We start from the raw sequence: 50,017 nt of genomic DNA, 5'->3' as shown, positions 1-50,017 counted from the left end.
GGGTAAAATACCGCCAGTAAAATATGCGGAATTTAATTCTCTTGGGGCTAGCCCCAAGAGAATTAAAAATAATAAGTTTGTAGAAATATTAGAAGAATGAACAGTTCTAATTAGGGGAAGCTTACACATTAACATCAGTTACTTTATTGGATTTTATTTCTGCCTCATATTTACTAAAAGACCTTCCACCTTCTCTTTGGATATCAATATATTTAGAATGAAAAATGGAACAACTTGTGGTAGTAAATATTATAATTATAAGAATAAATAAATTAATTTCTTTCATTTTTAAAATCTCGTAGGACTTCGCAATAATTACTTTTATTGCTTAGAAATTGTATTGTAAAAATTTCATCTTAAATATCCCTCCTAAAAGTACTCCGCTCCTTATGCTGCACAGGATTATAATCCTTCCAAAGCAATTGCACTGCAGTATTTTCCTTTAATTCTGGGTTGGTTTCAAAGGTTTGGATTCCTATTACCTAATATTTGGGTCTATTCCCATTTAGTAAAATCTCATTAATCCAGTTTGTTTTTATCTTTTAAATAATCTTTGGCCGATAATTTATTGACAACCTTTTTTCCCGATTTTTCTTCGATTTCCTTTCGGGTATTGCCTGCAATGGTACCCCCTTGGTTGGCAATTTTTTTGTTTTCCGCAAAGGTTTTTGGTTTTTTCTCTTTGCTTATTTCGGTAGTGGTTGCTTCTGCCAACATATTGAGCACCAGTTCTAGGTTGCTCATATTATCCCTAAGATTTTCTTTTTTCAAGCCTTTTAGTTTTTTGTAGTTTTTTACATCAAAACCGCTCCAAGCTTTGGTTATTTCATTGGTGAGTATGGCATATTCCTGCCCTTTCTTAACACCTCGTTGGTCCCATTCATCGGTCAGTTCCTTGCGAACTTCTATGCTTTTGAGGCGTTGATTTATCCATTGCTTGCTATACCCTTTTTTAAGATAGGTTTCCATTAAGCGGTCAAAACCAATTTCCGGGTCTTCAATTTCGTCTATCCGCTCGCGCGCCACTTTGGCTATCCAAAGTTTAAATGGTTCTGCCTTAGGCGAAGGGATGGATTGTATGAGGCGGAACAACTGCTCGGTATCGGCAACATCAGTTTTGTATAATTTACCATCTGATGATTGCATTTTCAGTTGTCCGATTTTTTCGGACAACTCACTGCCTTCCTTTTTAAGCTTGCTCTTTAGGTCACTCCAGTACTTTCTTGGACGGTCGCTCTGAGTAAGGATCTGAACGACATCTATAATAGAAAAATACCATTTCTCTTCTTCATCATCCCAAGCTGTCCTTACCTGTTTTTGTTCAAATAATTTTATGGCGGTTTTGGAATTTTTCATCACTTTGTTTTTTTGGGAGTAAAAAAATAACTATTCTCACAATTCCTTCCTAAACGTACTCCGCTCCTTATGCTGCACGGGATTATAATCCTTCCAAAGCAACTGTACCGCAGTGTTTTCCTTTAATTCTGGGTTGGTTTCAACGGTTTGGATTCCTTTTGAATTGAAGAGGTGTTGCATTTCCTCAAAAATTATCGCCGTAACGCCCTTTCCTTGGTACTCGGGGTCAATTCCTATTAAATAAAAAGCGGCGGTATCGTTCTTTTTCTGCGCTTGGAGAATGTAGCTCCAGCCAAAAGGAAATAATTTCCCGTTTGCTTTTTTCAACGCTTTGGAAAAGGAAGGCATCACAATGGAAAAGGCAATCAATTCTCCTTCTTTATCCTTGATGCAGGTAATATAATCTGGGTGGATAAAGCTGAAGTATTTTTCCTTGTAATAATCTATTTGGTATTGCTGAATGGGCACGAATGTTTGCAGGGTGTTGTAGGTTTTGTTCAGCAAATCGAACATGCTGTCAACATAGGGAAGAATTTCTTTTTTGTTCTTAAAACGGATGACGGAGATTTGATAGCGTTCCCGCACCAACTTTGAAAATTTCTTCACTTTGTCCAGAATTTCGGAGGGGATGTCCATCTTGTATTCCACCCAAGTAGCCTGTTTTTCAAAACCCAATTTTTCAAGATGCTCGGCATAATAGGGGTAGTGGTACCACGTAATCATCGTGTTCATTTCCTCAAAACCCATTGTGAGGATTCCCGCTTTTTCCATATTGCTGAAACCCACGGGGCCTTCGGCGTATTCGAGCTTATGCTCGCGGCCTTTTTCAAAAGCTTTTTCCAGCAAGGCTTTGGTTACTTCAATGTCATCAACCATATCCAGCCACCCGAAACGAATTTTTTTCTTTCCCTGTTCGTTTACTTCCAAATGGTTCAGAATAACAGCGATACGCCCAACGATCTCGTTTCCGTTATATGCCAAATAATACCAGGCTTCGGCATTTTTAAACACAGGATTTTTTTCGGGATCCAAAGTTTCCATTTCATCCTTAATAAGTGATGGCACCCAATATTTACTATCTTTATAGAGCTTGAATGGAAAAGTGACAAATTTTTTAAGATCACTTTTGGAGGTGGTTTGTTTTACAGTAATCATATAATATTCTTATTCGCCGTTATCTTCCGGAGTCAATTCCTCCTCGCGTTCGTCTTTTTTGTCCTTCTTTTCTTTTTCCTTTAACTCCTTATTGATCTTATCTTCCAAATATTCGTCTTTGTCGTGCATGTCGAAACGATACGCAACCCCGGCACGGCCATAAAATTTTGAAGGGGTATCCTTAAAACTATAGGTAAGCGAAAGATCTACTTGTAAATTTTCATTAACCAAAGCCGCAGCCCCACCACGAAGCAATTGGTCTGAATAGAAGTCGCTTTTCAAGCCCTGGTTTTCAAGAAAAACAGAGAACCAGCGATTGGTGGCATGCGTTAGCGTTACAATATAACCATAAGTGGGAAAATCTGTGGTAACGCGGTCAACGATTATATTGGTAACAAAAACCCAGCCGCCAATAAAATTGTTTTGGGTTGAAAGAACAAATTTCGGACTTATTTTGCCTTCAGCTTCTGGAGTAAAGGGATTGTCGGCAAAGTCGAAATTGGCCCCCGCATAGATTGAGATTGCGGGAATTAAATCTGCCCATTGTGTTTTGTTGTTTGCCTTCCAACTATAAAGATTTGGGCCTTCCAAATCGCGTTTTCGGTATGGATCGTAAATTAAATATTTTGCCCCAAGGGTATTGCTTTTGAAGTTAGCGTTTTTATACTTGTTGTCATTTGTAGATCGCGTATCGGTAATGGAATTTGATTGAAATTCACCCATAAGACTTACTTCCAGGCGTTCTTTCCAAAAACCATAACGGATGGAATAGTCTATCGCCAAACCGTTGGTCTCGGTTTTTAAAAGCTCGTGCTTCTCTTTTCCGTAGCTGAATCCAGTTTCAATCTGGAGCACATTGGTGCCAACTGAAAAGGCGCCCTGCGATCCACCGGGGCGGTTGGTGTTTATCTCTTCGGTATATTGGGCCGATGCTGTTGAAAAGGAAATAGAGCAAAGCAAAAATAGAAGGGGAAGTTTGATATTCATGGAACGTTGGGTTTAGTTCAAAGATATAAGATTTTACCATTTATTTAATAGTCAATATTCGTCTTTTTCTGCATCAATCCTTATTTTTGGAAAGAATTTTACAGTTATGATGACATTCCTAAAAACGATATTGATCGTTCTTCTGGTATATTTAGGGCTAAAGTTTCTTATTAGGCTCGCCACTCCTTATTTAATGCGCTATATTTCGAAAAAAGCCGGACAGCAGTTTGAGCAATTCTTTGGAAATAATCCAGATATGAATTCTCAGCACAAACCGGAGGGAAGTATCACCATCGACAAAAACCCATCGCAAAATTCCCGAAAGAGTAAAAAAGTTGGGGAATATGTGGAGTTTGAGGAGGTAGATTGATAAAGACATTTTGAACCACGACGTTTCGACTCACGACAAATAGACATTTTTTTGGTCGTGTATCAAAACGTCGTGGTTCGTGTTTCCCTATAGGAGTGGTTCGTGTTTCCAAAAAAATCCCTAATTTCCCCTCTTCAAATCCACACGCCAAATTATGCAGCCCAACTTTAAGAAATTTCTTCCCCATTTAGTTGTTTTCGTTTTGTTTATCGTGGCTTCGCTGGCCTATTTTAACCCGGTCCTGCAAGGGAAAAAGATATTCCAAAGCGATATTGTGCAATATACCGGAATGGCGAAGCAACAGAATGATTTCAGAAAAGCTACAGGGGAGGAAACCTATTGGACCGATGCGGCTTTCGGCGGGATGCCTACCTATCAACTGGGCGCAAAATATCCGAACAATTACATAAAACAGCTCGATCTCGCAATCCGCTTTTTGCCGCGTCCCGCAGATTATCTTTTCCTCTATTTTATAGGAATGTATATTCTTTTCTTGGTGCTGAAAGTAGATTATAAACTGGCTTTTTTGGGTGCGCTGGCGTTTGGCTTTTCAACGTATTTAATCATTATCCTTGGCGTTGGGCACAACGCAAAAGCCCACGCCATAGCCTATATGCCCTTTGTTTTAAGTGGAATATTTCTCACCTTCCGCGGAAAATATCTCTGGGGATTTTTACTGCTCACGGTTTCGATGGGGCTGGAATTGGTGGCCAACCACTTCCAAATGACGTATTATTTGATGCTTTTGGTGATAATCATCGGGATTGTTTATTTGATTGATGCTTATTGGAAGAAATTGCTTCCGCATTATTTTAAGGCCGTTGGAATTATGGTAGTTGCCGTAATTATTTCCATCGGGTTGAATGCCACAAATATTTTGGCAACCAAGGAATATGCCGATACTTCAACCCGCGGAAAAACTGAACTGACCGTAAATGCGGACGGTACCCCAAAAGATAACAAAACGGGCCTTGATTACGATTATATCACGGAATACAGCTACGGGAGGCTGGAAAGTTTCAATCTTTTCATTCCGCGGTTTATGGGCGGAAGCTCTTCCGAAGCATTTCCGAAAGATTCAAAAACCGTAGAGAGCTTGATGCGGATGGGCGCTTCTGCGCAGGAAGCCAATCAGGTTTTAAGCCAAATCCCGATGTATTGGGGCCATCAGACCTATGTGGGGGCTCCGGCGTATATCGGCGCGATTGTGATTTTTCTTGCCGTGCTGGCGCTCTTTTTGGTCCGCGGCAGATTGAAATGGTGGGTGGTTTCGGGTTTTATTTTAACCCTGCTGCTCTCTTGGGGAGACAATTTTAAAGGTTTGACCCAATTCTTTATTGATTATGTGCCGATGTACGATAAATTCCGCGCGGTTTCCTCTATTCAGGTAATTATCGAATTAATTCTTCCAATCCTCGCCATTGTGGGACTTCACCAGTTTTTTAATCAATTTGAAAGGGAAGCGGAAAAGAAGAAAGCCCTGCTCTGGTCCACGGGAATTGTGGGCGGACTTACGCTGCTATTTATTCTTTTTAAAGCAACATTATTCGATTTTGCAAGTCCGTACGACAGCTATTTTAGGGAAGAAATGGGCCTTCCGTTTTTGGAGGCAATCCGCGAAGACCGAATGTCGCTCTTTACTTCCGATGCAATCCGTTCGCTGATATTTGTACTATTGACGGCGGCTGTTCTCTGGTTTTTTATGAAGGGAACGCTAAAAAAAGGTTTCGCCGTGGCTGCGCTTTGTGTTTTGGTTTTGGTCGATTTGGTAGGGGTTGATAGAAGATATGTAAATGAAGAAGATTTTGTGCAGGCAAGATTGGTGGATGAACCTTTCCAAAAGAACAGTGCCGACGAGCAAATTTTGAAGGACGACGGCCATTACCGCGTTTACGATGCAACCACCAATGCTTTCAACAGTGGGCGCGCAAGTTATTATCACAATGCTTTGGGCGGGTATCACGCCGCAAAGCCGGGCAGAATGCAGGATATTTTTGAATATTACATCAGCAAAGGAAACATAGGTATCCTGAATATGTTGAACGTGCGCTACATCATTACCCAAGCCAAAAACGGCGGGCCCGTAGCGCAGCGAAATCCTTATGCAAACGGCGATGCTTGGTTTGTTGAGAATGTACTTCCGGCGGAGAATGCAGACGAAGAAATTCAACTTCTCGACAGTTTGGATACCAAAAAGACCGCGGTTGTTAACAAAGAATTCCTTTCAAAAATACCGAGCCAAAAAATGGAACGGGATAGCACTGCGACCATTGAACTTTTCAGCCACCAGCCGAATAAATTGGTTTATGAAGCTTCCACAAAATCCCCGCAATTGGCAGTATTTTCCGAGGTGTATTATCCAAAGGGCTGGAACGCTTACATAAATGGAAAACCTGCGGAATATTTCAGGGCGGACTATTTGTTGAGAGCGATGGTAATTCCAGCGGGAAACAATAAAATAGAATTCATCTTTGAGCCAAAAGTGATCCAAACGGGAAGCACTATTTCGTTGGTGAGCAGTATTGTTTTCCTTTTGATTTTATTGAGTGGCTTGTATTTTGCCTTTCGAAAGAAGGAAGAGGAACAAAAATGATTCTGAAGATATAATCAAAATTTTGATTACATTTAGATATGCAAATAGAAAGAAAAGATAACGAAATTCTTATCCGAATACCGACTGGAACGGACTTGGTGGGGCTTCAGCGAATTTTGGATTATATTAAATTCCGTGAGATTGCTTCAAAAAGTAAAGCTACTCAAGAACAAATAGACCAGTTGGCGATCGAATCAAAAAAAGATTGGTGGAGCAAAAACAAAAGCCGTTTTGTTAAGTGAAAGTGGTGGTTGATACGAATATAATTTTTAGCGGAATTCTAAGCCCAGAAGGAACTATAAGCGATTTATTGCTCAATTCCACTGAGGCTTTTGATTTTTATGCCCCGAGCCTTGTTCTCGAAGAACTTAAAAAACATCATACTAAACTGCTTCAACTTTCTGGATTATCAGATGATGATTTGGCATTTTTAAAACGGATTCTTTTTAGAAAAATTGACTTGATAGACATAGAAACCTTTTCGATAACTACTTGGGAAAAGGCCATCGAATTAACTGGTGATATTGATGAATATGACGCACCTTTTGTCGCATTGAGTATGGCATTGGACGCTCCACTTTGGACAGGAGATAAAAAATTGATAAATGGATTGCAAGCAAAAGGGATTGATTGGCTTTTTACAACGGAAGAAATAAAGAACCTCCGGAATGAAATTTAATCTTTTTGACCAATTTTTTTATAACTGAAAAGCATCGAAATTTCTGAATGTTACTTGGTTATTTAGTTATAACGCTATATAGTTTTAACCCATTAACCCATTAACCCATTAACCCTTAACCCCTAACTCCTAACCCGCTACCATCAATGAAACGCGCCCTAATCATAACGTACTATTGGCCTCCCGCGGGCGGTCCGGGCGTACAGCGGTGGTTGAAATTTGTAAAATATTTTCGGGAGTTTGGCGTGGAACCGATTGTGTATGCGCCCGAAAACCCTAACTATCCTTTGGTTGATGAAAAGTTTGATTCGGAAATCCCTTCGGATATTGAAGTATTAAAACAGCCAATCAATGAACCGTATCGTTTTGCGAAACTCTTTTCAAAAAAGAAAACCAAGCAGATGAGCAGCGGCATCATTTCAAAAAAGGAAATTTCCGCAGTGGAAAAGCTCATGCTCTACGTTCGCGGGAATTTTTTTATCCCCGATGCGCGGGTGGGCTGGGTAAAACCTTCGGTAAAATTCCTCTCAAAATATATTGCGAAAAATCCAGTGGATGTTGTTATTACAACCGGTCCGCCGCACAGCCTCCATTTAATTGGGATGCAACTTCAGAAAGACCTGAACGTAAAGTGGATTGCAGATTTCCGCGATCCGTGGACGACGATCCATTACCACAAATCGCTTCGGTTGAACAAAGCTTCCGAACGAAAACACAAAGCGTTGGAAGCTTCGGTTTTAAAATCAGCAGATATTATTACAGTGACGAGCCCAACGACCAAAAAGGAATTTGGGATGATTACTGAAAAGCCCATTGAGGTTATTACCAACGGTTACGATATTGCTGAGAAAAGCGATTTTGCGACAGATTCTGTTTTTTCTATTTCACATATTGGCTCATTGTTGAGTGAAAGAAACCCAGAGGTATTGTGGAAGATACTTGCTGAAATCTGCAAGGAAGATACTTCCTTCAAAAACGATTTGCAGTTGAAATTTGCTGGTGCCGTAAGTGCGGAAGTGAAACAAAGTCTTGAAAACTTTCAGTTAACGGAGAATTGTGAATTTTTGGGTTATGTTTCGCATTCCGAAGCACTACGGCTTCAACATAAAAGCCAGGTTTTACTTTTGGTGGAAATAAACAGCGCGGAAACCCGTGCCATTATTCCCGGGAAGCTTTTTGAATATCTCGCCGCTAAACGCCCAATAATCGCTTTGGGGCCGAAGGAAAGTGATATTGAGGGAATTATTACTGAGACCAATGCTGGAAAATTCTTTAGCTATTGGGACGATGATGAATTGAAAACTGAGATTCTCCAATTATACAAAGATTTCAAAAAGGGCGAGCTAAAGATTGCTTCCGAAGGAATTGAAAAATATAGCAGAAGGGAGCTGACGAGGCAAATGGCATCTTTGATTTTAGTCGGTAGTCGGTAGATGGTCGTTGGACCGAAGCTTTATTTCGTGACCCTTAATAGTCTTGTTTCCTGTCTCCCTTTAGTCTTGATTCAAAAAAAACCTCCGATCCTCTGTTGTCATACAGATTCACGGAGGTTTTCAACCAACCAAAAAACTATCTTTATCCGCGTCCGCCTCTGGAACTAGCTTCTCTTGAGGAACTGCCTCGTGAGGTTTTCGCTTTGGAGCTACTGCGCGAAGGAGCGCTGGACTTATTTACTGTGCTGCGGCTTCGGCTTGCGGTTTCCCGCTTTGGAGCCTGTGCTTTATTTCGGCTTATCGAAGTGCTTCTGTTGCTGGAAGTGGTGCGGGTTTCCTTTTTAACCGCCCTATTGTTTGAGACAGTTCTTGTATTATTTGAGCGAACTGCGTTTTCACTTCTCGTGTTTTTCGTATTGTTTTCAGAATAACTTCTTCCCGAATTTTTTCTACTGTTATCGTTTTTCACTCTTGAACTATTATCTCTAATAGTGTTTGAAGATCTGCCTGAAACACTTTTAACATTATTCCGTGTGTTACGAATGCTTCGATTAACATTTGCGGCTCCTTTGCTATTGGTGCTACTATTTCGGGTAACAGCATTGCTTCGCGAATTGTTACTTCTCATTGAACTATTCTCTCTTGAATAATTTGTGGCAACCATAGTGTTCCTTCTATTCGGGTTGTATTCCTTGTTTATGGAAGCCCTTCCTTTTTTATCATAAACTCGCGTTCCGGGACGATAGAAATCCCTGCGGCCGTTGTGGTAGGCAACGCGATGTCTCTTTTTGTAATAGACCACGTGGTCGTGATAACTATATCTAACAGGATTGTAATACCTTCTGTAAGGAAGGTCATAAACTACACAATGGGTATAAACCGGGGGCGCATAATACACATGCCAAGGGCGATAAACGTAGTATGGGTTGAATACATTTATCACGCCAGTGCAATGTGAGAAATAGCCATAATTATTATACACTACGTGCAACCCGCCAACTCTCACTATTCGTCGGTCATTATATTGAATTTCCACATTTCCCGCTTGGATGATGCGTCCGTAGTAATCATAATAAATAGGAACACTTTCTACTTGTATTACTGCGCCGTAATCGTCATACTGCACATAAGCATCATAATCATAACCCGAATTGAAACTTATGTTCACATTGGGAGTGTTAATGGTAACGCTTGAACCTTTTTGGGGCCCAACGTACACAAAATCGAATTGGCCGTCTGGGAAAACGGAGAATTCTACGTTGCCTTCCACAAAAATGTAGGCGCTTCCGTCGTATCCCCTTCTGTACTGGTCTTCACTTTCGTGGGTAGTTGCATTTGCTGAAAATCCCATCAAAAGGATGCTGAAAATAAATGCTATGTTTTTCATAAGTTTCAATTTTAAAAGGTTTGTACTTGCATGATGTTTCTTGGTTAGCGGAGTACGCTTTTAAATAACCAACGACCGTGCCAAGTTTTTAAAGCATTGATTTTCAGTAATGCTTTAAGCTATTATAAGATTAAATTGGAATTTTGGGAGCATTCAAATAAAAAATCCGCTGAAGGTATTTACTGCTCCAGCGGATTTTAAAAACTAACCAACCAAAAAAACTAAAAGTCTTATTTTCTGTTATTTTGATTTCAATTAGTGTGCCAAAAAAACATAGTAACTCTTAAAGTTTTTCTTTTAGATAGGAAGCGGTAAATGAGTCCTTATTTTTCGCAACTTCTTCCGGAGTACCTGCTGCAACTACTTGTCCACCATTTTCGCCGCCTTCAGGGCCCAAATCGATAATGTGGTCTGCACATTTTATCAAATCTAAATTATGTTCTACAACAATTACGGTATGCCCTCTTTCCAGCAAAGCATAAAAAGAAGCCAATAATTTTTTGATATCGTGAAAATGAAGCCCTGTTGTAGGTTCGTCAAATATAAAAACGGTTTTCTCTTTTGATGTTCCTTTTACCAAAAACGAAGCAAGCTTGATACGCTGTGCCTCCCCACCGGAAAGGGTGGAGGAGCTTTGCCCCAACTGAACATAACCCAATCCCACATCCTGCAAGGGTTGCAATTTCGCCGCAATTTTATCCTGCTTATGTTCATTAAAGAATGCAACGGCATCATCCACGGTCATCGTGAGAATATCGTCTATGTTTTTATTTTGAAACGTTACTTCCAGCACTTCTTTTTTGAAACGTTTGCCGTTGCAGGTGTCGCACAACAAATGCACATCTGCCATAAACTGCATCTCGATGGTTACTTCGCCTTCGCCTTTGCAGGTTTCGCAACGGCCGCCATCTACGTTGAAGCTGAAATGTTTTGCTTTGTACCCACGAATGTCCGAAAGCTTTTGCGAAGCATATAAATTCCGAATATCATCATACGCTTTAATGTAGGTTACCGGATTGCTTCGGCTGGAGCGGCCAATTGGGTTTTGGTCGATAAATTCGATGCTTTTGATGGTGTTGAAATCTCCCTTAATTTCTGAGAACTGTCCGGGCTTTTCACCATAACCACCAATCTCACGCATCAGGGCTGGATAGAGAATTTTCTTTACCAACGTACTTTTTCCGCTACCGGAAACGCCCGTAACTGCCGTGAAAACATTCAATGGAAAAGTTACGTCTATATTTTTCAAGTTATTTTGCCGAGCCCCGCTGATTGTAATTTTATTTTTTGAAGTACGCCGTTTATTTGGAACTTCAATTTCCATTTCGCCATTCAAATACTTTGCGGTAAGCGAGTTTGATTGTAAAATTTCAGCATAGGTTCCTTGGGCAACCACTTCGCCGCCAAAAGTTCCAGCTTCGGGACCGATGTCTATAATTTCATCGGCGGCTTTCATGATGTCTTCATCGTGTTCCACCACAATTACGGTGTTCCCCAAATCGCGAAGGGATTTTAAAACAACGATAAGCCGTTCCGTGTCTTTGGGGTGAAGTCCAATACTTGGCTCGTCCAAAATATACATAGAGCCCACGAGGCTGCTCCCCAAAGAGGTGGCAAGGTTGATTCGTTGCGATTCGCCGCCCGAAAGCGTGTTCGATTTTCTGTTCAATGTTAAATAGCCCAAACCAACATCCTGTAAAAAACGAAGGCGGTTGTTGATTTCCAGCAGCAAACGCTTGGCTACTTTTTCATCAAATTCTGAAAGTTTCAGTTTCTTGAAAAATTCAGCAGTTTTATCTAAAGGCAGCTCGACTAATTCTTGAATTGCGGTGCCATTTATTTTAACGTAACCAGCTTCTGGACGAAGGCGTTTTCCTTTACACGTTGTGCATTTCGTCTTTCCGCGGTAACGAGAGAGCATCACCCGATTTTGGATTTTATAGCTTTTTGATTCCAAAAACGAAAAGAAGGAATTCAATCCCTCAAAATACTTATTTCCGTCCCACACAAGCTGTTTTTGTTCTTCGGTAAGCTGGAACCACGGTTTGTGGATGGGAAAGTCAAATTTATAGGCATTGTTCACCAATTGGTCCCGGTACCAGCCCATACTTTCGCCACGCCACGGAAATATGGCGTTTTCATACACGGAGAGGGCAGTATTTGGGATAACCAAATCTTCATCAATACCAATCACATCGCCATAACCTTCACAAGTTGGGCACGCGCCGTAGGGATTGTTAAAACTGAAAAGATGCACGTTTGGTTCCATAAAAACCATGCCGTCGGCCTCAAAACGGTTGTTGAATTCCGTAACTTTATTTGAAGAAAGTTCCTCAATATACAGTTCACCTTTTCCTTCAAAAAATGCTATTTCAACAGCATCGGCAAGGCGGTTATAGAAATCCTCTTCGTCTTTAGTAATAATCCGGTCAATGACCAAATCTATCTTCTTCGGAAATGATTTTCCCTCCAATTCATCAATCCGAACAACTTCATCTTTCACTTTAATTCTGGAATAGCCCTGTTGCGCCAGTGCCTGGATTTTATTCTCCATCGTGCGGCCTTCTTCCAAAAAGATAGGGGCGAGGAGCAGTAATTTTTCGCCTTTTGGAAATTTTTTTATGAAATTTATAACATCTGTGGTCGTGTCTTTTTTAACTTCCTTGCCAGAAATTGGCGAAATGGTTTTCCCAATCCGGGTGTAGAGCAATTTTAGATAATCGTAAATTTCGGTGGAGGTCCCAACCGTGGAACGCGGGTTTGTGGAATTTACTTTTTGCTCGATTGCAATGGCGGGCGCAATCCCTTTTATGGAATCTACTTTTGGCTTGTCCAATCTTCCCAAAAATTGACGGGCATAGCTGGAAAGGCTCTCCACGTAGCGTCGCTGGCCTTCGGCGTAAAGCGTGTCAAACGCCAAGCTGGATTTTCCGCTGCCGGATAGACCTGTAACTACCACCAGTTTATTACGTGGAATGGCAACAGAAATGTCTTTAAGATTGTGAAGTTTTGCACCCTGAATAAGGATGTTTTTTTTAGTATCTACGGTTTCGGTACTCAATGTAATTTTCCTTTTTTTATAGCTTTTCGCAAAGATACTATATCGATTTCAGCAATGCACATTTGCGGTTACTATTATTTTTTAATGAAAAATTTAACCTTTTTTTTGCATTTGTGAATTCTTTGTTGTTATATTTACGGCTCTTAACGTCATATAAAAAAATTATTGCCTATAGCTGATCATTACTTTTAACAAATAAACATTGTAACTAAGCAACCAAAACCATAGTTGTTTATTTTTTAAAAAAAGTATTGATATGAAGCAAAGCAATAGCTCCTCTGATGCGTTTTTAGTGAACGCTTATATGAACGGTAATGAATCTGCACTTAGCGAGTTAGTGACTCGACACAAGCAAAGGATCTACAGTTTTATCTATTCAAAAGTTTTTGACAGGGATGTCGCTGAAGATATATTTCAGGATACTTTCATAAAAGTCATTAAAACCCTTAAAAGGGGTGCCTACAATGAAGAAGGCAAGTTTCTTCCTTGGGTGATGCGTATTGCGCATAATTTGGTGATAGACCATTTCAGAAAGAACAACCGCATGCCGAAATTTGAAAACAATAATGATTTCAATATATTTTCGGTTTTGAGCGATAATTCCTTAAATATTGAAAAGCAAATCATTAAAGGTCAGGTTGAAAGCGACGTAAGAAGATTGATTGAAGAACTTCCGGACGACCAAAAAGAAGTATTGATGATGCGTATTTATAAAGATATGAGCTTTAAGGAAATAAGTGAGCAAACCGGGGTTAGCATCAATACTGCGCTGGGACGGATGCGTTATGCGCTCATAAATTTGCGCAAAGTAATTGATAAACATAATATTATATTGACCAATTGATACAATAAAGTAATTTTTGCTGCGTTATTTGGAAATAAACCTCAAAATAACATTCTATGCAAAAATTATACTCTGAAACATCACGTGTGGACAACGTGAATAAAAAACTTGCTCCAAAAGAGGAAACCATTAAATTTCTTCTGGATTATTCGATGGCTTTAAGTGTTATAGATTACCATAAAATGAAGTTTGAAGCACTTCTAAACTAAACTTGGAAAAACCCTGGAATTAGCTTTTCGGGGTTTTTTTTTTTGAAAAAAAGCCCCTAGCCCCAAAAGGGGGAATTTATTTACGGGGCATAATGTGCATAGTTCATCGCTCATCTCTTATCTACCTTCTTTAAATACTCTTTTATCACCGATTTTCTGCCAATGGTCTTTGTGATTATATCTTTTTCCAAATCCCAACCACGCGCCGGGGAGTATTGCCTTCCGTACCATATTATTTGAAGATGGAGCGTGTTCCATAAATCTTTCGGAAACAGTCGTTTTGCATCCTTTTCCGTTTGCACTACATTTTTTCCATTGGAAAAACCCCAACGGTACATCAACCTATGAATATGTGTATCTACAGGAAAGGCAGGAATATTAAAGGCTTGGCTCATAACCACACTTGCTGTTTTGTGGCCCACCGCGGGTAAAGCCTCTAACGCTTCAAAATCTGCCGGGACCTGCCCATTATATTTTTCAATTAAAATTTCTGAAAGGCCATGGATTCCTTTGCTCTTCATGGGCGAAAGTCCCACGGGTTTTATGATTTCCCTGATTTCCTCCACGGTCAGTTTTACCATATCATAAGGGTTGTCCGCAATTTCAAATAAAAGTGGCGTTATTTGGTTTACACGAACGTCCGTACTTTGGGCGGAAAGCAAAACAGCGATCAACAAAGTGTAGGGATCTTTATGGGCTAAGGGAATGGGAACCTGTGGGTAAAGTCTATTTAACGTATCAATAACGAAGTTAACCTTTTCTTGCTTGGTCATTTTAAGTACTTTTATGCAAAAATAGGGATAATGAAAACATTACAGGCAGGAGATAAGGCTCCAGATTTTAAAGCGAACGATCAGGATGGGAACTCAATTTCATCAAAAGATTACGAAGGAAAAAAATGGATCGTCTTTTTCTATCCAAAAGCAAACACTCCCGGCTGCACGGCCGAAGCTTGCAATCTTCGCGATAATTATAAAGAACTTCAAAAAGAGGGTTTTGAACTGTTGGGAGTAAGTGCCGACAGTGAAAAACGCCAAAAAAACTTCAAAGAAAAATACAATTTCCCATTTCCGTTATTGGCCGATGAGAATAAAGAGGTGATAAATGCTTTCGGGGTTTGGGGACCTAAAAAATTCATGGGAAGGGAGTTTGACGGCATACACCGCAAGACTTTTATAATGGACGAAACCGGTACCATTGTACGCGTAATTGACAAAGTAAAGACCAAAGACCACGCGGCACAAATCCTTGCTTAATTACTTATTTTGGCGGGTGTTGGTTTGTAATTGAAAAGACGCTTGTCTTTAATAATTTCCGCAACTCCGGGAGGCAACATTTCTTCCCAGCCTTCCTCGCCGCTTTCTATCATTGACAAAACCTCACGTGAAAATATCTCCATATTTTCAGGATTGTAATCTGTGATGTCCACTACCTTTCCGTTGTATTTGAAGAATTTATACAGTTCCTTCATTCGAGGATGTACTTTTAGATTTTCGCTGTTAGTGTATTCCCCGGTTTCTGGATCTTTCATAGGGTAGAGGTAAACCTTCAAATCCTTAAAAAATAATTTTCCAAAGGCTTCCAAAATACCCCCGCTCAAATGGCGATAGTATTTTTCATCAAAAATATCTATTAAATTATTGACGCCCATGGCAAGCCCCATGCGCATTTTGGTATATCTTGAGAAATATTCAACCAGTTTATAATATTCCTGAAAATTTGAAATCATAACCGTATAGCCCAAAGAGCAGAGCAATCTGGCACGGTCCATAAAATCTTCCTCGTCAATTTCACCTTCAGCGCGAAGATTTGAAAGCGTGATTTCAAAAATAACCTCTGTTCTATCCTTTTCTACCCTGTTTTCCTTCAGAAACATTTCATAGGAGCGTTCAAACATATCAATATTTACCTTCGTTACCGGCCTAAAGCTTCCGCGGAGGGCCAATATGTTTTTCTTATACAGAATTCTTGCGGGGAGTATGTTGTGGCCTTCGGGGTCAAACATAACCGCATCCGTCATGCCATTCTTGATCAGCTGAAGGCTCATCAATCTGTTGTCAACATCTGCGAAACGGGGCCCCGAAAAATTTATAGTGTCAATTTCAATTTTATCCTTATCGATATGATCGTAAAGGTATCGCAACAATTTGTTGGGTTGGTCGTATTTGTAATATGCGCCGTAAATGAGGTTAACACCCAAAGTTCCTAAGGTAATTTGCTGAAGTTGCGCATCGTTCTCGTGAAAACGGATATGGAGGGTTATTTCATTATACGGTTCCTTCGGATCAATCTGATAGCGAATCCCCACCCAACCATGGCCTTTGTATTTTTTGGCAAAGTCAATGGTGGCAACGGTGTTTGCGTATGAAAAGAAAAGTCTGTTGGGGTGTTTTTCGCGGTTTATGCGTTCTTCAATCAGGTCGAACTCGTGCGAGAGCATTTTTTGCAGCCTCGATTCGGTTACATATCTGCCGTCTTCCTCTATTCCATAAATTGCGTCGCTAAAATCCTTGTCGTAGGCAGACATGGTTTTGGCAATGGTTCCAGAGGCGCCACCGGCCCTAAAAAAATTCCGTACGGTTTCCTGTCCGGCTCCAATTTCGGCAAAAGTGCCGTAAATGTTTTCGTTCAGATTAATTCGTAAAGCCTTGCTTTTTATGGAAGGAATATTCTCAAATTCCTTGTCCCCTATTATGGTTTCTGGCATAGCAACGTTCTATTTTTTTATATAACAAAGGTAGCGATTACAATAGGTAAACAAAAAAAATACCAGTATTTTTGCTGGAATGAAATCAACATTCAGTGTTACATTTCTCGGCACCGGAACTTCGCAGGGAATACCCGTAATTGGCAGTGATCACCCAGTTTGTTTAAGCACCGATCCTAAAGATAAACGCTTGCGGGTATCTGTTTTATTGCGTTGGGATGATTTTTCGTATGTAATTGATTGCGGACCCGATTTCAGGCAGCAAATGTTGCGCGAGAATGTTTCAAGAGTGGATGGCATCCTGCTTACCCACGAACATAGCGATCACACAGCGGGATTGGACGATATTCGCCCTTTTAATTTTATGCAGGGCATCATGCCCTTTTATGCCCACAAGCGGGTTTTTGAATCACTCCGGGAACGATTCGCCTATATTTTTGCTACCGTAAATAAATATCCCGGTGCCCCAAATATTAAGGAAATTGAAATTGACAAAGACACTCCATTTACCCTTGGCGGGAAAAAGGTAGTACCCATTGAGGCCATGCACGATACCCTTCCTGTGCTGGGGTTCCGGGTAGAGGATTTTACATATTTGACCGATGTAAAAACAATTTCGCACGAAGAGCTTTTAAAAGTGAAGGGAACCAAGGTTTTAGTTATAAACGCACTTCGGGAAGCGCCGCATTATTCACATTTTAATATCTCGGAAGCACTTGATTTTGTTGAAAAAGTGAAGCCTGAAAAAACATATTTCACACACATTAGCCATTTGATGGGCTTTCACGAAGAAGTGGAAAAAAAGCTTCCGAAAAACGTCCATTTGGCCTATGATACCCTTACTATAACGATTTAATTATGAGAAATAAAATTTTTTTGTACCTCTTTCTTTTTGCAATGCTTTTCATTTTTTATCAATATATGAATGAAAAGAAAATTTTTGAATCGCAGGAATCCAGAATAGAAAATCTTGAGGCAAATATTCAAATGGCGCAGGATTCTATTGATAAACTTCAGAACCAGGTCCGTGATTTGAATTATTTTACCCTGTTGGGAAATGACAATGCAATGACCTATTTGGAAAAAATGGGCTATGAGGCAGCAGATGTTGAGGCAATGGTTTCAGACCAAATCTATGATTTCAATTTGCAAAAGGGAAACAACCCATTGGTGCCGTTTGATGGAATGAACGGCGATATGAAAATTAACAAACTGAAGTTCCTGAACCACAAGTGGATACAAGCAGATTTTACCGATGGAAAATATTGGGGCGAAATGATTTTGGAATACCATTTCAACGATAAAAACGAACTGGAATTAACACCAATTGCATCCTTTCTTTATCCAAATTAAGTTATTAAGTTATTAAGTTATTGGGTTATTGGGTTATTGGGTTATTGGGTTATTGGGGTTTTTTTATTGACCACAACCACTGAAAACTGCGACTGAATACTGCGACTGAAAACTGCGACTGAAAACTAAAAACTTACCGTTTCCCCAACCACTCCTTCAACTCCCGAAAATTCTGTGGAGCAACGCCGTGACCTACTGGAAATTCCGAATATTTACAGTCTATGTTCAGTTTTTTCAGAAATGGCTCAGTTCGCCGCGCCCATTGCACAGGGATTACTTGGTCCACACTGCCGTGGGAAGTGTAAACATTAAGATTGCTGAAGTCATTTTTGGCGTATCCTTCTTTTAAGATTTCTTCGTTTATATAACCGCTCAAACCGATTACATTTTTAACCTTTTTAGGATAGCTCAGCGCTACGGCGAAACTTAAAATAGTACCTTGGCTAAAGCCTAACAAAGTGATATTTTCTCCATCAACTTTATATTTTTTAATAATTTCATCAATACATTTTGAGACCAATTCGCGGGAGGCAATGGCCTGTTCATCATCGCTAAATTTACCCTGCGCATTGTCAAAATATATGTTGTACCAAGCATTTCCGTAAGGTTCCAAACGAATTGGAGCTTTTAAAGAAATGATTGCGTATTTCTCCGGAAGTTCGCTGGCAAAGGAAAACAAATCATTTTCATCGCTCCCAAAGCCGTGCAGCATAATAATTGCCGGCGGTTTGCCTGCTGGGTCTTTCGCGGGTCTATAATTGTGTTCCAAGAGTAGGGTCTGTTTTTCCATAGGCTGCAAAAATAAACAAGACCTTTTAAACTGAAGCTGTTTCAGCTTAAAAGGTCCCGTTAAAAATTATTAAAAATTAAATGCCCTTAAACCATTCTTGAAATTGTTCGCCAAATACCGGCACGGGTTTCATTTCGCCCTGTACCGCGCTAATCAACCCCAAAAGCCAATAGACCAATATGGCCAGTTGTACAATCCAACTCAGTATAGAAATGCCAATAAAACTTATAATGATACTCAGTACCACTCCCACACACATAATGCCCAAAGATTGGCGTACGTGGAAGGAGCCAAGAGCCGTTTTATTTCCATTGTTCATTATTAGTGCGATAATCCAGCCAATAAGTGTAATGTAGGCTATGATGGCAACCGTTTTGCCGTTATCTGTAGTTGTTTCCATTTTATTCGTTTTTAGGTTAGTGGTTTATTTAAGCTAAAGATAATCAATACTTTAATTTAAAAAAGTAAACCATTCCTGAAATTTCTCACTTAAAAATGGAATGCCCTTTTTCTTGTTGAAATAAGCCATCGCCCAGCAATAGAGCCAAAGCAAGAAGCAAATAAGCCACACAACATCGCCAACGGTTACGTCTATTTGCGATTGAATAACCATGGAAACGATGAACATGAGGGTTATCCCGAACATATTTTTGATGTGCCACGTGGCAAAGTCGTGATTCTCATCCCGGTTTATAAAAAAGGCAATCATAAAACCCACAAATGGGGCATAGGCAATAAGCGCAGTCGTTCTTCCGGCAGGTATATTTTTCATTAGCTGTTCAGTACCAATTGGTTATTTGCCAGAATTCCGTAAGGTTTTCCTTTTAGTTTCGAACCGAGCAATGCCGCATTTTTAGACGATGAAAGAATATCTTTTTCAGCAAATTCCCAAGTTTCATCAGGATTGAAAAGGGTAAGTTCGGCACGGTTTCCTTCCTCAATTTTTTCCGAAGGAATTTTGAAAGTTTCCTTCAAGCCCGTAAGTGCATTGACGGATTGCTCCATTTCCAAAATCTGGTTGAGCGCCCCGAAACAGGCTTCCAAACCAACGCTTCCAAAATAAGCCTGCTCAAATTCGGTTTTTTTGTGCTCCACATCAATAGGGTTGTGGTCGCTCGTAATGCCGTCAATGGTGCCATCTTTCAGGCCTTTTATTAATGCTTTGGCATCTTCTTTTGTCCGCAACGGCGGAAGTAATTTATAGTTCGTGTCAAATTCCTCCAGATCATCATCCGTTAAAATAAGGTTGAAAATGGTAGCGCTGCACGTTACTTTCAGTCCCTTTTTCTTAGCGTCCCTAATCAACTCTACAGATTTTTTTGTTGAAATGGTCGGGACGTGAAGCTTGCCACCCGTATATTCAAGAATATACAAATCGCGGATTATTTGGAGCTCTTCCGAAAGTGCGGGAATTCCCTTTAAACCCAATCGGGTGCTGTTAACTTCCTCGTTCACCATGCCGTTTCGCGCCACAGATTTTTCAAAGGGAAACGATTGCACCAAACCCTCAAAATTCTGGGTGTATTGTAGGGCTATTTTCAGCAAGTTTGCGTTCGCGATTGGGTTTTTATAATCGTAGAAAGAAACCGCACCCTCGTTCTGCATATCGTACAGTTCGGCGAGGTCTGTTCCTTTGCTTCCCACGGTAAGCGCGCCGATGGGGTAGAGGCTCACCGCATTTCCTTCGGCTTTGCTCTTCAGAAATTTTATATGGCCTTTGCTGTCCGTTACCGGGAAACTGTTGGCATTTACCGCAACACTGGTAAAACCACTGTGGGCTGCCGTTCTTAAACCGTTTTCAATAGTTTCCCGCTCTTCAAAACCGGGTTCTCCAAAGGAAACACTGCTGTCAAACCAACCCTGCGAAATGTGAAGATTTTTCAGGGAAATTTCCCTTACCTTTTCGGAAGAAGGAATGCTTGCGGCAATTTTTGAAATTTTACCATTTTCTATCAAAACATCCCGTTTCTTTAAATGATGTTTGCCGGAAGCATCAACAATGGTGGCAGATTTCAGTAATATCTTCATTTGTAGAATTTTAAGATAAGCATTTCAAAAAGTAAAAAGAGCAATGCAAAAATAGCAAACCATTTCCAAAAACTGTTAATCGCACTTGCATCGGCTAGTGAATCAAAAAGATCGTCCACGGTTTTATAGACTTCCGCGCCTTCCCAATTTTCTGGATTCAGATAGTGCAATTCGCTTTCATCTCTGGAATAGTTGTAACTTATATTTTCCAAAAACTCGTTTTTCTTCACTATTTGATAATTTCCTGCTTTATCGGGTTCTTCCGTAGTTGTCATTAAAACATAATTGGCCTTTGTTTGCTGAAGCGGTATAAACTGCTCCGTACTGTCCTTAATGGTCAGTATTTCATCGGGCCCCAATTTTACGGGAACCGCAATGGAATTCTGCTGTCCAATGGTGTAATACAGGCGAGGTAAGGGCAAACTCTGCAGGGCCATATTATAAATCGTGGGGACGACCAAAGGCGAATTTTGAAAGTTGGAATTCTCTTTGTTTATTGCCGCCGTGAACAGATATGTCTTGTTCTTTTGAAGCAAAAATGGCTTGTTGTCCTCAAAACCAATTGCAGGTGCTGTGTTTGTTGAAATATTGTAAAAAGAATTGACCTTTGGATATTGAAAATTTGCCACTTCCTTTTCAAAAACATCTTTAAACAACGGATGGGAGAACGTAATTTTCGCGATCTTTTTTTCCTGAACCGTTTCAGCGGAAAGCGTTCCCAATGACATCGTCAATAGAAAATTGTTGTAACTGTTCAGATCCACTTCGGTAGAAGGAATTACAAGTACACTGCCACCTTCATCGCTAAAAGATTTTAGAGCGGTTGCCAACGAGGCGGGAATTTCCTTCAACTCATTGAGCACGATGAAATTTTGGTCGGGGATTTCATTGTAGTTCAACGTTTTGAAGGTTTGCTGCGTAAACTGGAATTCCTCCTTTTCAAAAAGTCGCTGCAGAAAGTTGCCGTCGGCTTCGTTAATGGCCAAGACCTTTATTTTTCCGGGTTTGTTTATGCTGAAAAAAAGTGTGTTGTCAAAAGGAAGATTTGCCTCGTTGATTTCCAGTTTTCCAATGAATTCTTCAGAATTGTCAATGTCAAAAGTTACATTTCCGGTAGTGTTTCCTGAAATGTCCAGCGCTGTTTTGGCGATCAATTTTTCCTTGTTGAAAAGCGAAATAGGTACTTCCGAAGTTTCATTGCCACTCCTCGAAACTTGTACTTTTAGTTGTGTGGTTGAAGCATTTTTTGAAGCAATATACGCGCTGTCAATAGAGATATTTGAAGCCTTTACGGCTTTCAGTTGCACGGCATCCACAATTAAATTGTTCGGAATTTCCGGAAAGGCTTCCTTTTGTTGAAAATCTGAGAGATACACCAAACGCTTCGCCGCATCTTTTTCATCGGAAAAGAGTTGTCTGGCCTTCAATAAAACCTGCGAAGGTGTCAACTGACTCTGGGAATATTGGATTGAAAGCACCTCATTTTTAAAATCCTGTGGCGAGGCATTTTTTCTTTCCGAATTATTTGTGAACCAACTCAGTTTTTCCGTGCCGCCCGTTTTATCAAATAAATCCTGTAAGGCGCGTTCCAGCATTGGGCCCTTGGCGCCTTTGGCCTGCATACTGAAGGAATTGTCAATATAAACGACGGTTTCCTTTTTAGTGTTTAAAGCAGTCTTGGAAGCGGTGAAAGGTTGTGCAAAGGCAATAATGATACAGGCCAAAGCGAGCAGACGCATCAATAACGTAAGCCACTTTTTGAGTTGCGAACTCTTTCGGGTCTGGATGGTCACTTTTTTAAGGAAAGCGACGTTGGTAAAATCTACTTTTTGGAAACGACGAAGTTGGAAAAGATGAATAAATATGGGGATGAGCAGCAGGAAAAGGGCGTAAAGAATTTCTGGGTGTTTGAACTGCATTCCTATAAATATTGGCCAAAGATAAAAAATGGAACGTAATTACAGCTATTTCTGAATGGTAAAGGTAAAGATACTTCCTTTTCCGGGTTCCGAATCCAAAGAAATGGTTCCCCCGAGCTTTGAAACCAAGCTTTTTACCGTTGCCAGCCCAATACCAGTCCCTTCTTTCCCATCCCTGTCTTTAATGCCGGTGGTTTTAAAAAGAGTGAATATTTCTTCCTGCACGCCAAGGTCTATGCCCATTCCATTGTCTTTGATCGAAAATTTGTGAAAATCAGGTTCTTCAGTGTATGTTACCGACACCATTCTCTGTGGATTTAAATTGTATTTCAGGCTATTGTCAATCAAATTGAGGAAAATCTGGGTAAGTGCGGCCTTGTTCACATTTTGCAAAACAGGAGCGGTGGGATATTCAAAAACTATATCGTCCGTTATCAAAATTTCATTTATTTCCTCAAATACCTGTTTTAGCGGAACGTCCTCCTTTTGGGCATCAATCAATTCATCCGTTTTGTAAAACTTCAAAATACCGTTGATGTAGTTTTTCAACGAAAAAGAGGATTCTTCAATGTAATTGAGATACATACCCGAATCTTCCGAAAGGGTTTGGATATTTTCTTCGCGAAGCATTCGGGTAAGTGAGGTAATATTTGCCAATGGCGATTTCAAGTCGTGCGAGACAACTTGTGCAAATTTTACCAATCTTTCATTGCGCTGTTGCAGTTCTTTTTGAAACTCTGTCAACAATTTATTTTTTCTCCGAAGCTCAAAAAGGATAACCACTTGTTTTCCCAAAGCTTTCAACGATGTAATTTGAAGCTCGGTAAGTTTTCTGGGCTTATGGTCAAAAACGCAAAGCGTACCGAGTTTAAAACCGTTGCTGTTCACAAGAGGAACGCCCGCATAAAATAGCGCGTTCGCTTCGGTAACCAACGGATTGTCCTTAAAACGCAAATCATTTGCTGCGTCCTCTACTATAAATATTTCTTCATCCTGCAAAATGGCGTGTCCGCAAAACGAAATATTCCGCGGAGACTGGTTAAAATCAAGGCCAAAGTGTGATTTGAAAAAATTCCGATCGCTGTCCAAAAGGGTGATCAATGAAATGGGTACTTCGCAAATTGCCGCAACAAGGGCGGTAATGTTGTCAAAATCATTTTCGGAAAGGGTATCGAGTAAATTGTACTTCTTTAATTCGGCAACTCGCTCTTTTTCATTGTCGGGGAATTTTGGAAAAATCATAAAGATATTTCAACGATTATTTTTTAATGCCGTTAAATATAGTTGGATATAATGTATCCAAGAAATAAATTAACAGGATATAACGATAGTAAGGCGGTTAGTTTTTTTTGATGCTAAAGTGGAACGTGGTTCCTTTTCCCAATTCTGAGGAAACTTCTATTTCACCGCCAAGTTTCGTGACAAGTTTTTTAACGGTAGATAGCCCGATGCCGTTGCCTTTTTTTCCATTTCTGTCAAGCTTGCCGGTGGTAACAAAAAGGTCAAATATATGGGAGCGTTTGTTTTTGGGAATCCCCATTCCATTGTCAGAAATTGAAAAATGATAAAATCCGCTTTTTTCGGTACAATGAATGTCTATTTTAATCTTTTCCTTGTCATTGTATTTTAGGCTGTTGCCCACAAGGTTGAGTATAATTTGCTCCAGTGCGGCTCTGTTGGCCTGCATTTCAATATTTTCTTCGGGCAGGTTTATTTCACAGTCAATATTAATGTTCAGCAGTTCAATTATTTCTTCCAAAAGGCTGTTACTGTCAAAAACCTCATCGGTTAAGGAAGCGGTCTTGTCACTTTCATAATGTTCCAAAAGCCCAGTAATATATTCACTTAGCGTAAACGAGGATTGTTTTATGTAATCTAAATATTCCTTTCCCTGTTTGTCCAAATGATGGCCGTACTTGCTGCGAAGCATATCCGAAGTTATAATCATATTGGCCAGCGGCATTTTCATGTCGTGGGAAACAATGCCCGCAAAATTTTTAAGCTCCTCATTTTTTTCTTTCAGCTCCTGCTGTACGGCCAATAAGGTCCTATTGCGTTTTCGGGCCTCAAACAGATTCACCACTTGATACGCCATTGAAATAAGCGCGCTTTTTTGCGATTTTGAAAGTGTTCTGGGCTTGGTGTCAAAAACGCAAAGAGTCCCCAACGGATAGCCGTCTGAATTAATTAACCGCACCCCCGCATAAAAAACAGCGTTCATATCCTTTACCAGCGGATTGTCCATAAAACGCGGATCCTTTCTGGCATCTTCAACAATAAAGATGTTTGATTCCTCTAAAATGGCATGGCCACAAAAGGAGGTGTCCCGCGGCGATTCATTAAAATTTAAACCGTAGTATGATTTTAAAAAATTCCGGTCCGCATCCAGCAGCGTTACCAAAGAAATAGGCACATCACAAATATTTGCCGTGAGTGCCGTTATGTTGTCAAAATCCTTTTCAGGCAGCGTATCCAATAAATTATAGGAACGGACTGCGGCCAGACGTTGCTCTTCATCAACAGGAAATTGTGGTGCAATCAAGACTTTTTTCAATTTATCTTAAATCCGAAAGAGGTCGGTGTTTAAGAGTTAACCGTAAATGTACAACAATTTATAATGAGTTGTTAAAGCGAAAAAAATAATGTGGAATGAGTTAATCTTTGAATCAAAATCGTTCAAAAACCCCTAATCCGAAAAGTGCAAAATCATATTTTATGGGATCTATCGGGTCTAATTTTCGAAGGGAATTATCCAACTCAGCCAAGGCCTTGCCATCGTTTTGTTTTCTGTTGAGCAATTTGAGTTTTCGGGCCACGTTTCCGCTGTGGACGTCCAAAGGACACGAAAGTTGGGAAGGGGAGATGCTTTTCCAAATTCCAAAATCAACGCCCGCATGGTCATTGCGGACCATCCACCTTAAAAACATGTTCAGTCTTTTTGCCGCGGAATTTTTTAAGGGATCGCTAATATGTTTTTGGGTTCGTGGAAGGTGCGGAAGTTGAAAAAAGGTTTTTTTGAAGTGATGGATTGCCGTTTGCATGGAATCTTTTTCGGAATGCCTGGCAAATACTTTTTCCAATCCCCCGTGGTTTTTATAAATATTTTGAAGGGCTTGTAAAAAATAAAACAAGTCTTCGCTATTAAAGGTTCGATGCACAAAGGGAGAAAGCGATTCGGAATCCCTTTCTGAAAAATTCATCACAAAATCAAAAGGCGAATTGCCCATTATTTCCATCAATCGGTTCCCGTTTTTGATGATGCTCTTTCGGTTTCCCCAAGCAATTGTGGCCACAAGAAAACCGGCGATTTCAATATCTTCCTTTAAAGTGAAAAGATGCGGGATTTGAATGGGGTCGGTTTCAATAAAATTGGGGTGGTTGTAAATATGTACCTTTTCGTCGAGAAATGATTTTAATTCACTTTTCTTCATAAGAGTGAATTTTTGGCATTTGGCATTTGGCATTTGTTTTTTGAAGTTTATTTCACAATAACCCCATCCTGCATAACCAGCTTTCGGTCCGCCATATTCGCAAGTTCCTCGTTGTGTGTAACAATGACGAAGGTTTGCCCAAATTCGTCCCGCAGTTTAAAAAACAGATTGTGCAGGTTTTCGGCGCTTTCAGTATCCAGGTTTCCGCTGGGCTCGTCCGCGAGAATGATTGCTGGATTGTTTATCAAAGCCCGCGCTACTGCCACGCGTTGTTGTTCGCCACCGGAAAGTTCGTTGGGTTTGTGGTCCTCACGGTGCGAAAGACCTAAAAAGGAGAGCAGTTCCTTTGCTTTTTTGACGGCTTCGGCTTTGGGTGTATTTTTTATAAATGCGGGAATACAAACATTTTCGAGCGCGGTAAATTCGGGAAGCAACTGATGGAACTGAAAAATAAAGCCCAAGTTTTCGTTTCTGAATTTCGCCAACTTTTTCCCCGAAAGGGAACCAATGTTTACCCCGTTTATCGCTAACTTACTTTTTGAACTGTCAAAAGCGTCCAAGGTTCCCAAAATTTGCAGCAATGTAGTTTTCCCGGCACCCGAAGCACCTACTATGGAAACAATTTCACTTTTTTTTATATGAAGGTCAACCCCTTTTAAAACGTGGAGATTGTCGTAATACTTGTGGATATTTTGGGCCTCGATCATCGCGAAAATTTAAACCGTGAAAGTACTATTTATAGCGCTATAATGCAATCTGATGGGTTATATTGTTTTTATTCGGACTTATGTGTTTATTTTTGTTTTCAAATTTTTAAACAAAAGAGAATGTCATCCTATAGATATTTTGAAGAATATGATCAACCTGTAACCGACAGTTTAATTGACAATTACAGTACTATTTTAAACACAATTGGTGAGGATGTTTCCCGTGAAGGAATACTCAAAACTCCCGAAAGAGCCGCAAAAGCGATGCAGTTTTTAACATCTGGCAACTGCCAAGATCCCACCGAAATATTGAAAAGTGCCATGTTTGCCGAGGCTTATCACGACATGGTGATTATTAAGGATATCGAACTCTATTCTTTATGTGAGCACCATATCCTGCCATTCTTTGGAAAGGCCCACATAGCCTATATTCCTGATGGTTATATTGTGGGATTGAGCAAAATCCCCCGAATAGTCGATGTTTTCGCGCGCCGGCTTCAAGTTCAGGAAAGACTTACCCACGATATTTTGGAATGTATAAACAATACGTTAAAACCCAAGGGAGTGGCCGTGGTTATTGAAGCTTCACATATGTGTATGATGATGCGCGGCGTGCAAAAGCAGAACAGCGTTACCACAACTTCGGGTTTCCGTGGCCAGTTTGAAGCCATTGAGACACGTAGTGAATTTTTGAAATTGATCAGTAGCGATTTGGGCTAATTTTTTTGGAATGTTTTTTGTTCATTTATAAAAAAATACCGCATTCATGAAAAACGAAAAATATAAATTATTGCGCCAAGGAATCTTTTTTGATTTAATAGGAATGGCAACAATGGCAATTCCAGTTGTCGGCCCCGTATTGGATATAGTTTGGGCGCCCTTCGCCGCAAAAAAAATGAACGACATGTACAAAGGGACAGAAGGAAAAATTGCTTCCGTTTTTGTGTTCCTGGAAGAAATTTTACCACTTACAGATGTTATCCCAACTTTTACTTTAATGTGGCTTTACACCTTTGTGTGGAAAAAACAGCCTGCACCGCAGATCATTGAGGTTAAGGCTAACGAATAATTCCCGCTCTGATTATTCTTTTTGTTCAGCCCTTGCATTTTGGCGACTTTGCGTGTAAATTTTTCCCGCAAAGTCGCAAAAACGCAAAGAAACAATTACAACGCTACTTTTAAACCCACATTGATGCTCCTTCCTATATTCAAAATGCCATCGGGTTTAAATCTGGATAAATGCGAGATATATTCCTTATCGGTTAGGTTAGTTCCGTTTATACTTAGTTTAAATAGCACCTTTTGGAGTTGAAAACTGCTTTCAATTCCTGCGCTCAACAGCGAATAGCCGCCCGTTCTGGTTTCAAAGGTGCTTACGTTTTTTTGATTGAAGGTGTTTTCCAGCGTTACAAAAGCAGCGCTAAATTTCCGGGTTTTGCCATCTTGCAGTTCCACACGAAATGTATTGCGAAGTGAATTGGCAGGTATCAATGGCAGATAGTCATCATTACTTAACTTGCCGACAACGGTTTCGAAACTACTTTCAAGATGCAGCCAATCCAACGGATGCGGGTGAAGGTGAAAGCCAAATTCGCCACCATAAAGTGACGCATTGTTTTGAAGATAATCATAGACGGGCGTATCCTCTATCATCTCATCCGTAGGGGAAATAAAAATATAATCGTTAACTGCGTTGTAAAATCCGTTTGCGAAAAATTCCACGTGCTCGTTTCTGTATTCCAGGGAAACATCTGTTTGGAAATTTTGTTCGTTGGTCAGTTCGGCATTTCCCTTTTCATATCGGTTGGTACCCTCGTGCACGCCATTTGAAGTAAGTTCGGCCAAATTGGGCGCTCTAAAACCACTTGCAAAATTCACCCGGGCGGAAACGTTTTCAAATAAATCCATTTTCGCTCCCAAAGCCGCGGTAAAGCTTGTGAACGTTTTGTTTAATGCTGGAATAAAGTCCGCATCCAAAGGGTTCCGGGCAGCCTCGCTTTCAATTTTTCGGGAATCGAAACGGATGCCCGCCTGCAGATCTATTTTTTCCAAATGGTAATGAGAGGTTGCCAAAAGCCCAATATCTGTAGTATTTGCATTGGGAATAAGGATTTCTTCGCCTTCGTTTTTGTTGTTTTGAAACATTCCTTGCAAGCCAACTATGGTTTCGAGTTTCCCCAATTCCGGCAGATTGTATTTTACATCATAATTAAAAGTGCTCAATTTTAGCCGAAGTGCGGCAAGGGAAGGATCATCTTCAAATTCGCGACGGTCGTTAAACAAATAGCCGGCTTTCACATCCAAACTCGATTTGTTGAAAAACAGCGTATTCTCAAAACTCAAAATATGGTTGTCAATTTCCTGAAAAGGAATTTCCAAATCTTTTGAATGGGTTTGTTCGCCAATTTCCTCCGCGATGCCAATGTTTGAGCGGTTGTAATTATACCGAAGCGTTGACTTGAATTTTGTGTCCAAATATTGTACGCCTGCCTTTAAATCCTTTTCATTGAAGCGGGAATTTGTTATTCGGTAGGCTGTTCCGGCTTTATAATCGCTAAAGGAAGAATAGGAGCCACGCGCCAAAAACTTCAGCTTTTCACCGGAAGTTTTCACTCCAAAATTGGTGGAAGTTCCCAACGTATTTGAAAAATAAGTGCTGCTCAAATCGCTATGTGTTTCCCCAGAAATGGCAAACTTTTCAGGATTCAAATACAGTACGCCGCCCAGCGCGTCGCTACCGTATAGGAGGGAAGCGGGGCCTTTAATGACTTCTACACTCTCCACTCCAGATTCATTGATTCCCAGCCCGTGTTCATCCCCAAATTGCTGGTTTTCCAGTCGGACGCCTTGGGCATAAGTCAAAACACGATTGGAGCTCAGCCCTCGAATGACCGGTTTGCCAATTCCAGTTCCGGTAGTAATTAGGTCAACGCCCGCAATGTTTTTTATTCCGTCGGCAAGTGTTACGGCTCCGGAGGAGTTTAAATCGGCTGTGGAAACGCGTTCCACTTTCATCACGTTATTGCTCTGCAATTTATGGAAGGGGGTGGAAACGATCACTTCTTCCATTTCAACCGCGCTTTCTTCCATTTGAAGATTTTCGGTAACGGTTTGATTGTTTGAAAAGTTTATTTTTTTTGAAACGGAAGCATATCCCAACGATGAAAAAATTACGTTATAATTTCCATTGGGAATAGTATTCAACGTGTAATTTCCATCAAAATCGGTAACTGTGCCTTTTTCCAACTGCGGAATATAGACCGTTGCCATAACAGCTTCGTTTTTGTTTTTTGAGGTAATGGTTCCCGTCAAGGAATTTTGGGAGCTCGCCGCAGTGTAAATAAAACACACCACAAGCAAGCAAAGAAGGTTTTTCATGCTTTCTTGATTTTAAAAAAGGGTTGTAAAATTTATGGAGTGCTAAAAAATCAAGAAAATAGCGGAGGCCCCCTTAGAAAATAATGGGAGTTATTTTTATTGAATTTTGGCAACAAATAAATGGTTTCCGTTTTTTGAAAACTATTCAGTACTGCAAATTCAGGAAGTTCCTGGGGTTTAAAATCAAAGATTGAAAAGTGAAAATCACAAATGGAGCAATTTAGTTGTTTTTTGTGAATATGGACAGAAAGATCTGTGCAGGCCTGGTGCTCGTGGCCTTCAAGGGTATGCGCAAATTTTACGGCAGTGGGAAGCAACAGCGCAAACGAGAAAATCGTTACGGTAAAAATGCGTTGTATTTCCTTTTTTAAAACGTTCATTTGTTAAATAGCGCGCCCAGGCCCATCCCACGAAGCATTTTCTTTACAAAGTTCCAAAAAAATGCAAACTCTCCAAACACCCACCCGAAAAAGACCAAAAGCACCTGATAAATTGGAAATATGATCAAAATTCTGAAGGGCCAATAAATGTACCAGCCCATTTCTTTTTTTATTTCGAATAAATCTGTCACGGGAGCTGCCAGCTTTGCAGCGGAACTTCCCGTAATGGCAAAAACAAGAAATATAATAAAAAGTTGTCCGTTGGTTTTAATGTTCCAACGTTGTTTGAGCTTTTTCAATTTCTTCCGCCTATGAATTTTTGATTGTACTTATCCTGAAAATATACAAAGTAATTGTATAGCAGATAATTTACTTCGTAGCCATAATCCACGGTTGGGTCATAGTTTATGCGCTCTGAGTATAAATTATGGGAATACCGTTGCGGTTGCATCACGCGATTGTTGTATTCCGAAACGAACAACCGGTTCTTGTTTTCCAAATACGATTGGCCATAAAAACCGCGCGGAGGTTGGGAGGCGAGCCAAGATTCAAAACCGGGCTCTATTATCATTATTTCGTATTCGAGGCTATCGTTTGCAATGCGAATGGTGTCTTTTTCAGTAGTGTCTGCAGAAGTGTTACTCATTGTTTTATTGCCAGTTCCGCAGCTGTACAGGGCAATACAAAAAGCAGCTATGAGGAAAATATTTTTCATATAAGTTATTTTTGCAAAGTTAAGCAATGCGGTACAAAGCAGAGGGCATTTAACTTTCATTTAAAAAAAAAATACCGTCTTTTTGATAAAATGGACGGCATTTTTTTAAATGGAATCGTGTTTTTTACTTTCCAAAGAAACCTCCCAGAATTCCTCCGAGACCACCTTTTTTGGTATTGCCGCCACCGAGGACCATTCCTGCAATATCGTCTATAACGCTGCCGTCATTGTTGCCGTCAAGCAAAGATTCGATCATGGATTGTTGTTTTGGTTGGTGGTCGCCACCTCCCATAAGGCCGCCCAGCAAATCGCCAATTCCGGATTCTGAGTTTACATTTTTCTGTTGTTTTTGTTTTCCCAAATATCCCAGCAAAATAGGTGCTGCTACTTGTAGGATCTGCATAACGGAATTTGTGTCCAACCCAGATTTTTGGGAAAGAGCGTGTACTGCATTGTTTTGGGAACCTCCCAAAACGTGTCCCAAGATACCCAGGCCATCCTGTTTTACGTCCTCATTTACGCCACCGCCAAAAAAACCACCTAAATTATCCAGAATACTACCGTCGTGCTTGCTGTTCAAAGCATTCATTAAATTGGCCGCTCCACCTTCATTACTTGCATTGCGTTTCATGGCGCCCAGAAGTATGGGCATGGCCATTGTTACGACCGAAGCGGTTTTGTCTGCGGGTTGATTGGTTTCCTGGCTGATGCCTCCAATAATCTGTTTTCCGAGGTCACTGTTCAATAAATCTAAAATTCCTGACATTTTTTTATGTTTAAATTAAGTACGTAAGTTAATCAAAATCAGCAATAAGTGAGAGAAAAAAAAGTAGAAATATACTACTTGCACAAAATTGAAATGATCTGGTTTGCCAGCTCTGTTCCAATCCTATCCTGTGCCTCATCCGTTGCAGCACCTATGTGCGGCGTAAGCGATATTTTATCGTGCATAAGCACTTTTATTGAAGGCGTAGGCTCGTTTTCAAAAACATCGAGTGCTGCAAACGAAATTTTTCCATCTTCAATACCTTCCAACAGTGCGTTTTCGTCCAGTATGCCACCTCGGGCAGCATTAACAATACCCACGCCGTCCTTCATTTTTGAAATTTCTTCCTTGCCTATTAAATATCCCGATTGGGAAGGTACGTGCAGACTAATAAAATCACTGTGTTTTATTAATTTATCTATAGGTGCGGTCTTAATTTTCAGGGTTATTTTCTGTCCGTCATAAAAAGTGAGCGTAATATCCGCTTCACCCACTTGGTGATCGCTGGCGATTACTTTCATACCGCAGCCCAGGGCAATTTTTGCAACTTGGCGACCGATTCTTCCGAAACCGATAATCCCCAATGTTTTTCCACGTAGCTCACGGCCGGCACCATAACTTTTCTTTAATTCCTTGAATTTGGTGTCGCCTTCCAAGGGCATATTCCGGTTGGAATCGTGCAGAAACCGAACGCCTCCGAACAAATGCGCAAAAACAAGCTCGGCTACCGATTCTGAAGATGCCGCCGGGGTATTTATGACGTTAATTCCATTTTCAAGGGCGTAGTCCACATCAATATTGTCCATTCCTACACCGCCACGGCCAATGATTTTAAGCGAGGAACAATTGTCAATGATATCTTTGCGGACCTTTGTGGCACTTCGCACCAAAAGCACCTCGATTTTGTGCTCGTTGATGTAATTTTGAAGCTGTTCCTGCGCCACATGCACCGTCAGTACTTCAAAACCTGCCTCTTTTAATAGATCTATTCCGCTTTGTGAAATTCCATCGTTTGCTAATATTTTCATGAAAATAAGTTACTGGGTTATTATGTTATTGAGTTATTCCCGCCACGGCGGGGTAGGGAGTTTTATGCGCCTTTTTCCACCGCTTGCATTACATCTACCAATACCTGCACGCTTTCCAACGGCAGGGCGTTGTACATGGAGGCACGGTAACCGCCAACGCTTCGGTGGCCGTTTAAACCATTTATTCCGGCTTGTTTAAGGTGATCGTCGAAGGTTGCTTTTAATTCGTCATTTTTTAGATTGAACGTGGCGTTCATTGTTGAACGGTCTTCTTTTTTTGCTACGAAGCCTTCGAACAATGGGTTTCGGTCTATTTCGTTATAAAGAAGTTCGGCCTTTTGGTTGTTTGTTTTTTCGATTGCAGAAATACCGCCCAAATCCTTTAACCATTGCAATGTCAACATAGAAACATACACAGGGAAAACCGCTGGGGTGTTGAACATGCTTTCCTTATCAATATGAACTTTATAGTTCAGCATGGAAGGAATGGCGCGCGAAACCTTTCCGAGAATATCCTCCTTTACCACAACCAAAGTTGTTCCCGCTGGCCCCATATTTTTCTGGGCTCCCGCATAAATTAAACTGAACTTTGAAAAGTCGAGCTGGCGCGAAAAAATATCGCTGCTCATATCGCAGACCATCGGAATTTCCGCTTGGGGAAAACTTTGCATTTGGGTGCCAAAGATGGTATTGTTACTGGTGCAGTGGAAATAATCAGCATCTTTTGGAATGGCGTAATTTTTCGGGATAAAGTTGAAATTATCACTTTTGGAAGTTGCAACTTCCACAACTTCGCCCAATAATTTGGCTTCCTTTATTGCTTTGTCGCTCCAAGTTCCCGTATTTAAATAAGCTGCTTTTTTTTCCAATAAATTGTAAGCGGCCATCAAAAATTGAAGACTTGCACCGCCTTGCAGAAACAGCGCCTGATAGCCTTTATTTTGAAGGCCCAAATGCTTTAGGGCCAGGTTTCGGGCATTGTCCATTACCTCCACAAAATCCTTGCTCCGGTGGGAGATTTCGATCAAGGAGAGGTTTGAATTGTTGAAATTTAAAACTGCCTCGGCAGCTTTTTGCAATACGGATTGCGGCAAAATGCAGGGGCCTGCACTGAAATTGTGTTTTTTCATCTGGAATATATGTTAGGTGTTAGGGTTATTAAGTTGTTGATTATTGAGTTATAAACTCCAAACCCTAAATAACTTAGTAACCAATAACTGTTTAAAATATAAATTCTCATAAAACCTAAGGATTACAAATTCCAACGATAAAGAATTTTATAAAAAACATAGTGCAAAGATGTGAATTATGCCACGAAATATGTTGGAATTATCAATATTTTATCAATGAAGTTTCAACAGGAAATCAACCGTATCCACCCCATCGGCATAATCCCATAATTCGGGATTTTGTGATTTTCCGAAAGGGATTTCATTGGGCAACCCTGCTTTTGTAACCAAACACTGTATGTTTTCAGCTTCCGCTTCAAGTCTCTTTTTTACTGCGTATTTTGAAGTGTATTTTTCATAAAAAACTACCGAAATAGGCGAGGAGAAGCCAGTGTCTTCTTTGAGTAACATAAATTCATTATCAAGCAGTGGGAAGCTGTCCATTAAATAAACCGCTTTGTTATAATCGTAATTATTGATGTATTTGTGGTTGTGGATAATTTCTTTCCAAGAAAACATTCCTTTGAAAAATGGCTCGAAATCGTAATTCTCGGGAATAAATATTTTTGAAACGTTGCGGCAGCCAAGGCCGAAATACCTAAAAATATCATCGGCAAGACTTTTCAATTCTTCTTCGCTTTCATTTCCTGTTAAAACCGCTACCGAGTTTCGGTTTTTACGGATGATGTTTGGATATTTTCCAAAGTAATACTCAAAATAGCGTGCGGTGTTGTTGCTGCCCGTGGCGATTACGACATCGAAGCTTTCCAATCTTCCTTCTGTAAATTCGATATAATTTTCGAATTCAGGTTCCACGGAAATTAAATAATCTGCAAGAAAAGGAAGAAGGGTTTTGTCGTTTGAGGAAAGCTTTGCCAGTACTTTGTTTCCGGTAATTAAAACCGAAAGGAAATCGTGAAAACCGACCAACGGTATGTTTCCCGCCATTATGATTGCAACGGTTTTCGGGATGGGATCTTCAATTTTATATTTTGAGAGCCATTGTTTTAGATTTTTTTCGGAAAGGGCTTCGCCCCAGCTTTTTAAAGCGAAATTTATATTTTCCTGAGTGAACCACCCGTTCTCCGCTTCGGCTTTTCTCAAAATCTTTTCAGCTTTAGCTTCGATTTCGATTTCCCTCAGAAATTTCCCTAAAGCCGTAAAAGCGTTAATTCTTTGTTTTAATTGCATACTTATTTTGGAGTTACCCGAATAGGGGTTAAATTTGCGCAAAGTTAGAAAAAGTAGAAGCTATGGCAATTATAATAACGGACGAATGTATAAACTGTGGCGCGTGCGAGCCGGAATGCCCCAACACCGCCATCTATGAAGGTGCCGACGATTGGCGCTATGCCGATGGCACCGACCTTGACGGAAAAGTAGTTTTGCCAAACGGGAAAGAAGTGGATGCCAATGAGGCGCAAGAGCCTATAAGTGACGAAATATATTTTATAGTACCCGATAAGTGTACCGAGTGCAAAGGCTTTCACGATGAGCCGCAATGTGCCGCCGTATGCCCGGTGGACTGCTGCGTGCCCGATGAGGACCACGTGGAGTCTGAGGAGGAGCTTTTAGCCAAACAAGCTTTTATGCACAAAGAATGATAAAATATTTAGCTACATAAAAAAAGCAACCTTTTTCGGGTTGCTTTTTTGTTCATAATTGCGGTTGCTGTTTTGAATGATGAAGGATAGAGTTTTTAATTTTTTACAGATTTGGCCATTGAATTGGAAAAATATTTTATAGGTTCCTACGATAAGACGGCTAATGTCAATTTGATCGTCAATTAAAAACCGCCTCCCAAACCTAAGTTTGAAGGGCGGTTTCCATTGTGGGGATAGGTAATAGAATTACATTTTATTCTGTTTGATGGACGTTTTACTTTTCATCTCCAGTTTATAGATGGTTTTTTCAACAGCATCTGTTTTTGGGTTATAACTTTCAACTACAAAATTTCCATCCTCGTTAAAATAACCAAAAGAGTTATTTCCCGCTTGCGACATTATGTAATATCCGTTTTTGGAGGTGGGACGCAAAATTGCGAAATCGTTTTTCTGTCCCGCTTTGGTATCATAGATTTTATAGCCGTTTTTTTCATTCTCAAACATATAGCTGTGATCTGCAGAGCTATAATTTACGTCGGTTTGTACCCTTGTAGGCCCCAGCTCGTAATCCTGATCTGTTTTTCCGGCATCTTTGGGATCCAGCTTGATGGGTTGGGTCTCGGTTCGGGTTACCTCTTTTACGTCGGTATGAACTCCTTTGTTGTCCTTAACCTTTACCTTGGTAACAACAGTTTCCGTTTTTTCACTTTTATTATCTTGTGCAAAAGCAGTTGTAAAGGCCGCCAGTGCAAAAATCATCAATACTTTTTTCATAATGGTTGTATTTATTTGTTATGACCCAAAACTAAGAAGTATAGATGTTAAAAAAACATAAAACGTTGATAATCATTTCATAAACTTCGATCAGCGGCTATGTTTTTGCGATTTTAAAAAGCACTCTTGGGCAAACCAATTTTTTGTACTTTAGTTGAAATACTTTTTATGCCAGTTTGGTTACATATTTTAATTATTGTACTTGTGGCTTACACGGCCATTAGTATCTTGCTGTATTATCTTCAGGATTATTTTTTGTTCAAGCCTGAAAAACTTCCAAAGGACTTCAATTTTTATTACGAAAACCAAACAGTTTCAGAATACAACATTGAAACGCGCGATGGCGCCATTATTAACGGACTTCATTTTAGTGTTGAAAAACCGTTGGGCGTTGTGCTCTATTTAAAGGGAAATTCAAAAAGTATTAAGGGCTGGGGGAAGTTTGCCGTGGACTTTACCCGGAACAATTACGACGTAATTATGGTAGATTACCGGGGCTTTGGGAAAAGCACGGGCAAACGCTCACAAAAAGCCATAAAGCACGATCTGCAGTTTATTTACAACAAAATCCGGGAGAAGGTGAGTGAAAAATACATCATCATCTATGGGCGCTCCCTGGGTTCCGGCTTCGCTACAAAGCTCGCTTCTATGAACAATCCAAAAATGTTGATTCTCGATGCGCCTTACTATAGTTTGACCAAAGTTACGGGCCGTTATATGCCGTTTATGCCGCTTTCCATTATTTTGAAATACCCCATGCCCACCTACAAATGGCTGAAATATGTAAAGTGCCCGATACACATTATCCATGGCACAAAGGACAAGCTAATTCCATTCAGCAGTAGTGTAAAACTATCACAAATAAACCCGAAACGTACGCGGTTGCACCCCATAATTGCGGGCGGCCATAAAAATTTGAACAACTTTGAATCCTATCACAGGATTTTAACCGAAATCATCAAATCCAAAGAAAAGAATATCGATCTTTCCACTACCAGCATTGGCGTAAAACACTCCTCAAAACAATGAAACCCAGATTAAAGAAATTTTTAATTGCCATTGCCTCTTTGTATATTATCATATTCATTGGGCTCTATTTCCTGCAGGAAAAAATGATATTTATGCCAGATTCACTTCCACAGGATTATTCCTATACATTTCCGGGAAATTTTGAGGAAATCAATTTAAAAACTGCAGATGGTGCAAAACTGAATGCACTCCTTTTTAAGGTTAAAAACCCCAAAGGTGTTTTGCTTTATTTCCACGGAAATGCTGGCGACCTATCCCGATGGGGAATTGTAGTTCAAAATTTTGTTGAAATGGGCTATGATGTTATGGTAATGGATTACAGAACCTACGGAAAAAGCACGGGAGAACTCAGTGAAAAAGCGCTGTACAACGATGCCCAATTATTTTACAAGGAGCTGCTGAAAACTTATCCGGAGGGCACAATTGTGGTTTATGGAAGGTCTTTGGGCACCGCGTTTGCAACTTATGTAGCAGCTAAAAACCATCCAAAACAATTAATTCTCGAAGCCCCATTTTATAGTTTAGATGAAGTGGCCGCCGAGCGTTTTCCCATCTATCCGGTAAAGTGGTTTTTGAAGTTCCATTTTCCCACCTATCACTATTTAAAGGAAGTGTCGTGCCCAATTACAATTTTTCACGGCACCGATGATTTTGTGGTAAACTATGAAAACAGCGAGAAACTTTCAAAAATCCATACGAAAGGGAAGCTAACCTTCATTACCATAGTAGGGGGGACCCATCACAACCTGCTCGATTATGAAATCTGTAAAAAAAGGTTGGATTCGATACTTTAAGAATAAAAAAATCCATCGAAGGTAAGCCAGCGATGGATTTTCTTTAAATATTCAAAAAAAGGGCTTAGTCCTTCTTAAGTTTAGCCATTCCTTTTGGCCTTGCTTCTAATTGGGCTCTTCTTTCGGCAAGTTCTTGCTGCATTTTTGCTTGTTTTGCTTCGTATTCCATTTTCCTTTTGGCTGCTATTTCGGCCTGTTCTTTCTTGGAAGCTTCAAGCTGTGCTTGTTGCTGCATCTTTTTTTCAGCAATCTTTGCCTCATTTTGTGCGTCTGTGGTTACTTCATCCACCAAGATCTTTTTGTCGCTGTCCTGTTTAGTAACTTCACTGAAATTTCTATCAATTTTATTATTGTCCTCTATAATAAGGGCTCCAGATTCAGTATCGATGTTTTTTGTTTCCTTTACCTTAACATCACGGCCATCCTTTGTAACCACGCGTTTGGTGGTAGATTCTTCTTTTACCGACTTATTTACCTGTGCTTGGACGCCTGCAATGCTTAAAGTGGCAATGGCGAGACTCATCATTAATTTTTTCATAATTATTGGTTATTTATGGTTTGAAGGGTAAACATAATGCTATTATCGTTAAACTCTTGTAAATCTTTAGTGAAATAAAACCCAATCTTTTTCTGAAAAGCAATTATAGCCAAGTGTTGAAAGTCTGTTTTGAAGATGTATATTTGCACCCTGAAAAAATAAATTTAATGAAAGCAGGTATCGTAGGATTGCCAAATGTAGGAAAATCCACTCTATTTAATTGTTTGTCCAATGCAAAGGCACAAAGTGCGAACTTCCCATTTTGTACCATCGAGCCAAATTTGGGCGTGGTAAATGTTCCCGACAAGCGCTTGTTGAAACTGGAAGAATTGGTTAAGCCGGAACGCGTGCTTCCGGCAACCGTTGAAATAGTTGATATTGCCGGCTTGGTAAAAGGTGCAAGCAAAGGGGAAGGCTTAGGCAATCAGTTTTTGAGCAACATCCGTGAAACCGATGCAATCCTGCACGTGTTGCGTTGCTTTGATAATGATAACATTGTTCACGTGGACGGCAGCATAAACCCAATCCGCGATAAGGAGACCATTGATATTGAACTTCAATTGAAAGATCTGGAAACGGTTGACAAAAAGCTCGAAAAAGTAAAGCGTGCCGCCCGTACCGGAAATAAAGAGGCCCAAAAGGAAGAAGCTGCTTTACTGAAAGTAAAAGCTGGACTGGAAGCCGGAATTTCGGTTCGCGCCATTGATTTAACCGAAAGTGAAAGGGAAGAATTTATTGTGAACGCACAGTTTATCACGGACAAGCCTGTAATGTACGTTTGTAACGTTGATGAAGCTTCCGCCGCTACTGGAAATGCCTATGTTGAAAAAGTAAAGGAAGCCGTAAAGGATGAAAACGCCGAGGTTTTGGTCCTCGCCGTTGGTACCGAGGCCGATATTACCGAGCTTGAAACCTTTGAGGAGCGCCAAATGTTTTTGGAGGATTTAGGTTTGGACGAAGCAGGTTCCGCAAAATTGATCCGAAGCGCCTACAAATTATTGAATCTCCAAACCTATTTTACGGCTGGCGTAAAGGAAGTACGTGCGTGGACCATTCCCGTTGGAGCCACTGCGCCACAGGCAGCGGGCGTAATCCATACAGATTTTGAGAAAGGTTTCATTCGCGCCGAAGTCATTAAATATGACGACTACGTAACCTACGGAAGTGAAGCCAAGGTAAAGGAAGCCGGAAAGATGGGCGTGGAAGGGAAGGAATACATCGTGAAAGATGGCGATGTGATGCACTTCCGTTTTAATGTGTAAATAAACCCTTTCCAACCTCCGCAATGGGAAGGAGTATAGGTTCGGCTTTTCGCTTTGGAAGATTTAAGGAGGGATTTTCCTTCTAAAATATTACTCATACAAACGCAATCGCTTTTGAAGCAGATCCATTTCCCTTTCCATCTTTTGCATGCGTTTCAGCATTTGTTTTATGACGTCCAACCCTTCAAAGTTGATTCCTAATTCGTGATGTAGGCGAAACATACGTTCAATTTCCGAAATATCCTTTTCATCAATAAAAACGTCGTTTTGCTTTTCTTCAAAAGAAATCAACCCGTATTCGTGAAGCTGCTTTACGAAGGAATCTTCAATATGTGTCTGTGCGCAATAGTGACTTACCAATATATATTTTTCACGTGCCATTATCTAAGTTTTGAAAGTTCAGTAAACAGTTCCTTTTCTTTTTCCGAAAGGTTTTTCGGGAGAATAATTTTATAAGTAATATACAGATCGCCGTGCTGGCCTTCCTTTTTGTATTTAGGCAGCCCTTTGCCTTTCAGTTTTACCTTGGTATCGTTTTGGGTTTCGGGCTTCACGTTCAACTTCACTTTTCCCGTTAAGGTTTCTACGGTTATCTCGCCGCCCAAAAGGGCAGTGTAAAGTGAAATTTCTTGGTTGGAATACAGGTCGCTCTCCAATCTTTTGAACCGTGTATTGTTGAAAATTTCAAAAGTGATAAAGAGATCCCCCTTTGGCCCGCCGTTCATCCCTTCGCCGCCGTAGCCCTTTATTTTGATGGTCTGGCCATCCTCTACGCCTGCGGGAATGGTCAGCCTGATTTTTTTCTCTCCAAGATTGATCGTCTGTTTTTGGCTTTTTAGCACATCGGTCAAATTCAACCGCAGCGTTGCGTTAAAATCCTGCCCTTTAAACTGTGCGGTCTGCCTACGGCTGCCACCGGCACGGCCAAAGCCTCCGCCGCCAAACATCGATTCAAAAAAGTCTGAAAACTGGCTTTCGTCAAAACCTTCGGTGCTTGTATAGGTCCTACCACCGCCAAAGCCTCCAAAACCGCCGCCGCCACGTTGCTGTTGTTGTTTTCGCGCTTCCTCAAAGGCATCGGCGTGTTGCCAATCCTTGCCGTACTGGTCGTATTTCTTGCGCTTTTCAGGGTCGCTCAGTACTTCATTGGCTTCGTTCAGTTGTTGGAACTTTTTTTGGGCGTCCTTGTCATTGGGGTTTAAATCGGGATGGAGCTTGCGGGCAAGTTTTCTGTATGCCTTTTTTATATCGGCCTGTGAGGCATTCTTGTCCAGCCCGAGAGTTTTGTAGTAATCTATAAATTCCATTAAGGTGTTTTATTTGTGAGATGAAATTATAAAAAGTAATCCAACAAGTCAATGACAATACTCATTCTTCACAAAAGTTTAGCAATTCCTATCGTTCGAAGGGGGAACTCGTGCGAAACTCCTTCCCTCTGGGGAGGTTGGGAGGGGATTTTCCCCCTTTTGAGGGATGGGGGGGATTTTACTAACAAAACCCCTCGCTTTATTGTTAATTACTTTCCGAGGTATTGGTTTCACAAGTGCTCCCGTATATTTATATTAGCAACCCTACACCAAATCTTATGGCCGAAACACAATATACCGAAGACAACATACGCTCGCTCGACTGGAAGGAACATATCCGCATGCGCCCGGGGATGTATATCGGGAAGCTCGGTGACGGTTCTTCGCCCGATGACGGCATCTATATTCTTTTGAAAGAGGTAATCGATAACTGTATCGATGAATTTGTAATGGGCGCTGGGAAAACCATCGAGGTTCGAATAAAAGACAAAGAAGTAAAAGTGCGCGATTATGGTCGTGGCATTCCATTGGGGAAAGTGGTCGATGTGGTTTCAAAAATGAATACGGGAGGAAAGTACGACAGCCGTGCCTTTAAGAAATCCGTTGGTTTGAATGGCGTTGGTACCAAAGCCGTGAATGCGCTTTCGGCGTTTTTTAAGGTGGAATCCGTTCGCGATAACCAAATGAAGGCGGCTGAATTTTCCTTGGGCGAACTGACCAATGATGTTGCTGTTGAGGAAACCACCAAGCGAAAAGGAACCAAAGTGGTTTTTATTCCCGACGAAAGCATTTTCAAAAACTTCAAGTACCGTACGGAATACGTTCAAAAAATGCTAAAAAACTACGTCTATCTCAACCCGGGACTGACCATAGATTTTAACGGCGAAAAGTTTTATTCGGAAAATGGATTGAAAGATCTTTTGATGGAGACCATTTCCGAAGAAGACAGCGCGTACCCTATAATCCACCTGCGCGGAGATGATATTGAAATAGCACTTACCCACAGCAAGACCCAGTACAGCGAGGAATACCACAGTTTTGTAAACGGACAGAACACAACCCAGGGTGGAACGCATTTGGCGGCCTTCCGCGAAGCTTTGGTAAAGACGGTGCGCGAATTTTACAACAAAAACTACGATGCCAGCGATGTGCGGAAGTCCATCGTTTCGGCAATCAGCATCAAAGTAATGGAGCCGGTTTTTGAAAGCCAGACAAAAACCAAGCTCGGCTCAACCGATATGGGCGGCGATCTGCCAACGGTGCGAACGTTTATAAACGATTTCGTAAAAACCCAGCTCGACAATTACCTGCATAAAAATCCCGAGACGGCGGATGCCATTCAACGCAAAATAGTACAGGCCGAACGCGAGCGAAAAGAGTTGAGCGGCATCCGAAAACTGGCGAAGGACCGCGCGAAAAAAGCCAGTCTTCACAATAAAAAACTGCGCGATTGCCGGGTGCATTTAGGCGATGTTAAAAACGAACGAAATCTGGAATCTACTTTGTTTATCACCGAGGGAGATTCCGCGAGCGGAAGCATCACCAAAAGCCGCGATGTAAATACGCAGGCCGTTTTTTCACTTCGTGGGAAACCGTTGAACACCTACGGAATGACCAAAAAAATCGTTTACGAAAATGAGGAATTCAACCTGTTGCAAGCCGCGTTGAACATTGAGGATTCAATGGAGGATCTGCGGTACAACAACATCGTAATCGCCACAGATGCCGATGTGGACGGAATGCATATTCGATTGTTGCTCATTACGTTTTTCCTTCAGTTTTTCCCTGAATTGATAAAGGAAGGTCATTTGTATATTTTGCAAACGCCGCTATTCCGCGTTCGGAACAAAAAGGAAACCATTTATTGCTATTCCGAAGAGGAAAGGGTAGCCGCAATAGAAAAGCTAAAACCAAAACCTGAAATAACCCGCTTTAAAGGTTTGGGTGAAATTTCGCCGGATGAGTTTGTGCATTTTATTGGCAACGACATTCGCTTGGATCCCGTGATGCTTGATAAATCGATGAGTATTGAGGAACTGCTTTCCTTTTATATGGGAAAAAACACGCCGGACAGGCAGGAGTTTATTATTGATAATTTGAAGGTGGAACTTGATAGGGTGGAGGAATAAAAAAGTGTTCAGTCACAGTTGGCAGTAGGCTCGCGATTTATCGCGTGCATTACAAAAAACCTCTGAGGCCTCTGCGTCTCTGCGGTGAAAGATTACCGCGAAGACGCAGAGGACGCAAAGAATAAAAAATAAGGAATAACCAAAAAGATTCCCGCTTTCGCGGGAAATTAATATGAGTGACGAACTCAACAATAACGAAGAACAACAAAACACAGGCCCCGACTATTTGGGCTTAAACGACGATACCTCCGGCGACACCATAAAAAAGGTTACCGGTATGTACCGCGACTGGTTTTTGGATTACGCCAGCTACGTAATCCTGGAACGTGCCGTGCCTGCTATTGAGGACGGTTTTAAGCCTGTACAGCGTCGCATTATGCAGTCCATGAAAGATTTGGACGATGGGCGCTACAACAAAGTTGCTAACATCGTTGGGCATACCATGCAGTACCACCCGCACGGGGACGCGAGTATTGCCGATGCGATGGTGCAGATTGGGCAAAAAGATTTGCTCATCGACACCCAAGGAAACTGGGGAAATATTTTAACGGGCGATAGCGCCGCCGCTTCACGATATATTGAGGCACGGCTTTCAAAGTTTGCCTTGGACGTGGTTTACAATCCAAAAGTTACCCGCTGGCAAGCCTCGTATGATGGCCGTAGAAAAGAGCCAATCAACCTTCCGGTTAAATTCCCGTTGCTTTTGAACCAAGGCGGAGAGGGAATCGCAGTGGGACTTTCCACCAAAATCCTTCCGCATAATTTTATTGAACTTATTGATGCTTCCATCAAGCATTTGCAGGGCAAAAAGTTTACGATCTATCCAGATTTCCCAACGGGCGGATTGATGGATGTGGCCGATTACAACGATGGGATGCGCGGCGGAAAAATCCGTAGCCGGGCGCGCATAAACCAACTTGACAAAAATACGCTTGTAATTACTGAAATTCCCTTTGGCACCAATACGTCATCGCTGATTGACACTATTCTGAAAGCGAATGATAAAGGGAAGATAAAAATTAAAAAGATAGAGGATAACACTGCTGCCGAAGTGGAAATCCAGATCCATTTGCCCAGCGGCATTTCGCCCGATAAAACCATTGATGCCCTGTATGCCTTCACTGCTTGCGAAACATCTATTTCGCCATTGGGTTGTGTAATTGAGGATAACAAACCGTTGTTCGTTGGGGTTTCGGAAATGCTTCGCGTAAGTACCGACCGCACGGTGGAACTGCTGAAAAGCGAACTCGAAATACAATTGGATGAATTGGAGGAGCAGTGGCATTTTGCTTCGCTTGAAAGAATTTTTATTGAAAACAGAATTTATCGCGATATAGAGGAAGAGGAAACTTGGGAAGGTGTAATTGCCGCAATTGACAAAGGGCTGCAGCCACATATTCAGCATTTAAAGCGCGCCGTAACCGAAGAGGATATTGTGCGTTTGACTGAAATTCGAATCAAACGTATTTCAAAATTCGATATTGACAAGGCGCAGCAAAAGATTGAGGCATTGGAAGATAGCATAGCTCAAATAAAGCATCACTTAGCACATTTGATTGAGTATGCCATAGATTATTTCAAAAGGCTGAAAAAGGATTACGGCGCAGGAAAAGAGCGCAAAACCGAAATTAGGACTTTTGATGATATTGAGGCTACAAAGGTGGTAATCAGAAACACAAAACTCTACGTAAACCGCGAGGAAGGTTTTGTGGGCACCAGCTTAAAGCGCGATGAATACGTCACCGATTGCAGCGATATTGACGACATTATCGTTTTCACCGAGGACGGAACTATGATGGTAACAAAAGTGGACGCCAAAACTTTTGTGGGAAAAAATATAATCCACGTGGCGGTTTTCAAAAAGAAGGACAAGCGCACTATTTACAATATGATTTACCGCGATGGTGCCCGCGGCGCAAATTATGTGAAGCGCTTTGCCGTAACTTCCATCACCCGCGACAAGGAATACGATATGACCAACGGAACCAAAGGTTCCAAAGTGCTTTATTTTACGGCCAATCCGAACGGAGAAGCGGAAGTTGTAACCATTTATCTGCGCCAAAGCGGAAGTATTAAAAAGCTGAAATTCGACCTCGATTTTGCAGATCAGCTGGTGAAGGGAAGAAATTCCAAAGGAAATATTGTTACCAAATATTCTATCAAAAAAATTGAGTTGAAAGAGAAAGGCCTTTCAACGCTAAAGCCGCGTAAAATATGGTTTGACGATTCGGTGCAGCGATTGAATGTTGACGAACGCGGGGAACTTTTGGGCGAGTTCAGAAAAGAGGATAGGTTACTGATCGTGAAACAAAGCGGTGTTGTAAAAACAGTGGTTCCCGATCTTCAGCTTCGATTTGATGACGATATGATAATTCTTGAAAAATGGGATCCAAAAAAACCGTTAAGCGCCATTTATTGGGAAGGCGAAAAAGAATTATTTTATGTGAAGCGTTTCTTGATAGAAAACCCTGATAAGGAAGAAACCATTATTACCGATCATCCAAACTCGTATTTAGAAAAAATATTTACCGATTACCGTCCGATGGCCGAAGTGGTCTTTGCAAAAAAAAGAGGACAGGAGCGCGAGGAAAATATGGAATTAAATCTGGAGGAATTCATTTCAATAAAAGGAATCGGCGCAATGGGCAACCAGCTTACAAAGGAAAAAGTTTTGGAAATCAACACGATGGAACCTTTGCCTTACGAGCCGCCAGCAACTATAGAGCCCGAGGAAATTGATGTTGTGGATGAGGAGGACATGGCTTCAAATGATGATTCCGATAAGCTGACGGAAGAAGATCCAAATGGTTCCAAAACCGATGAAGGCGGGCAGGGGCTATTATTTTAAATATTAATTATTATTGATAATGATAGTTGTTAAATTAGTTATTGGAATATTACTAATTATAATTGGCTTTAGTTTAATCAATTATTATAACAGCTTAAGAAAGCGTAAAAAGGAAGGTGGTTTATCCTTCAAATTGCAAACCGCTGGAATTGGAGCAATTATTATAGGATTAGGAATAATTCTTACTGCTTTTATAAGATATTGAATATTTGTACTTTAGATATGTGGATATATGGAAAATGAATTCGCCACGATGGATTATACTTTATTTTATCATTTTATAAGAAATATTTAAATTCTAAAAATTTAATCTACTTTTTGAAATTTCAATAATTCATTTCCGTCAGCATCATAAAAATATAATTGTAAACCCTCAAGTTTATAGGTTTTGGTTTTTCCTAGTGCGGCAGTATATTCTGAGGAAAGGGCCATATTTGGGCAGGCCATTTTGGTGCCGCCCATCGCTCCGAAGTTTATGTTTTGATCGTCCAATTCCTGAATTGCGCCAAACATAGTGTTGCAGCCGTCGTTTCCGAAGATTTTCATTTCGTTTAAATGAATTTCCAAAACTGGTTGTTTTTGGAAATTATCACTGTCAATAGCCTCGCCATTCATTGCCTTTAGCGCCCAAATATCGTGGAGGCGCATTTTTTCATCTAAGTTTTTTTCTATCACTTTTACCAAGGAATATTTCAAAGTTGAAGCATCGGTAGGCACGGTAGCTGGGTCCAGCATTTCCTTTTTCACGGAGAGTTTATAAATATAGCCGGGCTCATATTCAAAACCTTCAATGTTTCCGTAGAAATTTTTCCAATCGTTTAGTTTTAAGGTTTCAGATTCCTGTATTTGCAGACATTGCATTTTGCCAACGCCCGTACATTCCACTTTGGAACTGTTTACATACAGGATTGTTTCCGCATTTTTTTCTGAAGATTTATTTTCGCAAGTGCTCAATGCTAGGGCTGAAAGAAAGATGGTAAGTAGAAATTTCATAAGTAGTTTTGTTTCAATTTGAATAAACAAAGTTAAATAGATGAGTATCAGTCAAAATAAATTTATGAAAACTTTAAAGAACAATTTATTTAAAGTTTTGAAAATCAAAAGAGAAATAGTATTTTTGCGCCCCTCTTAGCGACGAGTCAAGAATAAGAGGAATTGAAACAAAACAAAACAAACCCTTCTGTGGGATAGTCGCAGTAAAATCTTGTAACAGCGCAGAATACAAAGCATTGGTTTTTTCATTTTCGCGAAGGCGGAAATCCCAAAAATCAATTTTACAAACAAATGGCTGATAAAGCAAACAAAGAAGAAATGCAGGTAGAAGATACTGCCGTGGCACAAACCGAGGAAACTACAAAACCTCAAAGGGAAGTTTCCCTAAAGGAAAGCAATCCTGAAAAATTTCTAAAGGAATTCAACTGGCACAACTACGAAGAGGGAATTGACCCAATCGACGATGGTAAGCTTGAGGAATTCGAAAAACTGGTAGCAGAGAATTTCGTTGACACCCTTGACGACGAGGTTGTGGAAGGAAAAGTGGTTTACATCACAGACCGTGACGCAATCATCGACATTAACGCGAAGAGTGAAGGCGTTGTTTCGTTGAACGAATTCCGTTACAATCCAGATTTAAAAGTTGGTGACAAGGTAGAAGTATTGATCGACGTTCGTGAGGACAGCACAGGTCAGTTAATTCTTAGCCACCGTAAAGCTAGAACCATTAAGGCTTGGGACCGTGTAAACGCCGCCCACGACGAAGGTACTATCGTAAATGGATACGTAAAATGCCGCACAAAAGGTGGTATGATCGTAGATGTTTTTGGTATCGAGGCTTTCTTGCCAGGTTCGCAAATTGACGTTAAACCAATCCGTGACTACGACGTTTACGTTGGTAAAACAATGGAGTTCAAAGTGGTTAAGATCAATCACGAATTCAAAAACGTTGTTGTTTCGCACAAAGCGCTTATTGAAGCGGATATTGAAGAGCAGAAAAAAGAAATCATCGGCCAACTTGAAAAAGGTCAAGTACTTGAAGGTGTTGTTAAAAATATCACTTCTTACGGAGTATTTGTTGACCTTGGTGGTGTTGATGGACTTGTTCACATTACAGACCTTTCTTGGTCACGTATCAACCACCCGAACGAGATCGTTGAACTTGATCAGAAATTGAACGTTGTAATTCTTGATTTTGATGAAGATAAAACACGTATCCAATTAGGTCTTAAGCAATTGAATCCTCACCCATGGGAAGCGCTTGGAGAAGAGTTGAAGGTTGGTGACAAAGTAAAAGGTAAAGTAGTTGTTATTGCAGACTACGGTGCGTTTATCGAGGTTGCTGAAGGTGTTGAAGGTCTTATCCACGTTAGCGAAATGTCTTGGAGCACGCACTTGCGCAGCGCTCAGGATTTCGTAAATGTTGGTGACGAGGTGGAAGCGGTAATCCTTACAATGGATAAGGAAGAGCGCAAAATGAGCCTTGGTATCAAGCAAATGACGCCAGATCCATGGACCGATATTACTAAAAAATACCCAGTTGGTTCACGCCACAAAGGTATTGTTCGCAACTTTACCAATTTCGGTGTTTTTGTTGAACTTGAAGAAGGTATTGACGGTCTTATCTACATTAGCGATCTTTCTTGGACCAAGAAAATCAAGCACCCAAGTGAATTCACTAACATTGGTGATGAACTAGAAGTGGTTGTATTGGAATTGGACGTTGAAGGCCGTAAACTTAGTTTAGGTCACAAACAGACTGAAGAGAATCCTTGGGATAAATACGAAGACGAATTTGCCGTTGGAACCAAGCACACTGCCACTATTGACGAGGTAGTTGACAAAGGCGCCACCGTAAAATTCAACGATGATATCGTAGCTTTCGTACCCAGCCGTCACCTTGAAAAAGAAGATGGTTCTATGTTGAAGAAAGGTGATGAGGCCGAATTCCAAATTATTGAGTTCAACAAGGAATTCAAGAAAGTGGTTGCTTCACATATGGTAATCCACAAAGAGGAAGAAGCGAAGATTGTAAAAGCCGCAGCAAAAAAGCAAGCTCAGGAATCTGAGGAAGCAAAACCAACCCTTGGTGATGCCAATGCAAAATTGCAAGAGCTTAAAGACAAAATGGACGGTAAAAAATAATCGTTGCATTTATAAATAATGAAGGAAGCCGTCTCAAAACCTGGGGCGGCTTTTTCTATTAAAAAGCTTGCTTAAAAATTGGTTATTTTTTATCTTTAAGTACTGACAATCAAAGATATGAATACCAATTTTCAATCCTACAACCAACA

Annotated in this window: 48 protein-coding genes; 19 read left to right on the top strand and 29 right to left on the bottom strand. The window is 40.7% G+C overall.

Translation table 11 applies throughout. The annotated features are described in order from the left end of the window. Positions 1–519: 519 nt before the first annotated feature. The 3 genes from POV26_RS12090 to POV26_RS12080 are packed head-to-tail and all read right to left on the bottom strand — an operon-like array spanning position 520 to position 3,498. Positions 520–1,356 carry a BRO-N domain-containing protein gene (locus tag POV26_RS12090; RefSeq protein ID WP_272856733.1) on the bottom strand — a complete coding sequence of 279 codons (837 nt, stop codon included), beginning with the start codon at positions 1,354–1,356 and terminating at the stop codon, positions 520–522. A 36-nt stretch (positions 1,357–1,392) separates the two neighbouring features. Beyond that, the gene (locus POV26_RS12085; protein WP_272856732.1) at positions 1,393–2,511 is read right to left on the bottom strand and encodes a GNAT family N-acetyltransferase; all 1,119 of its coding nucleotides are present in this window, start codon (positions 2,509–2,511) and stop codon (positions 1,393–1,395) included. Positions 2,512–2,520: 9 nt separating this feature from the next. Further along, positions 2,521–3,498, bottom strand: coding sequence for a transporter (locus tag POV26_RS12080; protein ID WP_272856731.1), 978 nt, complete (start codon positions 3,496–3,498; stop codon positions 2,521–2,523). A gap of 106 nt (positions 3,499–3,604) precedes the next feature. Between POV26_RS12080 and POV26_RS12075 the strand changes: the two genes are divergently transcribed. The 5 genes from POV26_RS12075 to POV26_RS12055 all read left to right on the top strand — a co-directional run bounded on the left by POV26_RS12075 (position 3,605) and on the right by POV26_RS12055 (position 8,573). Next, complete coding sequence (locus POV26_RS12075) at positions 3,605–3,868, top strand: DUF4834 family protein (RefSeq protein ID WP_272856730.1); 264 nt, start codon at positions 3,605–3,607, stop codon at positions 3,866–3,868. Positions 3,869–4,022: 154 nt separating this feature from the next. Then, the gene (locus POV26_RS12070) at positions 4,023–6,461 is read left to right on the top strand and encodes a YfhO family protein (protein ID WP_272856729.1); all 2,439 of its coding nucleotides are present in this window, start codon (positions 4,023–4,025) and stop codon (positions 6,459–6,461) included. 38 nt (positions 6,462–6,499) lie between these two features. Further along, on the top strand, positions 6,500–6,703 hold the full coding sequence (locus POV26_RS12065) for a hypothetical protein (protein ID WP_272856728.1): 204 nt from the start codon (positions 6,500–6,502) through the stop codon (positions 6,701–6,703). After that, positions 6,700–7,140, top strand: a complete 441-nt coding sequence (locus POV26_RS12060; protein WP_272856727.1) for a PIN domain-containing protein — start codon at positions 6,700–6,702, stop codon at positions 7,138–7,140. The genes POV26_RS12065 and POV26_RS12060 overlap by 4 nt, the downstream gene beginning before the upstream one ends. 146 nt (positions 7,141–7,286) lie before the next feature. Continuing rightward, positions 7,287–8,573 (top strand): glycosyltransferase family 4 protein, encoded by a 1,287-nt coding sequence (locus POV26_RS12055; protein WP_272856726.1) that lies wholly within the window; start codon positions 7,287–7,289, stop codon positions 8,571–8,573. 142 nt (positions 8,574–8,715) lie between these two features. On the opposite strand, the gene POV26_RS12050 is transcribed toward POV26_RS12055, so the two are convergent. Next, positions 8,716–9,960, bottom strand: coding sequence for a hypothetical protein (locus tag POV26_RS12050; RefSeq protein WP_272856725.1), 1,245 nt, complete (start codon positions 9,958–9,960; stop codon positions 8,716–8,718). A gap of 283 nt (positions 9,961–10,243) precedes the next feature. Beyond that, positions 10,244–13,021, bottom strand: coding sequence for an excinuclease ABC subunit UvrA (gene uvrA, locus POV26_RS12045; RefSeq protein ID WP_272856724.1), 2,778 nt, complete (start codon positions 13,019–13,021; stop codon positions 10,244–10,246). 256 nt (positions 13,022–13,277) lie between these two features. Between uvrA and POV26_RS12040 the strand changes: the two genes are divergently transcribed. Then, positions 13,278–13,865 carry an RNA polymerase sigma factor gene (locus POV26_RS12040; protein WP_272856723.1) on the top strand — a complete coding sequence of 196 codons (588 nt, stop codon included), beginning with the start codon at positions 13,278–13,280 and terminating at the stop codon, positions 13,863–13,865. 56 nt (positions 13,866–13,921) lie between these two features. Next, the gene (locus POV26_RS12035) at positions 13,922–14,074 is read left to right on the top strand and encodes a hypothetical protein (RefSeq protein WP_272856722.1); all 153 of its coding nucleotides are present in this window, start codon (positions 13,922–13,924) and stop codon (positions 14,072–14,074) included. 110 nt (positions 14,075–14,184) lie between these two features. Here the strand turns inward: POV26_RS12035 and POV26_RS12030 are convergent, their stop codons facing one another. Further along, positions 14,185–14,847: an endonuclease III domain-containing protein gene (locus POV26_RS12030; protein ID WP_272856721.1), complete on the bottom strand. Its 663-nt coding sequence runs from the start codon at positions 14,845–14,847 to the stop codon at positions 14,185–14,187. Between the two features lie 30 nt (positions 14,848–14,877). On the opposite strand from POV26_RS12030, the gene bcp reads away from it, so the two are divergent. Beyond that, entirely contained in the window at positions 14,878–15,330 is a 453-nt protein-coding gene (bcp, locus tag POV26_RS12025; protein ID WP_272856720.1) for a thioredoxin-dependent thiol peroxidase, read from the top strand. Here bcp and POV26_RS12020 read toward each other — a convergent pair. Beyond that, positions 15,327–16,781 carry a TonB-dependent receptor gene (locus POV26_RS12020; RefSeq protein ID WP_272856719.1) on the bottom strand — a complete coding sequence of 485 codons (1,455 nt, stop codon included), beginning with the start codon at positions 16,779–16,781 and terminating at the stop codon, positions 15,327–15,329. The genes bcp and POV26_RS12020 overlap by 4 nt on opposite strands. 79 nt (positions 16,782–16,860) lie before the next feature. On the opposite strand from POV26_RS12020, the gene POV26_RS12015 reads away from it, so the two are divergent. Together POV26_RS12015 and POV26_RS12010 are read left to right on the top strand one after the other, a co-directional pair. Beyond that, positions 16,861–17,637: an MBL fold metallo-hydrolase gene (locus POV26_RS12015; RefSeq protein ID WP_272856718.1), complete on the top strand. Its 777-nt coding sequence runs from the start codon at positions 16,861–16,863 to the stop codon at positions 17,635–17,637. A 2-nt stretch (positions 17,638–17,639) separates the two neighbouring features. Continuing rightward, on the top strand, positions 17,640–18,134 hold the full coding sequence (locus POV26_RS12010) for a hypothetical protein (RefSeq protein WP_272856717.1): 495 nt from the start codon (positions 17,640–17,642) through the stop codon (positions 18,132–18,134). Between the two features lie 133 nt (positions 18,135–18,267). Here the strand turns inward: POV26_RS12010 and POV26_RS12005 are convergent, their stop codons facing one another. From POV26_RS12005 to POV26_RS11965, 9 genes are all read right to left on the bottom strand, one after another. Then, entirely contained in the window at positions 18,268–18,924 is a 657-nt protein-coding gene (locus POV26_RS12005; RefSeq protein ID WP_272856716.1) for an alpha/beta hydrolase, read from the bottom strand. Between the two features lie 76 nt (positions 18,925–19,000). Further along, positions 19,001–19,324 carry a DUF4870 domain-containing protein gene (locus POV26_RS12000; RefSeq protein ID WP_045079392.1) on the bottom strand — a complete coding sequence of 108 codons (324 nt, stop codon included), beginning with the start codon at positions 19,322–19,324 and terminating at the stop codon, positions 19,001–19,003. Between the two features lie 51 nt (positions 19,325–19,375). Further along, on the bottom strand, positions 19,376–19,696 hold the full coding sequence (locus POV26_RS11995) for a hypothetical protein (protein WP_272856715.1): 321 nt from the start codon (positions 19,694–19,696) through the stop codon (positions 19,376–19,378). Further along, positions 19,696–20,952 carry a dihydroorotase gene (locus POV26_RS11990; RefSeq protein WP_272856714.1) on the bottom strand — a complete coding sequence of 419 codons (1,257 nt, stop codon included), beginning with the start codon at positions 20,950–20,952 and terminating at the stop codon, positions 19,696–19,698. Before POV26_RS11990 ends, POV26_RS11995 begins: the two co-directional genes overlap by 1 nt. Then, a complete protein-coding gene (locus tag POV26_RS11985; protein WP_272856713.1) occupies positions 20,949–22,871 on the bottom strand; it encodes a BatA domain-containing protein in 1,923 nt (640 codons plus the stop codon). The genes POV26_RS11990 and POV26_RS11985 overlap by 4 nt, the downstream gene beginning before the upstream one ends. A 45-nt stretch (positions 22,872–22,916) precedes the next feature. Continuing rightward, positions 22,917–24,113, bottom strand: coding sequence for a sensor histidine kinase (locus POV26_RS11980; RefSeq protein ID WP_272856712.1), 1,197 nt, complete (start codon positions 24,111–24,113; stop codon positions 22,917–22,919). 97 nt (positions 24,114–24,210) lie between these two features. Next, positions 24,211–25,425 (bottom strand): GAF domain-containing sensor histidine kinase, encoded by a 1,215-nt coding sequence (locus POV26_RS11975; RefSeq protein ID WP_272856711.1) that lies wholly within the window; start codon positions 25,423–25,425, stop codon positions 24,211–24,213. Between the two features lie 112 nt (positions 25,426–25,537). After that, the gene (locus POV26_RS11970; RefSeq protein ID WP_272856710.1) at positions 25,538–26,302 is read right to left on the bottom strand and encodes a TIGR02757 family protein; all 765 of its coding nucleotides are present in this window, start codon (positions 26,300–26,302) and stop codon (positions 25,538–25,540) included. Positions 26,303–26,349: 47 nt separating this feature from the next. Then, the gene (locus tag POV26_RS11965) at positions 26,350–27,009 is read right to left on the bottom strand and encodes an ABC transporter ATP-binding protein (RefSeq protein ID WP_272856709.1); all 660 of its coding nucleotides are present in this window, start codon (positions 27,007–27,009) and stop codon (positions 26,350–26,352) included. A gap of 120 nt (positions 27,010–27,129) precedes the next feature. Here POV26_RS11965 and folE point away from each other — a divergent pair, with 120 nt between their 5' ends. Together folE and POV26_RS11955 are read left to right on the top strand one after the other, a co-directional pair. After that, positions 27,130–27,729 carry a GTP cyclohydrolase I FolE gene (gene folE / locus POV26_RS11960; protein WP_272856708.1) on the top strand — a complete coding sequence of 200 codons (600 nt, stop codon included), beginning with the start codon at positions 27,130–27,132 and terminating at the stop codon, positions 27,727–27,729. Between the two features lie 46 nt (positions 27,730–27,775). Next, a complete protein-coding gene (locus POV26_RS11955; RefSeq protein WP_272856707.1) occupies positions 27,776–28,078 on the top strand; it encodes a hypothetical protein in 303 nt (100 codons plus the stop codon). Between the two features lie 95 nt (positions 28,079–28,173). Here POV26_RS11955 and POV26_RS11950 read toward each other — a convergent pair whose 3' ends face one another. The 8 genes from POV26_RS11950 to POV26_RS11915 form a co-directional block, all read right to left on the bottom strand. Further along, complete coding sequence (locus POV26_RS11950; RefSeq protein ID WP_272856706.1) at positions 28,174–30,387, bottom strand: TonB-dependent receptor; 2,214 nt, start codon at positions 30,385–30,387, stop codon at positions 28,174–28,176. A gap of 50 nt (positions 30,388–30,437) precedes the next feature. Beyond that, complete coding sequence (locus POV26_RS11945) at positions 30,438–30,767, bottom strand: hypothetical protein (protein ID WP_272856705.1); 330 nt, start codon at positions 30,765–30,767, stop codon at positions 30,438–30,440. Continuing rightward, complete coding sequence (locus POV26_RS11940; RefSeq protein WP_272856704.1) at positions 30,764–31,066, bottom strand: DUF6787 family protein; 303 nt, start codon at positions 31,064–31,066, stop codon at positions 30,764–30,766. The genes POV26_RS11945 and POV26_RS11940 overlap by 4 nt, the downstream gene beginning before the upstream one ends. Beyond that, complete coding sequence (locus POV26_RS11935; RefSeq protein WP_272856703.1) at positions 31,063–31,482, bottom strand: DUF6146 family protein; 420 nt, start codon at positions 31,480–31,482, stop codon at positions 31,063–31,065. Before POV26_RS11935 ends, POV26_RS11940 begins: the two co-directional genes overlap by 4 nt. A gap of 124 nt (positions 31,483–31,606) precedes the next feature. Next, entirely contained in the window at positions 31,607–32,248 is a 642-nt protein-coding gene (locus POV26_RS11930) for a DUF937 domain-containing protein (protein ID WP_272856702.1), read from the bottom strand. Positions 32,249–32,322: 74 nt separating this feature from the next. Next, positions 32,323–33,276 carry a D-2-hydroxyacid dehydrogenase gene (locus POV26_RS11925; RefSeq protein WP_272856701.1) on the bottom strand — a complete coding sequence of 318 codons (954 nt, stop codon included), beginning with the start codon at positions 33,274–33,276 and terminating at the stop codon, positions 32,323–32,325. A 62-nt stretch (positions 33,277–33,338) separates the two neighbouring features. Continuing rightward, positions 33,339–34,406: a 3-phosphoserine/phosphohydroxythreonine transaminase gene (gene serC, locus POV26_RS11920; protein WP_272856700.1), complete on the bottom strand. Its 1,068-nt coding sequence runs from the start codon at positions 34,404–34,406 to the stop codon at positions 33,339–33,341. Between the two features lie 213 nt (positions 34,407–34,619). Beyond that, entirely contained in the window at positions 34,620–35,636 is a 1,017-nt protein-coding gene (locus POV26_RS11915) for an acyl-CoA reductase (protein WP_272856699.1), read from the bottom strand. Between the two features lie 62 nt (positions 35,637–35,698). Here POV26_RS11915 and POV26_RS11910 point away from each other — a divergent pair, with 62 nt between their 5' ends. After that, positions 35,699–36,049 (top strand): 4Fe-4S dicluster domain-containing protein, encoded by a 351-nt coding sequence (locus POV26_RS11910; RefSeq protein ID WP_272856698.1) that lies wholly within the window; start codon positions 35,699–35,701, stop codon positions 36,047–36,049. Between the two features lie 246 nt (positions 36,050–36,295). On the opposite strand, the gene POV26_RS11905 is transcribed toward POV26_RS11910, so the two are convergent. Next, positions 36,296–36,823, bottom strand: a complete 528-nt coding sequence (locus POV26_RS11905; RefSeq protein ID WP_272856697.1) for a hypothetical protein — start codon at positions 36,821–36,823, stop codon at positions 36,296–36,298. 168 nt (positions 36,824–36,991) lie between these two features. Between POV26_RS11905 and POV26_RS11900 the strand changes: the two genes are divergently transcribed. Both POV26_RS11900 and POV26_RS11895 read left to right on the top strand, forming a co-directional pair. Continuing rightward, positions 36,992–37,852, top strand: a complete 861-nt coding sequence (locus POV26_RS11900; protein ID WP_272856696.1) for an alpha/beta hydrolase — start codon at positions 36,992–36,994, stop codon at positions 37,850–37,852. Further along, positions 37,849–38,646 carry an alpha/beta hydrolase gene (locus POV26_RS11895; protein WP_272856695.1) on the top strand — a complete coding sequence of 266 codons (798 nt, stop codon included), beginning with the start codon at positions 37,849–37,851 and terminating at the stop codon, positions 38,644–38,646. The genes POV26_RS11900 and POV26_RS11895 overlap by 4 nt, the downstream gene beginning before the upstream one ends. Positions 38,647–38,710: 64 nt before the next feature. Here POV26_RS11895 and POV26_RS11890 read toward each other — a convergent pair whose 3' ends face one another. Continuing rightward, positions 38,711–39,184 (bottom strand): hypothetical protein, encoded by a 474-nt coding sequence (locus tag POV26_RS11890; RefSeq protein ID WP_272856694.1) that lies wholly within the window; start codon positions 39,182–39,184, stop codon positions 38,711–38,713. Between the two features lie 167 nt (positions 39,185–39,351). Here POV26_RS11890 and ychF point away from each other — a divergent pair, with 167 nt between their 5' ends. Further along, positions 39,352–40,446, top strand: a complete 1,095-nt coding sequence (gene ychF, locus POV26_RS11885; RefSeq protein WP_272856693.1) for a redox-regulated ATPase YchF — start codon at positions 39,352–39,354, stop codon at positions 40,444–40,446. Between the two features lie 90 nt (positions 40,447–40,536). Here the strand turns inward: ychF and POV26_RS11880 are convergent, their stop codons facing one another. Together POV26_RS11880 and POV26_RS11875 are read right to left on the bottom strand one after the other, a co-directional pair. After that, a complete protein-coding gene (locus POV26_RS11880) occupies positions 40,537–40,827 on the bottom strand; it encodes a chaperone modulator CbpM (protein WP_272856692.1) in 291 nt (96 codons plus the stop codon). Next, positions 40,827–41,753, bottom strand: coding sequence for a J domain-containing protein (locus POV26_RS11875; RefSeq protein ID WP_272856691.1), 927 nt, complete (start codon positions 41,751–41,753; stop codon positions 40,827–40,829). Before POV26_RS11875 ends, POV26_RS11880 begins: the two co-directional genes overlap by 1 nt. Positions 41,754–42,031: 278 nt before the next feature. Between POV26_RS11875 and POV26_RS11870 the strand changes: the two genes are divergently transcribed. Beyond that, on the top strand, positions 42,032–43,882 hold the full coding sequence (locus POV26_RS11870; protein ID WP_272856690.1) for a DNA topoisomerase IV subunit B: 1,851 nt from the start codon (positions 42,032–42,034) through the stop codon (positions 43,880–43,882). Between the two features lie 172 nt (positions 43,883–44,054). Next, positions 44,055–46,730: a DNA gyrase/topoisomerase IV subunit A gene (locus POV26_RS11865; RefSeq protein ID WP_272856689.1), complete on the top strand. Its 2,676-nt coding sequence runs from the start codon at positions 44,055–44,057 to the stop codon at positions 46,728–46,730. Positions 46,731–47,036: 306 nt separating this feature from the next. Here the strand turns inward: POV26_RS11865 and POV26_RS11860 are convergent, their stop codons facing one another. Beyond that, the gene (locus POV26_RS11860; RefSeq protein WP_272856688.1) at positions 47,037–47,723 is read right to left on the bottom strand and encodes a DUF4377 domain-containing protein; all 687 of its coding nucleotides are present in this window, start codon (positions 47,721–47,723) and stop codon (positions 47,037–47,039) included. Positions 47,724–48,014: 291 nt separating this feature from the next. Between POV26_RS11860 and rpsA the strand changes: the two genes are divergently transcribed. Beyond that, complete coding sequence (gene rpsA / locus POV26_RS11855) at positions 48,015–49,868, top strand: 30S ribosomal protein S1 (protein ID WP_272856687.1); 1,854 nt, start codon at positions 48,015–48,017, stop codon at positions 49,866–49,868. Positions 49,869–50,017 lie beyond the last annotated feature (149 nt).

This window comes from Aequorivita todarodis (assembly GCF_028561335.1).
Lineage (GTDB): Bacteria > Bacteroidota > Bacteroidia > Flavobacteriales > Flavobacteriaceae > Aequorivita > Aequorivita todarodis.
Note: the sequence above shows the minus strand (reverse complement) of the source record. Positions and strands in the feature narration are given on the sequence as shown.

Coding starts and splice junctions, on each gene's coding strand:
- POV26_RS12090 (WP_272856733.1), bottom strand. CDS start 1,356: ATGAAAAATTCCAAAACCGCCATAAAATTATTTGAACAAAAACAGGTA.
- POV26_RS12085 (WP_272856732.1), bottom strand. CDS start 2,511: ATGATTACTGTAAAACAAACCACCTCCAAAAGTGATCTTAAAAAATTT.
- POV26_RS12080 (WP_272856731.1), bottom strand. CDS start 3,498: ATGAATATCAAACTTCCCCTTCTATTTTTGCTTTGCTCTATTTCCTTT.
- POV26_RS12075 (WP_272856730.1), top strand. CDS start 3,605: ATGATGACATTCCTAAAAACGATATTGATCGTTCTTCTGGTATATTTA.
- POV26_RS12070 (WP_272856729.1), top strand. CDS start 4,023: ATGCAGCCCAACTTTAAGAAATTTCTTCCCCATTTAGTTGTTTTCGTT.
- POV26_RS12065 (WP_272856728.1), top strand. CDS start 6,500: ATGCAAATAGAAAGAAAAGATAACGAAATTCTTATCCGAATACCGACT.
- POV26_RS12055 (WP_272856726.1), top strand. CDS start 7,287: ATGAAACGCGCCCTAATCATAACGTACTATTGGCCTCCCGCGGGCGGT.
- POV26_RS12050 (WP_272856725.1), bottom strand. CDS start 9,960: ATGAAAAACATAGCATTTATTTTCAGCATCCTTTTGATGGGATTTTCA.
- POV26_RS12040 (WP_272856723.1), top strand. CDS start 13,278: ATGAAGCAAAGCAATAGCTCCTCTGATGCGTTTTTAGTGAACGCTTAT.
- POV26_RS12035 (WP_272856722.1), top strand. CDS start 13,922: ATGCAAAAATTATACTCTGAAACATCACGTGTGGACAACGTGAATAAA.
- POV26_RS12030 (WP_272856721.1), bottom strand. CDS start 14,847: ATGACCAAGCAAGAAAAGGTTAACTTCGTTATTGATACGTTAAATAGA.
- bcp (WP_272856720.1), top strand. CDS start 14,878: ATGAAAACATTACAGGCAGGAGATAAGGCTCCAGATTTTAAAGCGAAC.
- POV26_RS12020 (WP_272856719.1), bottom strand. CDS start 16,781: ATGCCAGAAACCATAATAGGGGACAAGGAATTTGAGAATATTCCTTCC.
- POV26_RS12015 (WP_272856718.1), top strand. CDS start 16,861: ATGAAATCAACATTCAGTGTTACATTTCTCGGCACCGGAACTTCGCAG.
- POV26_RS12010 (WP_272856717.1), top strand. CDS start 17,640: ATGAGAAATAAAATTTTTTTGTACCTCTTTCTTTTTGCAATGCTTTTC.
- POV26_RS12005 (WP_272856716.1), bottom strand. CDS start 18,924: ATGGAAAAACAGACCCTACTCTTGGAACACAATTATAGACCCGCGAAA.
- POV26_RS12000 (WP_045079392.1), bottom strand. CDS start 19,324: ATGGAAACAACTACAGATAACGGCAAAACGGTTGCCATCATAGCCTAC.
- POV26_RS11995 (WP_272856715.1), bottom strand. CDS start 19,696: ATGAAAAATATACCTGCCGGAAGAACGACTGCGCTTATTGCCTATGCC.
- POV26_RS11990 (WP_272856714.1), bottom strand. CDS start 20,952: ATGAAGATATTACTGAAATCTGCCACCATTGTTGATGCTTCCGGCAAA.
- POV26_RS11985 (WP_272856713.1), bottom strand. CDS start 22,871: ATGCAGTTCAAACACCCAGAAATTCTTTACGCCCTTTTCCTGCTGCTC.
- POV26_RS11980 (WP_272856712.1), bottom strand. CDS start 24,113: ATGATTTTTCCAAAATTCCCCGACAATGAAAAAGAGCGAGTTGCCGAA.
- POV26_RS11970 (WP_272856710.1), bottom strand. CDS start 26,302: ATGAAGAAAAGTGAATTAAAATCATTTCTCGACGAAAAGGTACATATT.
- POV26_RS11965 (WP_272856709.1), bottom strand. CDS start 27,009: ATGATCGAGGCCCAAAATATCCACAAGTATTACGACAATCTCCACGTT.
- folE (WP_272856708.1), top strand. CDS start 27,130: ATGTCATCCTATAGATATTTTGAAGAATATGATCAACCTGTAACCGAC.
- POV26_RS11955 (WP_272856707.1), top strand. CDS start 27,776: ATGAAAAACGAAAAATATAAATTATTGCGCCAAGGAATCTTTTTTGAT.
- POV26_RS11950 (WP_272856706.1), bottom strand. CDS start 30,387: ATGAAAAACCTTCTTTGCTTGCTTGTGGTGTGTTTTATTTACACTGCG.
- POV26_RS11945 (WP_272856705.1), bottom strand. CDS start 30,767: ATGAACGTTTTAAAAAAGGAAATACAACGCATTTTTACCGTAACGATT.
- POV26_RS11935 (WP_272856703.1), bottom strand. CDS start 31,482: ATGAAAAATATTTTCCTCATAGCTGCTTTTTGTATTGCCCTGTACAGC.
- POV26_RS11930 (WP_272856702.1), bottom strand. CDS start 32,248: ATGTCAGGAATTTTAGATTTATTGAACAGTGACCTCGGAAAACAGATT.
- POV26_RS11925 (WP_272856701.1), bottom strand. CDS start 33,276: ATGAAAATATTAGCAAACGATGGAATTTCACAAAGCGGAATAGATCTA.
- serC (WP_272856700.1), bottom strand. CDS start 34,406: ATGAAAAAACACAATTTCAGTGCAGGCCCCTGCATTTTGCCGCAATCC.
- POV26_RS11915 (WP_272856699.1), bottom strand. CDS start 35,636: ATGCAATTAAAACAAAGAATTAACGCTTTTACGGCTTTAGGGAAATTT.
- POV26_RS11910 (WP_272856698.1), top strand. CDS start 35,699: ATGGCAATTATAATAACGGACGAATGTATAAACTGTGGCGCGTGCGAG.
- POV26_RS11905 (WP_272856697.1), bottom strand. CDS start 36,823: ATGAAAAAAGTATTGATGATTTTTGCACTGGCGGCCTTTACAACTGCT.
- POV26_RS11900 (WP_272856696.1), top strand. CDS start 36,992: ATGCCAGTTTGGTTACATATTTTAATTATTGTACTTGTGGCTTACACG.
- POV26_RS11895 (WP_272856695.1), top strand. CDS start 37,849: ATGAAACCCAGATTAAAGAAATTTTTAATTGCCATTGCCTCTTTGTAT.
- POV26_RS11890 (WP_272856694.1), bottom strand. CDS start 39,184: ATGAAAAAATTAATGATGAGTCTCGCCATTGCCACTTTAAGCATTGCA.
- ychF (WP_272856693.1), top strand. CDS start 39,352: ATGAAAGCAGGTATCGTAGGATTGCCAAATGTAGGAAAATCCACTCTA.
- POV26_RS11880 (WP_272856692.1), bottom strand. CDS start 40,827: ATGGCACGTGAAAAATATATATTGGTAAGTCACTATTGCGCACAGACA.
- POV26_RS11875 (WP_272856691.1), bottom strand. CDS start 41,753: ATGGAATTTATAGATTACTACAAAACTCTCGGGCTGGACAAGAATGCC.
- POV26_RS11870 (WP_272856690.1), top strand. CDS start 42,032: ATGGCCGAAACACAATATACCGAAGACAACATACGCTCGCTCGACTGG.
- POV26_RS11865 (WP_272856689.1), top strand. CDS start 44,055: ATGAGTGACGAACTCAACAATAACGAAGAACAACAAAACACAGGCCCC.
- POV26_RS11860 (WP_272856688.1), bottom strand. CDS start 47,723: ATGAAATTTCTACTTACCATCTTTCTTTCAGCCCTAGCATTGAGCACT.
- rpsA (WP_272856687.1), top strand. CDS start 48,015: ATGGCTGATAAAGCAAACAAAGAAGAAATGCAGGTAGAAGATACTGCC.